General features: G+C 73.8%; 58 protein-coding genes and 2 pseudogenes (1 of these 60 cut by a window edge). 33 read left to right on the top strand and 27 right to left on the bottom strand.

Translation table 11 applies throughout. The annotated features are described in order from the left end of the window. The 3 genes from ACFUUZ_RS14615 to ACFUUZ_RS14605 all read left to right on the top strand — a co-directional run. Positions 1 to 353: the 3' portion of an ABC transporter ATP-binding protein gene (locus ACFUUZ_RS14615; RefSeq protein WP_378696194.1), read on the top strand. The gene continues 385 nt to the left of window position 1, outside the view; the window shows 353 of its 738 coding nt (coding positions 386–738); the start codon falls outside the window, past its left edge; its stop codon occupies positions 351 to 353. 127 nt (positions 354 to 480) lie between these two features. Next, positions 481 to 3,279 (top strand): fumarate reductase/succinate dehydrogenase flavoprotein subunit, encoded by a 2,799-nt coding sequence (locus ACFUUZ_RS14610; protein WP_378696192.1) that lies wholly within the window; start codon positions 481 to 483, stop codon positions 3,277 to 3,279. Between the two features lie 112 nt (positions 3,280 to 3,391). Next, entirely contained in the window at positions 3,392 to 4,573 is a 1,182-nt protein-coding gene (locus ACFUUZ_RS14605) for a MarP family serine protease (protein WP_378696190.1), read from the top strand. A 7-nt stretch (positions 4,574 to 4,580) separates the two neighbouring features. Here the strand turns inward: ACFUUZ_RS14605 and ACFUUZ_RS14600 are convergent, their stop codons facing one another. From ACFUUZ_RS14600 to ACFUUZ_RS14590, 3 genes are all read right to left on the bottom strand, one after another. Then, positions 4,581 to 5,051 carry a DUF4254 domain-containing protein gene (locus tag ACFUUZ_RS14600; RefSeq protein WP_378696188.1) on the bottom strand — a complete coding sequence of 157 codons (471 nt, stop codon included), beginning with the start codon at positions 5,049 to 5,051 and terminating at the stop codon, positions 4,581 to 4,583. A gap of 115 nt (positions 5,052 to 5,166) precedes the next feature. Next, complete coding sequence (locus ACFUUZ_RS14595; RefSeq protein ID WP_378696186.1) at positions 5,167 to 5,772, bottom strand: MarR family winged helix-turn-helix transcriptional regulator; 606 nt, start codon at positions 5,770 to 5,772, stop codon at positions 5,167 to 5,169. A gap of 72 nt (positions 5,773 to 5,844) precedes the next feature. Beyond that, positions 5,845 to 6,279 (bottom strand): organic hydroperoxide resistance protein, encoded by a 435-nt coding sequence (locus ACFUUZ_RS14590; RefSeq protein ID WP_378696184.1) that lies wholly within the window; start codon positions 6,277 to 6,279, stop codon positions 5,845 to 5,847. A gap of 105 nt (positions 6,280 to 6,384) precedes the next feature. Between ACFUUZ_RS14590 and ACFUUZ_RS14585 the strand changes: the two genes are divergently transcribed. After that, positions 6,385 to 6,738: a hypothetical protein gene (locus tag ACFUUZ_RS14585; RefSeq protein ID WP_378696182.1), complete on the top strand. Its 354-nt coding sequence runs from the start codon at positions 6,385 to 6,387 to the stop codon at positions 6,736 to 6,738. Here ACFUUZ_RS14585 and ACFUUZ_RS14580 read toward each other — a convergent pair whose 3' ends face one another. Then, on the bottom strand, positions 6,739 to 7,473 hold the full coding sequence (locus ACFUUZ_RS14580) for an ATP-binding protein (RefSeq protein ID WP_378696180.1): 735 nt from the start codon (positions 7,471 to 7,473) through the stop codon (positions 6,739 to 6,741). A 114-nt stretch (positions 7,474 to 7,587) separates the two neighbouring features. Between ACFUUZ_RS14580 and ACFUUZ_RS14575 the strand changes: the two genes are divergently transcribed. After that, complete coding sequence (locus ACFUUZ_RS14575) at positions 7,588 to 8,043, top strand: hypothetical protein (RefSeq protein WP_378696276.1); 456 nt, start codon at positions 7,588 to 7,590, stop codon at positions 8,041 to 8,043. A 19-nt stretch (positions 8,044 to 8,062) separates the two neighbouring features. On the opposite strand, the gene ACFUUZ_RS14570 is transcribed toward ACFUUZ_RS14575, so the two are convergent. Further along, positions 8,063 to 8,206: a hypothetical protein gene (locus ACFUUZ_RS14570; protein WP_378696179.1), complete on the bottom strand. Its 144-nt coding sequence runs from the start codon at positions 8,204 to 8,206 to the stop codon at positions 8,063 to 8,065. Positions 8,207 to 8,554: 348 nt separating this feature from the next. On the opposite strand from ACFUUZ_RS14570, the gene ACFUUZ_RS14565 reads away from it, so the two are divergent. From ACFUUZ_RS14565 to ACFUUZ_RS14520, 10 genes are all read left to right on the top strand, one after another. Then, positions 8,555 to 8,911, top strand: coding sequence for an Lsr2 family protein (locus tag ACFUUZ_RS14565; protein ID WP_378696177.1), 357 nt, complete (start codon positions 8,555 to 8,557; stop codon positions 8,909 to 8,911). Positions 8,912 to 9,051: 140 nt separating this feature from the next. Next, complete coding sequence (locus ACFUUZ_RS14560) at positions 9,052 to 10,284, top strand: transcriptional regulator (RefSeq protein ID WP_378696175.1); 1,233 nt, start codon at positions 9,052 to 9,054, stop codon at positions 10,282 to 10,284. 217 nt (positions 10,285 to 10,501) lie between these two features. After that, the gene (gene adh, locus ACFUUZ_RS14555; RefSeq protein ID WP_378696274.1) at positions 10,502 to 12,019 is read left to right on the top strand and encodes an aldehyde dehydrogenase; all 1,518 of its coding nucleotides are present in this window, start codon (positions 10,502 to 10,504) and stop codon (positions 12,017 to 12,019) included. Beyond that, entirely contained in the window at positions 12,019 to 12,417 is a 399-nt protein-coding gene (locus ACFUUZ_RS14550) for a DUF779 domain-containing protein (protein WP_378696173.1), read from the top strand. Before adh ends, ACFUUZ_RS14550 begins: the two co-directional genes overlap by 1 nt. A 217-nt stretch (positions 12,418 to 12,634) precedes the next feature. After that, positions 12,635 to 13,177 (top strand): DUF6968 family protein, encoded by a 543-nt coding sequence (locus ACFUUZ_RS14545; RefSeq protein WP_378696171.1) that lies wholly within the window; start codon positions 12,635 to 12,637, stop codon positions 13,175 to 13,177. Between the two features lie 18 nt (positions 13,178 to 13,195). Next, positions 13,196 to 13,861 (top strand): transcriptional repressor LexA, encoded by a 666-nt coding sequence (gene lexA / locus ACFUUZ_RS14540; protein WP_378696169.1) that lies wholly within the window; start codon positions 13,196 to 13,198, stop codon positions 13,859 to 13,861. A gap of 166 nt (positions 13,862 to 14,027) precedes the next feature. Further along, the gene (locus ACFUUZ_RS14535) at positions 14,028 to 14,486 is read left to right on the top strand and encodes an anti-sigma factor (RefSeq protein WP_378696167.1); all 459 of its coding nucleotides are present in this window, start codon (positions 14,028 to 14,030) and stop codon (positions 14,484 to 14,486) included. A gap of 117 nt (positions 14,487 to 14,603) precedes the next feature. Beyond that, on the top strand, positions 14,604 to 15,875 hold the full coding sequence (locus ACFUUZ_RS14530; protein WP_378696165.1) for a PP2C family protein-serine/threonine phosphatase: 1,272 nt from the start codon (positions 14,604 to 14,606) through the stop codon (positions 15,873 to 15,875). After that, complete coding sequence (locus ACFUUZ_RS14525) at positions 15,872 to 17,491, top strand: ATP-binding protein (RefSeq protein ID WP_378696163.1); 1,620 nt, start codon at positions 15,872 to 15,874, stop codon at positions 17,489 to 17,491. Before ACFUUZ_RS14530 ends, ACFUUZ_RS14525 begins: the two co-directional genes overlap by 4 nt. Next, positions 17,488 to 17,931: a response regulator gene (locus tag ACFUUZ_RS14520; RefSeq protein WP_067649507.1), complete on the top strand. Its 444-nt coding sequence runs from the start codon at positions 17,488 to 17,490 to the stop codon at positions 17,929 to 17,931. The genes ACFUUZ_RS14525 and ACFUUZ_RS14520 overlap by 4 nt, the downstream gene beginning before the upstream one ends. Before the next feature lie 403 nt (positions 17,932 to 18,334). Here ACFUUZ_RS14520 and ACFUUZ_RS14515 read toward each other — a convergent pair whose 3' ends face one another. Next, positions 18,335 to 18,697 carry an STAS domain-containing protein gene (locus tag ACFUUZ_RS14515; protein ID WP_378696160.1) on the bottom strand — a complete coding sequence of 121 codons (363 nt, stop codon included), beginning with the start codon at positions 18,695 to 18,697 and terminating at the stop codon, positions 18,335 to 18,337. 164 nt (positions 18,698 to 18,861) lie between these two features. Continuing rightward, entirely contained in the window at positions 18,862 to 19,617 is a 756-nt protein-coding gene (locus tag ACFUUZ_RS14510) for an oxygenase MpaB family protein (protein ID WP_378696158.1), read from the bottom strand. A 133-nt stretch (positions 19,618 to 19,750) separates the two neighbouring features. On the opposite strand from ACFUUZ_RS14510, the gene ACFUUZ_RS14505 reads away from it, so the two are divergent. Then, positions 19,751 to 21,343 carry an MFS transporter gene (locus ACFUUZ_RS14505; protein WP_378696156.1) on the top strand — a complete coding sequence of 531 codons (1,593 nt, stop codon included), beginning with the start codon at positions 19,751 to 19,753 and terminating at the stop codon, positions 21,341 to 21,343. Here the strand turns inward: ACFUUZ_RS14505 and ACFUUZ_RS14500 are convergent. Beyond that, positions 21,340 to 22,005, bottom strand: a complete 666-nt coding sequence (locus ACFUUZ_RS14500) for a YoaK family protein (protein ID WP_378696154.1) — start codon at positions 22,003 to 22,005, stop codon at positions 21,340 to 21,342. The two genes, ACFUUZ_RS14505 and ACFUUZ_RS14500, sit on opposite strands and share 4 nt — an antisense overlap. Before the next feature lie 110 nt (positions 22,006 to 22,115). Beyond that, positions 22,116 to 23,192: an NAD-dependent epimerase/dehydratase family protein gene (locus ACFUUZ_RS14495; protein WP_378696152.1), complete on the bottom strand. Its 1,077-nt coding sequence runs from the start codon at positions 23,190 to 23,192 to the stop codon at positions 22,116 to 22,118. A 125-nt stretch (positions 23,193 to 23,317) separates the two neighbouring features. Here ACFUUZ_RS14495 and ACFUUZ_RS14490 point away from each other — a divergent pair, with 125 nt between their 5' ends. From ACFUUZ_RS14490 to ACFUUZ_RS14470, 5 genes are all read left to right on the top strand, one after another. After that, positions 23,318 to 23,503 (top strand): DUF2795 domain-containing protein, encoded by a 186-nt coding sequence (locus tag ACFUUZ_RS14490; protein WP_378696150.1) that lies wholly within the window; start codon positions 23,318 to 23,320, stop codon positions 23,501 to 23,503. Positions 23,504 to 23,582: 79 nt separating this feature from the next. Then, complete coding sequence (locus ACFUUZ_RS14485) at positions 23,583 to 24,341, top strand: siderophore-interacting protein (protein ID WP_378696148.1); 759 nt, start codon at positions 23,583 to 23,585, stop codon at positions 24,339 to 24,341. Positions 24,342 to 24,369: 28 nt separating this feature from the next. Continuing rightward, positions 24,370 to 25,422: a Gfo/Idh/MocA family oxidoreductase gene (locus ACFUUZ_RS14480; RefSeq protein ID WP_378696146.1), complete on the top strand. Its 1,053-nt coding sequence runs from the start codon at positions 24,370 to 24,372 to the stop codon at positions 25,420 to 25,422. Positions 25,423 to 25,586: 164 nt separating this feature from the next. Then, a complete protein-coding gene (locus ACFUUZ_RS14475) occupies positions 25,587 to 26,378 on the top strand; it encodes a M50 family metallopeptidase (RefSeq protein ID WP_378696144.1) in 792 nt (263 codons plus the stop codon). An 84-nt stretch (positions 26,379 to 26,462) separates the two neighbouring features. Then, positions 26,463 to 27,026, top strand: coding sequence for a type 1 glutamine amidotransferase domain-containing protein (locus tag ACFUUZ_RS14470; RefSeq protein WP_378696142.1), 564 nt, complete (start codon positions 26,463 to 26,465; stop codon positions 27,024 to 27,026). A 92-nt stretch (positions 27,027 to 27,118) separates the two neighbouring features. Here ACFUUZ_RS14470 and ACFUUZ_RS14465 read toward each other — a convergent pair whose 3' ends face one another. Together ACFUUZ_RS14465 and ACFUUZ_RS14460 are read right to left on the bottom strand one after the other, a co-directional pair. Then, positions 27,119 to 27,610, bottom strand: a complete 492-nt coding sequence (locus ACFUUZ_RS14465) for a gluconokinase (protein ID WP_378696272.1) — start codon at positions 27,608 to 27,610, stop codon at positions 27,119 to 27,121. A gap of 17 nt (positions 27,611 to 27,627) precedes the next feature. After that, positions 27,628 to 28,455 carry an SDR family oxidoreductase gene (locus ACFUUZ_RS14460; RefSeq protein ID WP_378696140.1) on the bottom strand — a complete coding sequence of 276 codons (828 nt, stop codon included), beginning with the start codon at positions 28,453 to 28,455 and terminating at the stop codon, positions 27,628 to 27,630. 68 nt (positions 28,456 to 28,523) lie between these two features. On the opposite strand from ACFUUZ_RS14460, the gene ACFUUZ_RS14455 reads away from it, so the two are divergent. The 5 genes from ACFUUZ_RS14455 (at position 28,524) to ACFUUZ_RS14435 (ending at position 32,390) form a co-directional block, all read left to right on the top strand. Beyond that, a complete protein-coding gene (locus ACFUUZ_RS14455) occupies positions 28,524 to 29,441 on the top strand; it encodes an LLM class F420-dependent oxidoreductase (protein ID WP_378696138.1) in 918 nt (305 codons plus the stop codon). A 104-nt stretch (positions 29,442 to 29,545) separates the two neighbouring features. Next, positions 29,546 to 29,785, top strand: coding sequence for a CsbD family protein (locus tag ACFUUZ_RS14450; RefSeq protein ID WP_378696136.1), 240 nt, complete (start codon positions 29,546 to 29,548; stop codon positions 29,783 to 29,785). A gap of 121 nt (positions 29,786 to 29,906) precedes the next feature. Beyond that, a complete protein-coding gene (locus ACFUUZ_RS14445) occupies positions 29,907 to 30,737 on the top strand; it encodes a SigB/SigF/SigG family RNA polymerase sigma factor (RefSeq protein ID WP_378696134.1) in 831 nt (276 codons plus the stop codon). Next, complete coding sequence (locus ACFUUZ_RS14440; RefSeq protein ID WP_378696132.1) at positions 30,727 to 31,266, top strand: CinA family protein; 540 nt, start codon at positions 30,727 to 30,729, stop codon at positions 31,264 to 31,266. The genes ACFUUZ_RS14445 and ACFUUZ_RS14440 overlap by 11 nt, the downstream gene beginning before the upstream one ends. Positions 31,267 to 31,283: 17 nt before the next feature. After that, entirely contained in the window at positions 31,284 to 32,390 is a 1,107-nt protein-coding gene (locus ACFUUZ_RS14435; protein WP_378696130.1) for a PQQ-dependent sugar dehydrogenase, read from the top strand. 31 nt (positions 32,391 to 32,421) lie between these two features. Here ACFUUZ_RS14435 and ACFUUZ_RS14430 read toward each other — a convergent pair. After that, positions 32,422 to 32,766: pseudogene (locus ACFUUZ_RS14430) on the bottom strand (transglycosylase family protein); the annotation flags it as partial. A gap of 289 nt (positions 32,767 to 33,055) precedes the next feature. Next, positions 33,056 to 34,621 carry a phytoene desaturase family protein gene (locus ACFUUZ_RS14425; protein ID WP_378696128.1) on the bottom strand — a complete coding sequence of 522 codons (1,566 nt, stop codon included), beginning with the start codon at positions 34,619 to 34,621 and terminating at the stop codon, positions 33,056 to 33,058. Between the two features lie 175 nt (positions 34,622 to 34,796). Between ACFUUZ_RS14425 and ACFUUZ_RS14420 the strand changes: the two genes are divergently transcribed. After that, positions 34,797 to 35,021, top strand: a complete 225-nt coding sequence (locus tag ACFUUZ_RS14420; RefSeq protein WP_378696126.1) for a hypothetical protein — start codon at positions 34,797 to 34,799, stop codon at positions 35,019 to 35,021. A gap of 3 nt (positions 35,022 to 35,024) precedes the next feature. Here ACFUUZ_RS14420 and ACFUUZ_RS14415 read toward each other — a convergent pair whose 3' ends face one another. Both ACFUUZ_RS14415 and ACFUUZ_RS14410 read right to left on the bottom strand, forming a co-directional pair. Then, positions 35,025 to 35,600 carry a hypothetical protein gene (locus tag ACFUUZ_RS14415; RefSeq protein ID WP_378696124.1) on the bottom strand — a complete coding sequence of 192 codons (576 nt, stop codon included), beginning with the start codon at positions 35,598 to 35,600 and terminating at the stop codon, positions 35,025 to 35,027. A 100-nt stretch (positions 35,601 to 35,700) separates the two neighbouring features. Continuing rightward, a complete protein-coding gene (locus ACFUUZ_RS14410) occupies positions 35,701 to 36,591 on the bottom strand; it encodes a universal stress protein (protein ID WP_378696122.1) in 891 nt (296 codons plus the stop codon). A 129-nt stretch (positions 36,592 to 36,720) separates the two neighbouring features. Between ACFUUZ_RS14410 and ACFUUZ_RS14405 the strand changes: the two genes are divergently transcribed. From ACFUUZ_RS14405 to ACFUUZ_RS14390, 4 genes are all read left to right on the top strand, one after another. Beyond that, positions 36,721 to 38,127, top strand: a complete 1,407-nt coding sequence (locus tag ACFUUZ_RS14405) for an amidase (RefSeq protein WP_378696120.1) — start codon at positions 36,721 to 36,723, stop codon at positions 38,125 to 38,127. 75 nt (positions 38,128 to 38,202) lie between these two features. Further along, positions 38,203 to 38,703, top strand: coding sequence for a hemerythrin domain-containing protein (locus ACFUUZ_RS14400; protein ID WP_378696118.1), 501 nt, complete (start codon positions 38,203 to 38,205; stop codon positions 38,701 to 38,703). Then, complete coding sequence (locus ACFUUZ_RS14395) at positions 38,703 to 39,833, top strand: glutamate--cysteine ligase (RefSeq protein ID WP_378696116.1); 1,131 nt, start codon at positions 38,703 to 38,705, stop codon at positions 39,831 to 39,833. The genes ACFUUZ_RS14400 and ACFUUZ_RS14395 overlap by 1 nt, the downstream gene beginning before the upstream one ends. 20 nt (positions 39,834 to 39,853) lie before the next feature. Next, positions 39,854 to 41,041 carry a zinc-dependent alcohol dehydrogenase gene (locus ACFUUZ_RS14390; RefSeq protein WP_378696114.1) on the top strand — a complete coding sequence of 396 codons (1,188 nt, stop codon included), beginning with the start codon at positions 39,854 to 39,856 and terminating at the stop codon, positions 41,039 to 41,041. Positions 41,042 to 41,064: 23 nt separating this feature from the next. Here the strand turns inward: ACFUUZ_RS14390 and ACFUUZ_RS14385 are convergent, their stop codons facing one another. The 6 genes from ACFUUZ_RS14385 to aztB form a co-directional block, all read right to left on the bottom strand. Continuing rightward, the gene (locus tag ACFUUZ_RS14385) at positions 41,065 to 42,423 is read right to left on the bottom strand and encodes a WD40 repeat domain-containing protein (RefSeq protein ID WP_378696112.1); all 1,359 of its coding nucleotides are present in this window, start codon (positions 42,421 to 42,423) and stop codon (positions 41,065 to 41,067) included. Between the two features lie 357 nt (positions 42,424 to 42,780). After that, positions 42,781 to 43,365, bottom strand: a complete 585-nt coding sequence (locus ACFUUZ_RS14380; RefSeq protein ID WP_378696110.1) for a dihydrofolate reductase family protein — start codon at positions 43,363 to 43,365, stop codon at positions 42,781 to 42,783. Positions 43,366 to 43,424: 59 nt separating this feature from the next. Continuing rightward, positions 43,425 to 44,093: a S1 family peptidase gene (locus ACFUUZ_RS14375; RefSeq protein ID WP_378696108.1), complete on the bottom strand. Its 669-nt coding sequence runs from the start codon at positions 44,091 to 44,093 to the stop codon at positions 43,425 to 43,427. A gap of 84 nt (positions 44,094 to 44,177) precedes the next feature. Then, a complete protein-coding gene (gene aztD / locus ACFUUZ_RS14370) occupies positions 44,178 to 45,317 on the bottom strand; it encodes a zinc metallochaperone AztD (protein ID WP_378696106.1) in 1,140 nt (379 codons plus the stop codon). 20 nt (positions 45,318 to 45,337) lie between these two features. Continuing rightward, complete coding sequence (gene aztC, locus ACFUUZ_RS14365) at positions 45,338 to 46,228, bottom strand: zinc ABC transporter substrate-binding protein AztC (protein WP_378696104.1); 891 nt, start codon at positions 46,226 to 46,228, stop codon at positions 45,338 to 45,340. After that, the gene (aztB, locus tag ACFUUZ_RS14360; RefSeq protein ID WP_378696102.1) at positions 46,225 to 48,381 is read right to left on the bottom strand and encodes a zinc ABC transporter permease AztB; all 2,157 of its coding nucleotides are present in this window, start codon (positions 48,379 to 48,381) and stop codon (positions 46,225 to 46,227) included. Before aztB ends, aztC begins: the two co-directional genes overlap by 4 nt. Before the next feature lie 59 nt (positions 48,382 to 48,440). On the opposite strand from aztB, the gene aztA reads away from it, so the two are divergent. Both aztA and ACFUUZ_RS14350 read left to right on the top strand, forming a co-directional pair. Then, positions 48,441 to 49,175 carry a zinc ABC transporter ATP-binding protein AztA gene (gene aztA, locus ACFUUZ_RS14355; RefSeq protein WP_378696100.1) on the top strand — a complete coding sequence of 245 codons (735 nt, stop codon included), beginning with the start codon at positions 48,441 to 48,443 and terminating at the stop codon, positions 49,173 to 49,175. 58 nt (positions 49,176 to 49,233) lie between these two features. Then, positions 49,234 to 50,127: an SGNH/GDSL hydrolase family protein gene (locus tag ACFUUZ_RS14350; RefSeq protein WP_378696098.1), complete on the top strand. Its 894-nt coding sequence runs from the start codon at positions 49,234 to 49,236 to the stop codon at positions 50,125 to 50,127. Between the two features lie 111 nt (positions 50,128 to 50,238). Here the strand turns inward: ACFUUZ_RS14350 and ACFUUZ_RS14345 are convergent. The 6 genes and pseudogenes from ACFUUZ_RS14345 to ACFUUZ_RS14320 form a co-directional block, all read right to left on the bottom strand. Next, positions 50,239 to 50,283: pseudogene (locus ACFUUZ_RS14345) on the bottom strand (hypothetical protein); the annotation flags it as partial. 1 nt (position 50,284) lies between these two features. Then, positions 50,285 to 50,620, bottom strand: a complete 336-nt coding sequence (locus ACFUUZ_RS14340; RefSeq protein WP_378696096.1) for a hypothetical protein — start codon at positions 50,618 to 50,620, stop codon at positions 50,285 to 50,287. Continuing rightward, positions 50,617 to 51,222: an ATP/GTP-binding protein gene (locus ACFUUZ_RS14335; RefSeq protein ID WP_378696094.1), complete on the bottom strand. Its 606-nt coding sequence runs from the start codon at positions 51,220 to 51,222 to the stop codon at positions 50,617 to 50,619. The genes ACFUUZ_RS14340 and ACFUUZ_RS14335 overlap by 4 nt, the downstream gene beginning before the upstream one ends. Beyond that, the gene (locus ACFUUZ_RS14330) at positions 51,197 to 51,541 is read right to left on the bottom strand and encodes a DUF742 domain-containing protein (protein ID WP_378696092.1); all 345 of its coding nucleotides are present in this window, start codon (positions 51,539 to 51,541) and stop codon (positions 51,197 to 51,199) included. The genes ACFUUZ_RS14335 and ACFUUZ_RS14330 overlap by 26 nt, the downstream gene beginning before the upstream one ends. Further along, on the bottom strand, positions 51,538 to 51,963 hold the full coding sequence (locus ACFUUZ_RS14325; protein WP_378696090.1) for a roadblock/LC7 domain-containing protein: 426 nt from the start codon (positions 51,961 to 51,963) through the stop codon (positions 51,538 to 51,540). The genes ACFUUZ_RS14330 and ACFUUZ_RS14325 overlap by 4 nt, the downstream gene beginning before the upstream one ends. Beyond that, complete coding sequence (locus ACFUUZ_RS14320; RefSeq protein WP_378696088.1) at positions 51,963 to 53,414, bottom strand: sensor histidine kinase; 1,452 nt, start codon at positions 53,412 to 53,414, stop codon at positions 51,963 to 51,965. The genes ACFUUZ_RS14325 and ACFUUZ_RS14320 overlap by 1 nt, the downstream gene beginning before the upstream one ends. Positions 53,415 to 53,887: the final 473 nt, after the last annotated feature.

Below are 53,887 nucleotides of genomic sequence, written 5' to 3'. Positions count from 1 at the left end.
GGTTCGGCGACTTCCTGCCCAAGAGCCTCTCCGGCGGCATGCGGCAGCGGGTGCAGCTGGCCCGCGGGCTGGCGGGCGCGCCGCGCGCGGTCATGATGGACGAGCCGTTCGGCGCGCTGGACACCCAGACCCGCGCCACCGTGCAGCGGCTGCTCGTCGACACCTGGAACACGCACCCCGCCACCGTCGTCTTCGTCACCCACGACGTGGACGAGGCGCTGCTGCTCGGCGACCGGGTCGCCGTGCTCGGCCGGGCCGGGCAGCCGCTGCGCGCCCTGATCGATATCCCGGAGCCGCGCACCGGCGCCGACCGCTCCGCCGAGCGCGCCGCGATCCTGGCGGCGCTCTCGTGACCAGCTGCTGTCCCGAGCCGGGCCGCAGACCCACCCGCAGCGCCCGCAGACCTGCGCTCTCCCGGGCGACCGCGTCCCGCGGGCGCGCCCGGTTCCGGTGCCACCCCCCGACCGTTGGAGGCCGCTCATGACCGCGCCCGCGCCGACCCCGGTGATCCCCGACCTCGCGGACGCGGTCCGCCTCGACTGCGACGTCCTCGTCATCGGCGGCGGCACCGCCGGAACCATGGCCGCGCTCACCGCCGCCGAGCGCGGCGCGAACGTGCTGCTGCTGGAGAAGGCGCACGTGCGGCACTCCGGCGCGCTCGCCATGGGCATGGACGGCGTGAACAACGCCGTCGTGCCCGGCAAGGCCGAGCCGGAGGACTACGTCGCCGAGATCACCCGCGCCAACGACGGCATCGTCGACCAGCGCACCGTCTACCAGACCGCCACACGCGGCTTCGCCATGGTGCAGCGGCTGGAGCGGTACGGGGTGAAGTTCGAGAAGGACGCCTACGGCGAGTACGCGGTGCGCCGGGTGCACCGCTCGGGTTCGTACGTGCTGCCCATGCCGGAGGGCAAGGACGTCAAGAAGGCGCTGTACCGGGTGCTGCGGCAGCGCAGCATGCGCGAGCGCATCCGGATCGAGAACCGGCTCATGCCGGTCCGGGTGCTCACCGCCGGCGGCCGCGCGGTCGGCGCCGCCGCGCTGAACACCCGCACCGGCGAGTTCGTCACGGTGGGCGCGAAAGCGGTGATCCTGGCGACCGGGCCGTGCGGCAGGCTGGGGCTGCCCGCCTCCGGATATCTCTACGGCACCTACGAGAACCCGACCAACGCGGGCGACGGCTACTCCATGGCCTACCACGCGGGCGCCGAGCTCTCCGGGATCGAGTGCTTCCAGATCAACCCGCTGATCAAGGACTACAACGGCCCGGCATGCGCCTACGTCGCCAACCCGTTCGGCGGCTACCAGGTGAACGCGCACGGCGAGCGCTTCGTCGACTCCGACTACTGGTCGGGGGCGATGATGGCCGAGGTGAAGCGGGAGATCGAATCCGCCCGCGGCCCCATCTACCTCAAGGTCTCGCACCTGCCGGAGGAGACGCTCGCCTCCCTGGAGGGCATCCTGCACACCACCGAGCGCCCGACCAGGGGCACCTTCCACGCCAACCGCGGCCACGACTACCGCACGCACGACATCGAGATGCACATCTCCGAGATCGGGCTGTGCGGCGGGCACTCGGCCTCCGGGGTGTGGGTGGACGACCACGCCCGCACCACCGTCCCCGGGCTGTACGCCGCCGGTGACCTGGCCTGCGTGCCGCACAACTACATGATCGGCGCCTTCGTCTACGGCGATCTCGCGGGCGAGCACGCCGCCTCGACGCTCGACGCGCTGCCTGCGCCCGGCGAGCTGCCCGCCGACCAACTGGCGGAGGCGCACGAGCTGATCTACCGCCCGCTGCGCAACCCGGAGGGGCCGCCGCAGCCGCAGGTGGAGTACAAGCTGCGCCGCTTCGTCAACGACTACGTGGCGCCGCCGAAGACCGCGGCCAAGCTCGCGCTCGCGGTGGAGACCTTCGAGCGGATGCGCGCCGAGGTCGCCGGGATCGGGGCGCGCACCGCGCACGAGCTCATGCGCGCCGCCGAGGTGACGTTCATCCGGGACTGCGCGGAGATGGCGGCGCGCAGCTCGCTGACCCGCACCGAATCCCGCTGGGGGCTCTACCACGACCGCGCCGACCTGCCCGAGCGCGACGACGTGGACTGGCGCTACCACCTGAACCTGCGCAAGAACGCCGCGGGCGAGATGGAGTTCGTCAAGCGCGCGGTGGCGCCGTACCTGGTGCCGGTGCCCGAGTTCGACGACGTGCCGGGCGCGCTGCCCGCCGAGGTCCCGGTGCGCACCCCGGAGCCGGTGGTGGTCCGTGGCGGCGATCGGCCCGCGCCGGAGCGGATCGAGCCGGTGCTGCGCGAGGAGGCGCCGTCGCCGCGGATCGTCACGCTGCTCGCGCTGGACGCGCCGGACCTCGCCGAGCTCGAGCCATACCTGGCCGACTCGGACCCCGTGGTGCGGGTGGCCGCGCTCTCGGTGCTCACCGAGCACACCCCCGACGGCTTCGCCGGTGCGCTGATCGCGGCGCTGGACGACCCGGCGGTCACCGTGCGCCGGGCCGCGGCGGAGAGCCTGCGTGAGCTGGTCGAGGTGCTGCCCGAGCACGCCGGGCTGCCGGAGCGGCTCGGCTCCGCCGATCCCGGGGTGCGGGCCACCGTGGTGGATCTGGTGCGCGCGCGGCGCGGTGGCTCGGCGGCCTGGTTCGCCGATGCCGCGCGCGATCCCGACCACCGGGTCCGGCTGGAGGCGGTGCGCGGGCTGGTCTCGCTGGACGAGACCGCGGGCGTCGCCGCGCTCGCGGGCGACCCCAACCGGGAGGTGCGCGTCGTCGTCGCGCACGGCCTCGCCGAGATCGGCCCGGTGGCCGTGCCCGCGGGCGCCCGCCCGGTGGTCCGCGCCCTCGCCGCCGACCCCGACCCCCTGGTCCGCGCCGCTGCCCTCGCCGCCTTCGGCCCCCTCGGCGCCGAGGGCCCGCTGGAACCGGCGGAACCGGCCGCTGAGCCGTCGGCGCGTCCGGCGCGGAAGAAGGCGCCTGCGCCCGGTGACGATGTGGCGCTGCTGATCGCGGCGCTCGCCGACACCGCCTGGCAGGTCAGGGTGGGCGCGGCCAAGGGGCTGGCGGGGGCCGCCCCCGATGCCGCGATCCCGGCGCTGACCACCGCGCTCGGCGATCCGCACCTGGATGTGCGCAAGGCGGCGGTACTCTCGCTGAGTCTCCGCGCCGAGCGGGACGACGCGCAGGAAGCGCTGGCCAGGGCGATCGACGACAGCGACGCCGACGTCCGGGCCTACGCGCGCCGCGCGGCACGGTTGCTGCCGCGCTGACGGCTCGCTAGTTTGGCGGCGTGACCGTGGCCGACCCCCGAGCGGCCCGCGGTTGCCGGGCGCCCGCGCCCCGGCGCACGGTCGGCTCGGGCCGGTGGACGGGAGGCGCGGCGTGACGGTGGCGATCTGGCTCGATCTCGTCGTGCTCGTCGCCGCGGTGCTCGCCGCGCTGGTGGGGTGGCGCCGCGGCGCGCTCGTCGGGCTGCTCGGCCTGGTCGGGGTGCTGCTCGGCGCCGTGCTCGGCGCGCTGCTCGCGGGCGGGGTGCTGCACCGGGTGCAGCCCGGCTGGCCCCGGCTCACGGTGGTGATCGCGGTGGTCGCGATCTTCCTGGTCACCGGGGAGCTGATCGGCCACCGCATCGGCCGCTCGGCCAGGGACGCCATGCGCGGCGGCGGAACCAGGCGGGCCGACGCCGTCGGCGGCGCGCTCGCGCACGCGGCCGCGGTGCCGCTGCTGGTCTGGCTGGTGGCGGGCACGCTCGCGGGCTCCGCGCAGGCCCAGGCGATGCAGGGCTCGATGGTGCTGCGCACCGTGGACGACCTGGCGCCCGGCTGGGCCGCCGGGCTGCCGGAGCGGCTCGCCGAGCCGCTGCGCGACGCCGGGCTGCCCGCCGCCTCGAGCTGGCCGCGCGCCGAGACCGAGCGCTCCCGCGCCGAGCCGGACCCCGCCGTGGCCGCGCTCCCGCTCGTCGCCGCGCTGCAGCCGAGCGTGCTCCGGATCAGGGACATCGCCGCGGACTGCGGATTGCGCCAGACCGGAACCGGTTTCGTGATCGCGGCGGAGCGCGTGCTGACCAACGCGCACGTGGTGGCGGGCGCGACGAACATCTCGGTGGACACGGCCTACGGCCCGCTCGAGGCGTACGTGGTGCAGTTCGAGCCCGCCATCGACATGGCGGTGCTCGCGGTGCCCGGCCTGACCGCGGAGCCACTGCCGGTCGCACCGCTGCCCGCCGAACCCGGCGAGGACGCCGTCGTGCTCGGCTACCCGCAGGGCGGCCCGTACACCGCGAGCGCGGCCCTGGTCCGCAGCAGGCTGCAGCGCCCGGTGCGCGATATCTACCGCACGGCGGGGGTGGAGCGGAAGTTCTACGCGGTGGCGGGCGAGATCCGCAGCGGCAACTCCGGCGGCCCGCTGGTCGACCTGCAGGGCCGGGTGCTCGGCGTGGTCTTCGGGGTGGACGAGGAGCGCGGCGAGCTCGGCTACGCCTCCGGGCTGCCGGACGTGCTCGAGCAGCTGGGCGAGCGCTGGCGGGCGGGCACGCCGGTCGGCGCCGGGAACTGCGCGCCCTGAGCGGGGTTCAGCGCGGCGGCAGCGCGAGCCAGCCGCGCTCCAGCGCCGCGACCACCTCGCCGTAGCCGATCTCCTGCTCGGCCAGCGCCGTCCAGGCGGCGTGCATCTCGTCGCTGCCCGGGTCGATCGTCATGAGCAGGTCGAAGGCGCGCGCGGAGGCGGCCGCCATCCGGTCGATGACGGCGCCGAGCGTCTCCGGGTGCCGCCGGACCCCCGGCCGCGGTGCGGGCAGGTTGCGCCGCACCCAGCTGTCGATCCGGCGCACCAGATCGCGGCGGTAGCCGTCGAACTCGGCGGCCCTGGCGGGGGTGCCGCGGCGCGCGCGGTGCAGCTCGGCCAGCGCGTGCGCCTCGGCGCAGAGCGGGCCGTCGAGGTAGTGGCCGCGCAGCGCGGCCAGCAGCTCGTCCTTCGAGGGAAGCACCGGGTCGGCCTCGAGCTCGGTCTCGGGCAGCGCGCGCCGGGCTTGGTGCGCTGTCATCGCCACCGACCTCCCGTCCTCGGCGACACGAACCACATCACCTCGGATTCACGCGCGGTGGCGACCGGAAACCGTGGCGCAGATCGCGTTTGCGCCACGGCGACATGACCCGTGGTCAGTGCGCGGCTACCCCCGCCACCGCGGGTGGGCGTAGCCGCTCCGGGGTGAGCGCGGAGAGCTCCGCGGCGTGCTGCCGGTCGGCGGTGATGGCATCCAGCCGCCTGCCGAGCGCCTTCACCTCGTCGCGCAGCGCGATCACCCGGTCCAGCGGGTAATCCACCTCGGCCAGCACCGATTCCACCATGCGCCTGGCCTGGCGCTGCAGCGCGCGGCCCGCCTCGGTGGCGCGCAGCTCGACGGCGCGCCGGTCGTGCGCGCTGCGCACGCTCTCCACCAGGCCGTGCGCCTGCAGCCGCTGGATCAGCGGGGAGACGGTGCCGTAGTCGAGGTGCAGCTTCTCGCCGAGTTCGCGCATGGTCATCCCCGGCCGCTCCCAGAGCGCCAGCAGCGCCAGGTACTGCGGGTAGGTCACCCGCATCTCGTCCAGGAAGGGGCGGTAGGCGGCGGTCATCGAGCGGGAGGTGGAGTAGAGCGCGAAGCAGAGCTGCGCGGTGAGCGAGAGCGGGTCGGCGCCGGGTAGCGCGCCCCCGGTGGGGCGGCCGCTCCGGCTCGGGCGGAATTCGGATTCTCGGGCGGTATCGGGCAACGGTGCCTCGGACATAGCTGCACTGTACGCACCGGGCCGACCCGGGCGGGCCGGGTCGGCCGGGTATACCGCACGGTCTGGGCCGGCTCAGCCTGCAGCGCTGGTCTCGGCCACCTTCAGCTGCACGTCGACATTGCCGCGGGTGGCATTGGAGTAGGGGCACACCTCGTGCGCGGCGGCCACCAGCTCCTGCGCCCGCGCGGTCTCGACGCCGGGCAGCGCGACGGTCAGGGTGACCGCGAGCCCGAAGCCGGCGCCGTCCTGGCCGATGCCGACCTCGCCGGTGACGGCGGAGTCGGTGAGCCGCACCTTCTCCCGCCGCGCCACCACCTGCAGCGCGCTGTGGAAGCAGGCGGCGTACCCCGCCGCGAAGAGCTGCTCGGGGTTGGTGCCCGCACCGCCCGCGCCCCCCATCTCGGCCGGGATGACCAGGTCGAGGTCGAGCGCCTCGTCGGAGGAGGTGACGTGGCCCCCTCGCCCGGCGCCGGTGGCGGTGGCCGTCGCGGTGTACAGGATCTTCATCGTCGAACTCCTCGAGGGTCGTGTTCGTCGGACGTCCCCGACAGTAGCGAGCGATTCAATTGTGCACAATGTTTGTGACGTTCCCCTCCGGTAACCTCCGTGCACGTGGTCAACGATGTCGAGAAGCACTGGAGCGACCCAGGTGCGGTGCGCGGCGCCGCTCGCTACCTCGCGGCGGTCCTGGTGGTCGCCGCCGCGGTCTTCGGGGTCTGCGTGCTGTGGGCGAGCGGGCGCGCGGCCTGCGCGGGCGCGCGCATGCTCTGCGACGTCCCCGCGCAGAGCGTCACGCTGCTGGCGCCCGCGGCGACCCTGCTGCTCGGCGCGATCGGCGCCTTCGTGCAGACCTTCCGGGTGTGGAAACGCGGCGGCGGCTGGCCGATCTGGCAGGGCGCGGGGTGGTTCGCGCTCGTGCTCTTCATGGCCTACCTCTCGATCGGCGGCGGGGCGCTGGCGGGCTGATCACGCGGGCAGCGTCGCCCAGACCACCTTGCCGAACGGCCAGCGCGGCACGCAGCCCCATGACCTGGCGAGGTCGGCGACCACGTGCAGCCCGTACGCCTGCACCTCGCCCGCCGCCGGCTCGCGCAGCACCGCGGCCTGCGGCGCGGCATCGGTCACCGCGACGGTGAGCCCGCCCGGCCGCAGCTCCAGCCGGACCCCGACCTCGCCCGCCGCGTGCAGCATCGCGTTCTCCACCAGCTCGGTGACGAGCAGCTGCGCGTCGGTGAAGAACTCGGCGGTGTTCCAGCGCACGCACACCCCGGCGACGAACTCGCGCGCGCTCTGGGCGCTCGCCGCACCCGCGGGCATCGCCAGTCCGGCCCGCTGCCCGCGCGGCCGGGCGGGCGCCGCGGCCAGCGCGGCGGCGACCGACTCCAGCACCGGCACCCGGCGCACCGCGGCCGCCGCCCGGCGGCGCAGCGGCTCGGCGCCCGCCACCAGCAGGATCGGCACCCCCGGCCAGTCCAGCACCCGGATCCGGGCGGCGCTGAAGACGGTGAAGGCGCCGTCGTCGGCGGGCTCGAGCTCGTCCAGCACGACGATCAGCGCGCGCGGCTCGTCCACCGCGAACCGCACCAGGTCCGCGCCGAAGCTCCGGTAGGTCTCGGCGTCCAGGACGCCGCGCGGGCGCAGCACCGCGCACTCCCCCGCGAACTCGGGCCGCCACGACACCTTCCCACCGATGCGCTCCACCCGGATCGGCTACCCTGCCGAGCCGCGCTCAACCGCGGATTCACCCCCGTGCCAGGGGGTATTGCGGGCGCACAGCGCAGGAGATGATCGAGAAAGGGACGACAAATGACCGGAATGGTTACCGACGGTGCCGCCACCACCGACCGCCCGTCCCCGGAGCACCGGAGACCGCCGGGCGTCGACGACGCGACGGTCGCCGCGGGCGGCAAGCTCTCCGAGGCGCTGGAGACCGTGGAGCGGGCCCGCGGCCACCTCTACGAGCTGCACCAGCTGATCGGCGGCGCCGACCTCAGGCTGGACGAGGCGGTGTCGAAGTTCCGCGAGGCGGGGCACCCGGAGATCGCCGAGCGCATCGAGCGCGAACTCATCGGCCGCAACGTGCTGCCCGGCCGCTGGACGTTCCAGATCGTCGAGGAGTTCGACGACGGCTACTACGCGCAGTTCCGGGAGATCGAACGGGGTGTCCGGGACGAACTGTTCGAGGGCAGGCGGCACCTGTTCGAGGCGGAGATGAAGGAAGAGCGCCGGACCAACGGGCACAGGGGCCATTCGGCCGTTCCGCCGGAGTGACCGGGCCCGGAATAGCGGGTCAGCCGCCCGCCGGTTGCTCGGGCAACTCGGCGGCGGCGCGCCGCGCCTCCAGCCAGGAGGTGGCGCCCACCGTCAGATACGAGGCGACCACCGCCAGCACCGGAAGACCAAGGACCATCAGCAACACCGGGAACATCGACATGGCCCGTGCCCCTCTCCACCGCGTACGCGCGCTCCGTCCCGAGTCCGAAGCCCGGACCCGGCGGCGCCACCTGCGCCTGCTCGGCTATTACCCCTAACCCATCGCCACACGCGATCCATACCGCAACACCCCTGTGAATTGGGTCACCGACCCTCGGCAATTGCCCGACCCCGGTGGCGGGGGCAATTCGCGGGGGTGCTCCGGGGGCGAATTCGCTATCGATTGCCGAAAGGCCGGAACCGCTTTGCCGGGGTCGGCGACAAAGGCGTATGCGGCACCGCGCGGAGCGGAATGGGATGTAATGTCGTGCTGTCGAATCCGGCGTCCGGAAAGGGGCACAACAACAGTATGGCCAAGAAGGTCATCGTCCAGACCATCGACGATCTCGACGGCGAGTCGGTCGCGGACGAAACGATCGAGTTCGCGCTCGACGGTGTCGGTTACGAAATCGACCTGTCCAGCGCCAACGCGAAGAAGCTGCGCAGCGAGCTGGAGTCGTGGGCCAAGCACGCCCGCCGGGTGAGCGGCAGGCGGCGCCAGCCCAAGACCCCCGCCCCGCGCGCCAAGTCCGCGGACAACCGCGAGCAGACCGCCGCGATCCGGGAGTGGGCACGCAACAACGGGTTCGAGGTCTCCGCCCGCGGCCGGATTCCGGCCGAGGTGCAGCAGGCCTACCGCGCCGCCAACAGCGACGCGGAGGACTGACCCGCCGCGCGATCGGGCGGGCCGCGCAGCATTTCCCGCGCCCGCCCCGCTCGCGCCGGATTTCCGGCCCCGCCCGATGCCGCGCCGGGGCAGAATGGAGTTCGGCGCACCACCGAACCACTCGACCCCAGGATCGCGGGATGGCCCAACGGCGTAGCCTCTCGCAGCGACGAGCTGCCCTCGAAGCGGAATGGACCCGCCGGGTCCCCCGCGTGCCGGGTACGGACCTGGTCCGGCCCGGTGACATCGCGCGGCCGGACGCGCTCGACTCCGCGGTCGCGCAGTCGTGGGCGCGCTCGCTGCGCACCGTCGACCCGGCCAGGGACCACGCCCCCGGCGACGCCGTCGACGCCAGGACCCGCTGGGCCGAGTCGCCGCTGCGCACCCCGGTGCTCGAGCTCGCCGACCAGCTGCGCGGGGTCGCCGACGGCTCCGGCTTCGTCGCCGCCGTCACCGACGAGAGCGGCACCATCCTCTGGTCCTACGGCGGGCCGGTCATGCGCCGCCGCGCCGAGCAGGTGAACTTCGCGCCCGGCGGCCGCTGGGACGAGCCGCACATGGGCACCAACGCGCTCTCGCTGGCGCTGCGCACCGAGCGCCCGCACACCGTCTTCTCCGCCGAGCACCTGGTCGCCGCGTTACACGGCTGGGTCTGCTACTGCGCGCCGATCCACGGCCCCGACGGCAGGCAGCTCGGCGTGCTCGACCTCTCCACCGCGTGGGACCGCGCGCACCCGCTCGCCATGTCCACCGCCATGGCGCTGGCCAGCGCCATCGAGGCGCGGGTGCGGGCGGGGGCGCCCGCCGTCCCGGGGATGCGGCTGCGCTGCCTCGGCGGCGCCGAGCTGGTGCGCGCGGGCGAGCGGGTGCGGCTGCGGCCGCGGCACCTGGAGATCCTCACCCTGCTCGCGCTGGAGCCGGAGGGGTTCACGCACGAGCGGCTGCATTTCGCCGTCTACGGCGACCGGCCGGTCGGGACCAGCACGCTGAAGTCGGAGATGTCGTACCTGCGCCGGGCCACCGGCGGCGAGATCAGCAGCCGGGTCTACCGGCTGGCGCACCCGCCCGCCTGCGATGCCGTCGAGCTGCTCGCCGCGCTGGAGGCCGGGGACACCGGCACCGCCGTCGAGCTGTACCGGGGGCCGCTGCTGCCGGGTTCGGACACCCCCGGAATCGTCACGTGGCGCGACCACCTCGAGGTGGCGATCCGCACCGCCGTGCTCTCCAGCCCCGATCCCGCGCACGCCCTGCGCTACGGGGAGTTCGCCACCCCCGACATCGCCGTGCACGAGCACGCGCTGCGACTCCTCGCCTCCGGCGACCCGAGGCGCGGTATCGCGGCCGCGCGGCTGCACTCCGCCCTGCACGGCTGACCCGCCGGATCTCGGCGGCGGTGACCAGCGCGCGGACGTGGGCGGACGCCCCCGGGGGCGGCGCAGGCCAGGCTGGTCGACCGCTGCTCCGAGCGGCTCCGCGGTGGCACCCGCGGGGCGGCGTCAACGTTTCCCCAACCTCGGCGGCGCATAGTGACACGCGTCACGGCCGTGCGCCGTGGGTTCAGTGGTCGCCAACAGCGAGGAGTCGTTCGCCATGATCTACGCGAAGCCGGGAGCCGAGGGCAGCGTCGTCGAGTACGCCCGCCGATACGACAACTTCATCGGCGGGGACTGGGTGGCCCCGGCGGAGGGCCGGTACTTCGAGAACCCCTCCCCGGTGGACGGCGCCACGTTCACCGAGGTCGCCCGCTCCACCGCCCCCGACATCGACCGCGCGCTGGACGCCGCGCACCAGGCCGCCGACGGCTGGGGCCGCACCTCCACCACCGAGCGCGCCAATATCCTGAACCGCATCGCCGACCGGATCGAGGAGAACCTCACCGCGCTGGCCGTCGCGGAGACCTGGGAGAACGGCAAGCCGGTGCGCGAGACGCTCGCCGCCGACCTGCCGCTCGCCGTCGACCACTTCCGCTACTTCGCCGGTGCGCTGCGCGCCCAGGAGGGCGGCATCTCGGAGATCGACGGCGACACCATCGCCTACCACTTCCACGAGCCGCTCGGCGTGGTCGGCCAGATCATCCCGTGGAACTTCCCGATCCTCATGGCCACCTGGAAGCTGGCTCCGGCGCTGGCCGCGGGCAATGCCGTGGTGCTCAAGCCCGCCGAGCAGACCCCGGCCTCCATCCTCAAGGTGGTCGAGCTGATCGCCGACCTGCTCCCGCCGGGCGTGCTGAACGTGGTGAACGGCTTCGGCGTCGAGGCGGGCAAGCCGCTGGCCTCCAGCCCGCGGGTGGCCAAGGTGGCGTTCACCGGCGAGACCACCACCGGCAGGCTGATCATGCAGTACGCCAGCGAGAACATCATCCCGGTCACGCTGGAGCTCGGCGGCAAGAGCCCGAACATCTTCCTCCCGGATGTGGCCGCCGCCGACGACGAGTTCTTCGACAAGGCGATCGAGGGCTTCGTCATGTTCGCGCTGAACCAGGGCGAGGTCTGCACCTGTCCCTCGCGCGCGCTGGTGCACTCGTCCATCTACGACGAGTTCATGGAGCGGGCGGTCGCGCGCACCGAGGCGATCGTGAGCGGCAACCCGCTCGACGACGCCACCATGATCGGCGCGCAGGCCAGCAACGACCAGTTCGAGAAGATCCTCTCCTACATCGACATCGGGCGGCAGGAGGGCGCCGAGGTGCTCACCGGCGGCGGCACCCGCTCGGTGGACGGGCTGCCGAACGGGTTCTACGTCGAGCCGACCATCTTCAAGGGCCGCAACGACATGCGGATCTTCCAGGAGGAGATCTTCGGGCCGGTGGTCTCGGTGACGACCTTCGACTCGGTGGACGAGGCGCTCAAGATCGCCAACGACACCCTCTACGGGCTCGGCGCCGGCGTCTGGTCGCGGGACATGAACACCGCTTACCGGCTGGGTCGGGAGATCAAGGCGGGCCGGGTGTGGACCAACTGCTACCACGCGTACCCGGCGCACGCGGCCTTCGGCGGCTACAAGAAGTCCGGCATCGGGCGGGAGAACCACCGCATGATGCTCGAGCACTACCAGCAGACCAAGAACCTGCTGGTCAGCTACTCGCCCAACAAGCAGGGGTTCTTCTGATGCCGGTGCACCGGGTGGAGCTCACCGGCAAGGCCACCGAGCTGCTGCGCGCGCTGGAGGCGCAGCACGGGCCGGTGATGTTCCACCAGTCGGGCGGCTGCTGTGACGGCAGCGCTCCGATGTGTTACCCGCGGAACGAGTTCCGGGTCGGCTCGGCCGACGTGCTGCTCGGGCGGGTCGACGCGGACACCCCGTTCTGGATGAGCGCGGACCAGTACGAGTACTGGAAGCACACGCACCTCACCGTGGACGTGGTGCCGGGCCGGGGCAGCGGGTTCTCGCTGGAGGCGCCGGAGGGTGTGCGCTTCCTGATCCGCTCCCGGCTGCTCACCGACGACGAGGTGCTGGCGCTGGCGGCGGAGCCGCCACCCGCCACCGGGGCCGAACTCGAGGGGTGAGTTCCACCGCGCGGGCCGGGCACGGGTGCCCGGCCCGCCGCGCGTCCCGGCCCGGGTCGGTGGCCGTGGCATCGGCCAGGTTACGAAAACGGACCGATCGGGTACTCCGAGTCACATGAGACCGATAGACACCCGGGAAAGGGAGGACACGGCGCCGCCCGCGGTGGGCGGGTCCGGTCACCACACCGGCGGGCACCAGTGGCGGCGCATCCGTGACGTGATCGCGTCGCGGACCGTGGCCGACGGGGCGCGCCCGGTCTCCATCGATATCGGGGCGCCGCAGGTCGCTGCCGAGACGCAGGGCGTGGTGTGCGGGTTCCGGATTGCCGGGCTCGGCGAGCGCTGGGCCTCCGGCACCGATTCGCTGGCCGCGCTCTACCGCGCGCTGCTCGGCGTCGCCGACGACCTGGCCGCCGCCAACCGCGGGGGCGCGCGCTTCGAGCTGCTCGACCCCGCCGACCTCTCCTTTCCGGCCCCGGCCGCGGGCTCGTCCGCGCGCCCGGCCGACCCGGAGCACACGCCGCAGTCGCTGGTCGCCGCCCGCACCCTGCACGGCGCGGACGGCCCGTACTCGATCATCATCGGCCGCCCGTACCCGTCCGAGGACGGCCGGTACGCGCTGTGCCGCTTCCACATCAGCGAGCACCGCCCGGCCGTCGCCTCCGGGGTGGACGGCATCCAGGCGCTGCTCACCGCGTTCCGGATGATCGCCGGGCTCTGCGACCTGCCCGCCGACTGGCCGGTCAGCAGGCTCGCCTGAGGGCTCTACTATTCCCGGGTGACCCGCTTCCGCCAGCCCGCCCCCGACCTCGACCTCCCCGACACCTCGGTGCTCCCGCCGCGGCAGCGACAGATCCTCGCCGCCATCAGGGACTGGGCGCTCGCGCACGGGTACTCGCCCTCGACCAGGCAGATCGGCGACGCGGTCGGGCTGCGCTCCACCTCGACGGTCTCCCGGCACCTGCGCGAGCTGGAGGAGCGCGGCTTCCTGCGCCGCGGGCCTGCCGCCACCCGGCCGATCGACGTCCGGCTCTTCCTCGCCACCGACCCCGAGCGGGCGCACTCCCCCGACTCCGTCCCGGTGCCGCTGCTCGGCGACATCGCCGCGGGCACGCCGATCACCGCCGAGGAGCACCTGGACGACGTGCTCGACCTGCCGCGCGACCTGGTCGGCCGCGGCGAGGTCTTCGCGCTGCGGGTGCGCGGCGACTCCATGGTGGACGCCGCGATCTGCGATGGCGACACCGTGGTGGTGCGGAGCCAGCCGGACGCGCACTCCGGCGAGATCGTGGCCGCGCTGCTGGACGGCGAGGCCACGGTGAAGGTGCTGCGCAGGCGCGGCGGCCACGTCCACCTGGAGCCGCGCAACCCCGCCTACCCGGTGCTGGACGGCGACGACGCGATGGTGCTCGGCAAAGTGGTGTCGGTGCTGCGCCGGATCTGAGCCGGTCCGACGCGCCGCGAATCCGGGCGCGGACCCGGCGTTTCCCGTCGGAGTTCCCCGAAACCATTGCCCCGCACCGCAGCTCACGCGAAGATGGGCGGGCCGAGCGCCGCCGCGGCATCCCGGCACGCAGGGGACGCACCGGCCGCGCGCCGAGGGGGACACCATGAGAGCCGATCGGGGCCGGGTTCGGCACCTGCGGAGCGATCCCGCGGTGCCGGTGCCGGAGGCCGCGGAAGCCGACGACACCGTTGTGACGGTGCGGATCCCGGCCACGCCGGAGCGGCTGCCGACACTCGGGGCGCTGGCGGCCGCGACGGCGGTGGCGGCCGGGTTCGGGGCCGGGGAGTGCGGCGAGCTGCGCGACGCCGTGCACCGGGTCGCCGCGGCATTGCTGACCCGCACCGTTCCGGGCAGCGCGGTGGACGGCACGCTCACCGGCCGCGCGGGAACGGTGCTGGTCCGGCTGCAGGCGGTGACCAGGGCGGGCCCCGTCCCCGGGCACGCCGTCGGCGCCGCCACACCGTCGCTGACGCACAGCGCCGCGGCCTTCCGCGCCCCGTTCGACGGGGCCGCGGGCGGCCACCCCACCGTGGTCGACCTCTGCTGGGCCCGCCCGGAGTGAAACCGGACGCGCCGCGCCGCCGAGCCGCGTGCGCACCTGTTCACCGAATGTGGCACAGTTGCGCGGCGGAACCGGTGATCGGCGTCGGTCACGCGGACGAACGAGGAGGCGAGGCGCATGCTGTCCGGGCAGCGGGAATCGGCGGGCGCCGCCGCACGCGCGGAGGCCGAACGCGTCGCAGCCGGGCTCGCGCACTCCCCCACCGACTTCCACGATCGGGTCGAGCCCACCGTGCTGCTGGTCGAGGACGACCGCGCGGACGCGCTGCTGGTCGAGGAGCTGGTCGCGGACGGCGCCCCCGGGCTGCGGATGTCCTGGGTGCGCTCGATGGCCGAGGCGGGCGAGCACCTGGCCCGGCACCGCCCGGACTGCGTCCTGCTCGACCTGCACCTGCCCGACGCCAGCGGCATGGAGGCGGTGGCGCGGATCCGTGGCTTCACCGACCGGGTGGCGATCGTGGTGCTCACCGGGTTGGACGAGGAGCAGACCGGGCTCGCCGCGGTCGCCGCGGGCGCGCAGGACTACCTGGTCAAGGGCCGGGTCGAGCCGGAGCTGTTCGGCCGCGCGGTGCGCTACGCCATCCAGCGCAAGCAGACCGAGGCCGCGGCGGTCGCGCTGCGCGCCAGCCAGATGCAGGCGCAGGAGAACTCCCGGCTGGAGCGCGGGCTGCTGCCGACCCCGCTGCTGCGCGGCGACCGGGTGGTCGACGTGTACACCCGGTACCGCCCCGGCCGCGCCTACGCGCTGCTCGGCGGCGACTTCTACGACGTGGTCCAGGACGCCGACGGCACCGTGCACGCGCTGATCGGCGACGTCGCGGGGCACGGCCCGGACGAGGCCGCGATCGGGGTCGCGCTCCGGCTGGCCTGGCGCACCCTGGTGCTCAGCGGGATCAGCGGGGCCAGGCAGCTGGAGCTGCTGGAGGAGGTGCTGCTCGCCGAGCGCGCGGGCAACCGCACCTTCGCCACCCTGACCACGCTGGTGCTCGACCCGCGCAAGCGGGTGGCGCGGGTGATCCGCGCCGGGCACCCCGGCATGCTCGCCCGCCGGGACGCGGGCACCGACTGGGTGGAGGTGGCGGGCGGCCCCGCGCTCGGGGTGCTGCCGGGCCGCGCGGTCTGGCCCAGCCACCAGTACCCGATGAGCGAGGACACCGGGCTGGTGCTCTTCACCGACGGCCTGTACGAGGGCCACATCGGCCCCGGCAACCAGCGGCTCGGCGAGGACGGGCTCCACGAGCTGGTCTCCTCGGTGCCGCGGGTCGACCCGAACCTCTTCGTGGACGCGCTGATCGCCAAGGTCGAGGCGATGGCCGACGAGCACGGCGGCCTCGCCGACGACGTCGCGGTCATGTACCTGCGCTGGGCGCGCCCGGAAACCGGCGCATGAGCCGCGCGACGAACGGTCTGTCCGGCCGCTACACCGTGCAGACCTGGTTCCAGCTGGTGCTCGGGTTGATGGTGCTGATCGTGCTGTTCGGCGGCGCCGCGGGGGCCGAGGTCATCTCCGACACCAACCGCAGCACCGACCGGCTGCTGGACCGGGTGCAGCCCGCCGCGGCCGAGGCCTACCTGCTGCAGGGCGCGCTGATCAACCAGGAGACCGGGGTGCGCGGCTTCGCCATCGCCGCCGACCCGCAGTTCCTGCAGCCGTACACCATCGGCAGGCAGGAGGAGGAGCGCGCCGCCGCCCGGATCCGCGAGCTGGTCGGCGACGACCCGGCGCTGATGGCCGACCTGGACACGCTGGAGCGGCTGGCCGACGAGTGGCGCGCCGCCTACGCCGACCCGGTCACCGGTGCCACCACCCCCGCCGCGGCCAGGGAGGTCGCCGACGCGGGCGTGGAGCGGAGCAAGGGGCTCTTCGACCAGCTGCGCGCCCAGTTCATCACGCAGAACCAGGGTTTCGCGGCGGCGCTGGTCGACGACCGCGCGGACCTGGCCCGCACCAGGGCCATCAGGAACGCGGTGCTCGGCGGCGTGGTCGCGGTCTTCGTCGTCGCCGCGCTGGTGCTCACCGTGATCGTGCGCAGGCTGGTGGCGCGGCCGCTGGCGGAGCTGGAGCGGTCCTCGCTGCAGGTGGCGGGCGGCGATTTCGACCACCACATCGAGGCGCGGGGGCCGTCGGACCTGCGCACGGTGGCCGAGGCGGTGGAGGACATGCGGCGCCGCATCGTGGCCGAGCTGCAGTCCTCGCGGGCGCAGGAGGCCAAGCTGGTCGAGCAGGCCGCCGACCTGGACGCGCAGACGGTGGAGCTGCGGCGGTCGAACCAGGAGCTGGAGCAGTTCGCCTACGTGGCCTCGCACGACCTGCAGGAGCCGCTGCGCAAGGTCGCCTCCTTCTGTCAGCTGCTGGAGAAGCGGTACGGCGACCAGCTCGACGAGCGGGGCAAGCAGTACATCGACTTCGCGGTGGACGGCGCCAAGCGGATGCAGGTGCTGATCAACGACCTGCTCACCTTCTCCCGGGTCGGCAGGCTCACCGACGCCGCCGAGCCGATCTCGCTGGACGACACCCTGGACAAGGCGCTGACCAACCTGGCCTCGATCGTCGAGGAGACCGGCACCGAGGTGCGGCGGCCGGAGCGGCTGCCCGAGGTCGTCGGCGACCGCACGCTGCTGACCATGCTGTGGCAGAACCTGGTCGGCAACGCGGTGAAGTTCGCGGCGCCGGGCAGGCCGCCGGTGATCGAGGTGGAGTCCGAGGTGGACGCCGCCGAGTACCGGTTCCGGGTCACCGACAACGGCATCGGGATCGCGCCCGAGTTCGCGGAGAAGGTGTTCGTCATCTTCCAGCGGCTGCACAACCGGGAGGAGTACTCCGGAACCGGGATCGGGCTGGCGATCTGCAAGAAGATCGTGGAATTCCACGGCGGCCGGATCTGGATCGACACCGAGTACACCGGCGGCGCCCGCTTCTGCTTCACTCTCCCACGCACGGCCGACCTCGAATCGTCCACCAGGACCGGGGCCGACGAGACCACCGACACCGAGGAGCCCTCGTGACGAGTTCCGGCCAGCCCATCGACATCCTGCTGGTGGAGGACGACCCCGGCGACGAGCTGATGACCCGGGAGGCGTTCGAGGACAACAAGATCGGCAACAACCTCTACGTCGCCAGGGACGGCGAGGAGGCGCTGGAGTTCCTCTACCGGCAGGGGCCGTGGGGGGAGGCGCCGCGGCCGGATCTGATCCTGCTCGATCTGAATCTGCCGAAGTACGACGGGCGGCAGGTGCTGGAGCGGATCAAGTCCGATCCCGATCTGGCGTCCATTCCGGTGGTGGTGCTCACCACCTCCGCCGCGGAGGAGGACATTCTGCGCAGTTACAAGCTGCACGCCAATGCGTACGTGACCAAGCCGGTGGATCTGGATCAGTTCGTGGCGGCGATCAAGCAGATCGATGATTTCTTCGTGCAGGTCGTGCGGTTGCCTCGGCAGAGGTAGGGGAGTTTTTTTCCCGGGGCTCCGCCCCGGGGACCCCGCTGCCCGCGCCGCGGCTACGCCCGGCGGGGGCTGCCCGTGTTACGCGGCTGCCCGCAGTGCCGATGCCCGTGAACTGCTGATTGCCCGGCAGGGGCTGAGCGCCCGGCAAAGGGCTGATTGCTTGGCGAGCTGCTGATTGCCCCGCGGGGGGCTGTTTCCCGGCGGGGGCCGATTGCCCGGCGGGGGGCTGTTTACCTGGCGGGGCTGATTGCCCGGTGCGGGTGATGGCCGGGGTGCGCGGTTGCGCTCGTGGGGCGATGTTCGCGGGCCGTGGGAGGTGCGGTGCCCGTCGGTTCACGGGCACCGGGAGCTGTGCCACGCCGCCGACGCTCGGGGGCTGGTGCCGAGCGCCGCGGCGAGACCGTCACTCGGAGGGGCGCACGCCCTCCGACGCCAGGGCGTCGTCCCTGGTCGCGAAGACCTGGAGCACCCGGTCCAGGCCGGTGATCTCGATCGGCCTGCGCACCGGCTCGGACGCCACCACCCGCAGCGAGCGCTCCGGCGCCGCCTCGGCGGCGACGAGCAGCACGCTGAGCCCGGCGGAGCCGAAGAACCCGACGCCGGACAGGTCGACCACCAGCACGGGCGGCTCCGCCCGCAACGCCTCCTCCACCGCCGACTGCAGGTCGGGCGCCGACGCCATGTCGATCTCACCCGCCGCCGTCAGGACGACGGTCGTCCCGACCGTCTCGGTACGGACGTCCAACGCCCTGTCCTCAGCGCTCACCGGGCGACCGCTCCGTCAGTGTCCGGGATCATCATCAACAACCTCCGCCAATGTCGAGACCGCCCACGTGCCCGTGGCTGGACACCGAGCGGCCTTCAGCGGCCAAACTACCTCATCGGCCCGGACCGATCCGACACACCGACGTGGAGCGGCCGTTTCCGTCCTCAGCGGCGCGCCGCGGGGAGCAGCCTGGCCCGCGGGGTGAGCCCGCCCATGACCGCGCGCACGGTGGCGGCGTGCGCCGCGCTCGCCGCCCGGTCACCCGGCCGCAGCCGGACCTCGAGCAGCTCCCTGGTGCGCGGGTGCAGCAGGGTGCGCACCGCCGCGTCCGGCAGGGTGCGCGGCCACCAGGCGTCCGGGCGCAGCAGCGCGGGGGCGAGCCTGGCGCTGTCCGGCGTGGCCGCGAGCTCGGTGGCGCAGACCCGGTCCAGGTACTCGGTGAAGCCGTCCCAGGTCTCCGGCATCACCCGCGCGGAGATGCCGTAGCGCAGGTACCAGCGGCAGCAGTCGGCGTAGAGCTCGTCCTTCTCGGTCGCGCGCAGCGGGCGGGCGAAGGTCTCGATCGCCGTCACCAGCGTGTCCACGTAGGTGGCGTGCTGGAAGAAGAACAGCTCGGGGTTGAGGCCGTGGTAGCGGCGGCCCCTGCTGTCGACGCCGTGCACCAGCTCGTGGCCGTAGCGGACGGCCGGGTGCGGGTCGCGCGGGGTGTACGCCAGGTACACCAGGTGCGAGACCACCCGCTTCTTGTGGTGCCAGAGCGAGCTCGGCGAGTGCGCCACGATGGCGGCGGCCACCGAGGGGTGCAGGATCTGCAGCCCGACCGCGCGGGGCAGCGCCAGCGCGAAGCGACGGTCGCCGAGGTACCGGCCGAGCAGGGAATCGGCATCGGGCGCGATGCCGCGAAGCCTCGACACGTCCATGTGCCACCCCCGAATAGATGAGACGAATAGACCCTCACTCTATCAGTGCCGGGATGGCGGAAACCCGAGTGCGCGAGGCGGATCCGGCCCGATAGATTCGATAGCAGATCAAACGACCTCGAGGAGCGCGTCCGTGTCCACCGACACCCCCGTGTCACCGAGCCCGGGGGCCGGGGTCGGATTCCGCTCCGAGCGCGGCCCGATCCTGGCCGCCATGATGCTGGCCTCCGGCCTGATCGCGCTGGACTCCACCATCCTCGCCACCGCGGTGCCCGCGATCACCGAGAGCGTCGGCGGCTTCGACCGCTTCCCCTGGCTGTTCTCGGTGTACCTGCTGGCGCAGGCGGTGACGGTGCCGCTGTACGGCAAGCTCGCCGACGCGGTCGGGCGCAAGCCGGTGCTGCTCGGCGGGATCGCCGTCTTCGCGCTCGGCTCGCTGCTCTGCGGGCTCGCCACCGGGATGACCTGGCTCATCGTCTTCCGGGCGATCCAGGGCATCGGCGCGGGCGCCATCATGCCGATGACCATGACCATGGCGAGCGATCTGTACACGCTGCGCGAGCGGGCCACCGTGCAGGGCTACATGGCGAGCGTGTGGGCCGCCTCCTCGGTGCTCGGGCCGCTGCTCGGCGGGCTCTTCGCCGACTACCTGGACTGGCGCTGGATCTTCCTGGTGAACCTGCCGCTCTCCGCGGTCGCCGCGTGGATGCTGGTGCGGCACTTCCGCGAGCGCGGCACCCGCGAGCGCGGCCCGATCGACCTGCTCGGCGCGGTGCTGCTCACGCTCGGCGCGGGCGCGCTCATCCTCGGGCTGCTGGAGGGCGGCACCGGCTGGGCCTGGAGCTCGCCGGCCGGGATCGGCGTCTTCGCCTGCGGCGGGCTGGCGCTGCTGCTCTTCGTCCTGGTCGAGCGGCGGGCCCCGGATCCGATCCTGCCGCTCGGGCTCTTCGCGCAGCGCCCGGTGCTGGCGGCCGCGGCGGTCTCGCTGTTGGTCGGGGCGGTGCTGATGGGCGTGACCTCGTTCGTGCCGACCTTCGCGCAGGGCGTGCTCGGCGCGAGCGCGCTGGCCGCCGGGCTCACCGTCGGGGTGCTCACGCTCGGCTGGCCGGTCACCGCCTCCCAGGCGGGCAGGCTCTACCTGCGGATCGGCTTCCGCCGGACCGCGCTGCTCGGCAGCCTGCTCGGCACCGTCGGCGCGGCGACGACGCTGCTCGTCTCGGCGGCATCGCCGCTGTGGCAGGTGGCGCTCTCCTGCTTCCTGATCGGCGCCGGGCTCGGCCTGGTCTCCACCCCGACGCTGATCGCCGCGCAGTCGCACGCGGCGTGGGGCGAGCGCGGGGTGGTGACCTCGACCGTCATGTTCACCCGCTCGATCGGCAGCGCGGTGGGGGTCGCGGTCTTCGGCGCGCTGGTGAACTCCAGGGTCGGCACGGTCGACCCGCCGCACCCCGCCGACCTGGCGGCGGGCACGCACCTGGTGTTCGTCGCCGTGGCGGTCGCGGCGGCGGCGATGGTCGCGGCCTGCGCACTGGTGGCCGAGCCCGCCCCGGACGGCGAGCCTGCGCCGGACGGCAGGCTTGCGCCGGACGGCAGGCTTGCGCCGGACGGCGAGCCCGCGCCGAAAGGCGGGCTCGCGGCGGAAGGCAGGCTCGCGCCGGACGGCGGGCCCACACCGAAACCTGCGCCGGAAGCCGAGGCTGTGCCGGAGGTTCGGCGGAAGGGTTAGCGCAGGAGGCGGTGTCCGGCGGCGGCCACGGCGGCGGTGAGCGCGGCGGCCAGCGCCATCGGCACCGCCAGGTGCAGGCGGAGCAGGACGGCGCCGGTCATGGCGCCGAGGAAGATCGCGGCGATGGCCCCCAGCCGGCGGTTCCACACCGCCTCCGCGCCGCCGCGCACCAGCGATTCACCGGCCAGCGCGGTGAGCGTGGAGGTGACGACGACGGTGGTCATCTCGCGCACCGCCAGGACGCGGGCGACCATGGCCTGCTGGCCCATGACCGCGGCGGTCGCCGCCGCCACCGGCACCTGCACGGCCGGGGTGTCGTGCTCCCCCGCGAGCAGCAGCCCCGCGGTGAGCGCGGCCAGGATCAGCGCGCCGGTGCCGAGCAGCGCGGTGATCCTGGTGTTCCAGCGCTCCGGCGGTTCGCGCAGCACGAACCCCGCGGTGCAGGCACCGGCGGCGAAGGCGACCAGCGCCACCAGCGGGCCGAGCACCGGGAGCTCGTCCGCGCCCGCCGACCCCATGGCGAGGATGACGATATTGCCGGTCATGTTCCCGGTGAAGACGCGGTCGAGGCCGAGGTAGCCGACGGCGTCGACCACGCCGGTGACGAAGGTGAGGATCGCGGTGAGAGCGAGCGGCGCGTCCGGCAGGTGGGGGCGGGTCACGGTGTCCTCTCCGGGGGTCGCTCGGCGAGGAGGATCGTCGCACGGCGGCGGAGGACCGAACGGCGCGGGGCGGCCGCCGCGCGGGAGAACCTCGCGCCGATGCCGACCGCTCAGGGCGCCGCGGGCTCCCGGTCCACCGGGTCGTAGCCGCCGATCCCGGAGCGCACCTCGCGCCAGCGCCAGCGCCCGCCCGCGTCGGTGGCGAGTGCGGGGGTCGGCCCACCGGCACCGTCGCGCAACCCGTCGAGCAGCTCGCGCAGCGCCTCCTCGGCGGTGTAGCGCGGACGCCAGCGCAGCTCGGCGGCGGCCCGGCCGCTGTCCAGCACCGGCAGCCGCAGGAAGGCGGCGAAGAGCTCGGGGGCGGCGGGGGCGAGCCGCAGCCCCCACGCCGCCGCCAGCGCGCCGTGGAAGAGCCGGTCCGGGACGGTGACCGGGCGGGCGCCGAAGACCCGGGCGAGCCGCGTCCGGTCCAGCACCGGCTCGGCGGCCAGGTTGAACGGCCCGCCCACCTCGCGGACCAGCGCGGCGCCGACCGCCGCGGCCACGTCGGCGGCGTGCACCGCCTGCATGACCAGGCTCGCGGGCAGCGGCAGCACCGGAATCGCCCCGGTGTGCAGCAACCGGTTGGGGAAGAACGGCCCGAGGAAGAGCCTGCGCTGCTCGGCGGCGGCGGCCCGCTGGAAGACGAAGGCGGGCCGCAGCCGCACGATCCGGCAGCCGGGGTGCTCCCACTCGAAGGTGTCGAGCAACCGCTCCACGTACGCCTTCTCCCTGGTGTAGGCGGCGGTCGGCCTGCCGTCGGTGGGCCAGCTCTCGGCGACCGGGCGCAGGTCGGTGCGGGGCGAGTAGGCGCCCACCGACGAGGTGTACACCAGCGAGGGCACCGAGGCCGCGGCGACCGCGCGCAGCACCCGCTCGGTGCCGGTGACGTTCCCGCGCCAGGTGTCCAGCGGGGCGTGCATGGGCTGCATCATCCAGGCCAGGTGCACCACGGCGTCCGCGCCCGCGCAGATCGGCGCCAGGTCGTCGGTGCGGATGTCGGCGCGCACCCACTCCACGCCGGGGGCGGGATCGGCGGGGATGCGCCGGGCCACCGCCCTGATCTTCCCGACGGCGGGGTCCCCGATCAGCGCGGAGAGCACGGCGGTCCCCACATTGCCCGACGCGCCGAACACCACGGTTCGCATTCCGGCCTCCTTGTCGACGTCCGTTCCCCGGCGCCCTACCCGCCGCGCGCCTGCGCACACCGCGGGTTTGCCCCGGGGTGGCGGGTGGTAGAGCCACGGGGTCCCACCGCCGAGAGGAGTCCGCGATGACACAGGTCAACCCGACCCAGGTGCAGAAGTCCCTGTCCGGCGTCGACTACCCGGCCGACCGCAACGACCTGCTGGCCGCCGCCAGGACCAACGCCGCGGGCGACGACGTGCTGGACGCGCTCGGCGCCCTCCCCGAGCGCACCTTCGACGGCCCGGAGGCGGTCCAGCGCGAGCTGGCCTGACCAGGGCGGGCACCCCGGCACGGCGATCGGAGCGTAGCGTAGTAAGGCAACCCTTATTACCCATACCGGAGGTAGCCCCGTGGCCCGACCCCGCACCACCCTCACCGTGTTGCGCACCGAACAGCTCACCCCGCACCTGATCCGGGTGCACTTCGGCGGCCCCGGCTTCGCCGCCTTCCGCCCCAGCGAGCACAGCGACTCCTACGTGAAGCTGATCTTCCCGCAGGAGGACGGCATCGAGGTGCTGCGCACCTACACCGTGCGCAGCGTGGACGTCGAGGCGGGCACGCTCGCCGCCGACTTCGTCTACCACGGCGCCGAGGGCATCGCCGGGCCGTGGGCCGCCTCGGTCGCGCCGGGCACCACCGTCGACGTCTACGGCCCCGGCGGCGCCTACACCCCGCGCGCGGACGCCGACTGGCACCTGCTGGCCGGGGACGAGGCGGCGCTGCCCGCCATCGCGGCCGGGCTGGAGGCCATGCCCGCGGACGCCGTCGGGGTGGCCTTCGTCGAGGTGGCAGGGCCGGAGGACGAACTCAAGCTGGACAAGCCGGACGGCATCGAGCTGACCTGGCTGCACCGCGGCTCCCGGCCCGCGGGCGAGCTGCTCGCCGAGACCGTGCGGGCGGCCGAGTGGCGGGACGGGCAGGTGCAGGTGTTCGTGCACGGGGAGGCGCAGGCGGTCATGCACGACATCCGCCGGTACATCCGCCGCGAGCGCAACGTCCCCGCGGAGTGGGCCGCCTCGATCTCCGGCTACTGGCGGCGGGGTCGCACCGAGGAGGGATTCCGGGAGTGGAAGTCCGAGCTCAAGAACACCGAGGATGTCAAGGGCTGATCGCCCCGGCACCGGTAGCGTCGACCCCATGAGCGCTCTCGATGTCGCGATCATCGGCTACGGCCTCGCAGGCTCGGTCTTCCACGCCCCGCTGATCGCGGCCGACCCGCGGCTGCGCGTCGCCACTGTGGTCACCGGCTCGGCGGAGCGGGCCGCGCAGGCGAGCCGCGAGCACCCCGGCGTCCGCGTCCTCCCCGACCCGGACGCCCTCTTCGCCGATCCCGCGGGCACCGCGCTCGTCGTCGTCGCCTCGCCGAACCGCACCCACGCCCCGCTGGCGGCCCTGGCGCTCGACGCGGGTCTTCCGGTCGTCGTGGACAAGCCCTTCACGGTGACCGTCGCGGAGGCCGAAGACCTGGTGGCCCGTGCCGAGCGGGCCGCCCTGCTGCTCACCGTGTTCCAGAACCGCCGCTGGGACGGCGACTTCCGCACGGTGCGCCGCCTGGTCGAGGAGGGCGTGCTCGGCCGGGTGCACCGCTTCGAGAGCCGGTTCGAGCGCTGGCGCCCGACCCCGAAGGGCGGCTGGCGCGAGGTCGGCGGCCCGGCCGACGCCGCGGGCATCCTCTACGACCTGGGCCCGCACCTGGTCGACCAGGCCCTGGTGCTGAACGGCCCGGTCACGGGCGTCTACTGCGAACTGGACCGGCTGCGCCCCGGCATCAGCACCGACGACGACGCCTTCGTCGCGCTGCACCACGCCTCCGGCGCCCGCTCGCACCTCTGGGCAAGCGCGCTGGCCCCGCGCCTCGGCCCCCGCTTCCGGGTACTCGGCGACCGCGCCGGATACCAGGTCGACGGCCTCGACCCGCAGGAGGCCGCGCTCCGCGACGGCCGCCGCCCGGACGACGGAAAGCCATGGGGGACGGTCGATTCCGCGCACTGGGGCACCGTCGGCGCGGAGCCGGACGCCGAGCCGGTCCCCACCCTCCCCGGCGCCTACCCGGCCTTCTACACCGGCGTCGCCGCCGCGCTGCTGGACGGCGCGCCCGCCCCCGTCGACCCCCGCGACGCCATCACCGGCCTCCGCGTCCTCGAGGCCGCCCGCACCTCCGCCGAGACCGGCGCCGTCGTGCGGCTCTGACACCCCGGCCGCGCGCCGCCACCACCGGCCGGGTACCGCGGCGGCAGATCCGCTCGCGCGCCGCCGCTACCGCCACGGCGCCGCGGCGGTAGGTCCCGCACCCGGTGCGGAGTCGATCCCGCTGCGGGGCACCGCGATCGAACCGCGCCCGGTAGGGTGCGGCGGTGGACTCCGCCGAGTTGATCGACCGGGGCAGGTCGCTCGCCGACAACCTGACCTCGACCCAGCTGCCGCCGCCGTGGTGGCTGGTGCTCGCCACTGGCGCGGTGGCTTTCCTGCTCGTGGCCTACACGCCGGTCTGGCGGGTCACCCGCGCCGCGGTGACCATCGCGCACGAGGGCGGCCACGCCGGGGTCGCGCTGCTCTCCGGCCGCAGGCTGAGCGCGATCACGCTGCACTCGGACACCTCGGGGCTGACCGTCTCCAGCGGCAAGCCGTACGGCATCGGCATGATCCTCACCGCCTTCGCGGGCTACCCGGCGCCGCCGCTGGTCGGGCTCGGCTTCGCGGCGCTGCTCGGCGCCGACCGGATCACCCTGGTGCTCTGGACCACGATCGTGCTGCTGGCCGCGGTGCTGATCAAGATCCGCAACCTGTACGGCGCGCTCACCGTGTTCGTGGTCGGCGGGACGGTCTTCGCGGTCTCCTGGTTCGGCAGCGACCTGCTGCAGGCCGGGTTCGCGTACCTCACCACCTGGTTCCTGCTGGTCGCCGGGATCAGGCCGGTGGTCGAGCTGCAGCGCACCCGCAGCCGCAGCGGGGCCAGGGATTCCGATGCCGACCAGCTGGCACGGCTCACCAGGCTGCCCGCGGTGTTCTGGGTGCTGGTCTTCGCCGCGCTCGCCATGTTCGCGCTGCTCATCGGCGGCCGCATGCTGCTCGCCGACGCCACCGGGGTGTGCGTGCCGTACCTCTCCGACGCGCGCTGCGCGGCCCCCGAGGTGAGCGCTCCCTAGCCGGTCCGGGGGTTTGCGCCCGCCCGCTCGCGGCACGCCTACAGCGGAAGGCACGAATCCGGCGAACGGAAGGAGCACCCCACCATGACCGAGAACCTCGACGGCGTGCGGGTCCTGATCATCACCTCGCAGACCGGGGTGGAGCACGACGAACTCCTCGACCCCAAGCAGTGGCTGCTCGGCAAGAACGCCACCGTCGTGCACGCCGCCCCGGAGCGCGGCGACGTGCAGACCTTCCGGCACGACACCGAGAAGGACGAGGTCGCCACCGCCGACACCGCGCTGGGCGAGGTCTCCCCCGCCGACTTCGACATCCTGGTGATCCCCGGCGGCACGGTGAACGCGGACAAGCTGCGCACCGAGCCCAAGGCGGTGGAGCTGGCCACCGAGTTCGCCAAGGCGGGCAAGCCGATCGCCGCCATCTGCCACGGCCCGTGGCTGCTGGTCGAGGCCGGGCTGGTGCGCGGCAAGACGCTCACCTCCTACCCCTCGCTGCGCACCGACATCGGCAATGCGGGCGGCGCCTGGGTGGACGAGGCGGTGGTGCGCTCGACCGACGACGGCTGGACCCTCATCACCTCCCGCAACCCCGGCGACCTGCCCGATTTCGAGACCGCCATCGGCTCCCAGCTGGTCGCGGCGGGCTGACCTCCGCCCGGCAGGCCCGCGCGCTCGCGGCGCGGGCCCTGCACCTGCGCCCGCCCGGCAAAGGAGCGCGGGGTCGGCAGCGGGCCGCGAACTCAAACCGGCCGGTGCTCCCCCGGGGCAGGCCGTATGAGCAGATCCGCGATGTGCGCAGCGAGTTCATCCGGTGCCCCCGCCGCCGGGACGGTCCAGCCGCGTTCGTCGGGGCGCAGCGGCTCCAGCGCCGCCAGCTGGCTCGCCAGCAGGCTCGCGGGCATGAAGTGCCCGCGCCGGGCGGCGAGCCTGCGTTCCAGCTCCGCGCGCGGGACGTCCAGGTGCGCGAAGCACACCCCTGGCACCAGTGCCCGCAATCGATCCCGGTAGCGCCGTGCCAGCGCCGAACAGCTGAGCACCCCGCCGACCGCGGCCAGCCGGGCCCCGGCGATGTCGAGCCAGGGCCACCGGTCGGCGTCGGTGAGCGGCGTCCCGGCCCGCATCGTGGCGACATTCGCGGCGGGGTGCAGCTCGTCGCCCTCGGTGAACGGTACCCCGAGCCGGGCCGCGAGCAGCTCGCCGACGGTGGTCTTGCCGCTGCCGGAGACCCCCATGAGCACCAGCGGCGAGGTCAGGGCGTGCGCCACTGCTCGTCGGTGAGCCGCTCGCTCGCCTGCGGGCCCATGAGCAGCATGCCGCCGTCCACCACGTAGGAGGCGCCGGTGACGTACCCGGCCGCCGGGGTGGTGAGGAAGGCGACCACCGCCGCGACCTCGTCGGCGTGCCCCGGCCTGCCCAGCGGGTAGCCGGGGCGCGGGTGCTCGCGCGGATCGGCGTCGTCCTGCCCGGTCATCGGCGTAGAGATCTCGCCCGGCGCCACCGAGTTCACCGTGATGCCGTGCTCGGCCAGCTCCAGCGCCAGCACCTTGGTGAGCGCGCCGAGCCCGGCCTTGGCCGCGCAGTACGGCGCCGCGCCGACCCGGGGCGCGTGCTCGTGCACGCTGGTGATGTTGACGATCCGGCCGCCGCGCCCGCCCGCGATCATCCTGGCCGCGGCGCGCTGCGCGCAGAGGAAGGCGCCGTCCAGGTCGACGCTCAGCACCGAGCGCCAGGTCGCGAAGTCGAGCTCGACGGCCTTCGTGGCTGAGCCGGTGCCGGAGCAGTTCACCAGCACGTCGAGCCCGCCGAGTTCGTCGGCGAGCTCGTCCACGACCGCCGCGGCGGCGGGCAGGTCGGTGAGGTCGAGCCTGCGGACGACGGCGGTGACGCCGAGTTCGCGCGCGGCCGCGGCGGTCTGCTCGGCACCCGCCTGGTCCTCGTGGTACGTGACGCCGACGTCGACCCCGCCGCCCGCCAACGCCAGGGCGACCGCCCGGCCGATCCCGGAGTCCGATCCGGTCACCACGGCGCGCTGCGGCGCCCCGGTGCGTTCCTGTGCGAGCGGTGCGATGGTTGCCATGCGCGGCGGCTACCCGACCCGGCGGCGGCCACACCCCGACCCCGGCGACCTGCGGCAGGATGGTCCGCATGGAACTCCGTATCTTCACCGAACCGCAGCAGGGCGCGGACTTTGACACCCTGCTGACCGTCGCGCGCACCGCCGAGGATCTGGGGTACGACGCGTTCTTCCGCTCCGACCACTACCTGGCCATGGGCGACGCCGACGGCCTGCCCGGCCCCACCGACGCCTGGATCACGCTGGCCGGGCTGGCCCGCGACACCAGCCGCATCCGGCTCGGCACCCTGGTCACCGCCGCCACCTTCCGGCTGCCGGGCCCGCTCGCCATCCAGGTGGCGCAGGTGGACCGGATGTCCGGCGGGCGGGTCGAGTTCGGGCTCGGCTCGGGCTGGTACGCCGACGAGCACACCGCCTACGGCATCCCCTTCCCGGACCGGCGGCTGGCCCGGCTGGAGGAGCAGCTGGCGATCGTCACCGGGCTCTGGTCGACCGCGCCGGGCGACACCTTCGACTACGCGGGCGAGTTCTACACCCTGACGAACTCCCCCGCGCTGCCCAAGCCGCTGCAGGACCCGATCCCGGTGCTGGTCGGCGGCGCGGGCCCGAGCCGGACCCCGCGGCTCGCCGCCCGCTACGCGAGCGAGTTCAACATGCCGTTCGCCTCGATCGAGGACTCCGCCGCCCAGTTCGACCGGGTGCGCACCGCGGTGGCCGAGCACGGCCGCCGGGACGACCTGGTCTACTCCAACGCGCTGGTCGCCTGCGTCGGCGGCGACGACGCGGAGGTCGCCAAGCGGGCCGCCGCGATCGGCCGCGAGGTCGACGAGCTGAAGCGAAACGGCCTCGCGGGCTCGCCCGCCGAGGTCGTCGACAAGCTCGGCCGCTACGCCGAGATCGGCACCACCCGGGTCTACCTGCAGATTCTCGATCTGAGCGACCTCGACCACCTGGCGCTGGTGGCGGAGCAGGTGATGCCGCACCTGTGATCCCGGTCGCGAATGCCGAAGATTTGCCGGGATCGGCCGATTCGGATCCTGACTCCCGGGTAAGCCAACCGATGTCAGAACGATCGCGACTTTCGGAGGACATCGTGGCCGAGAACACCAGTGGACCCCGCGAGGGCATCAAGGGCGTTGTCGAGGACGTGAAGGGCAAGGTCAAGGAGGCCGCCGGGATCGTCACCGGGAACGATCGCCTGGAGGGCGAGGGTAGGGCCCAGCAGGACAAGGCGGAGTCCCAGCGCGAGGTCGCGCAGAAGGAAGCCGAGGCCGAGAAGGCTCGCGCCGAGGCGTCCGTGGACGAGGCGCGGCAGCGCGGGTACCAGACCTAGGAATGTCGGCGACCCGGGAGGGGCGCGGGTGGGCTGTCCGTTCGGGCAGCCCACCTTTCCGTCGGTTCGGACAGGGACCGGCCCACCACATCCACCACCGAGTTCGAACGAGGATTTCCCGATGACGCGCGAGACCGCCGCGGCCCGCTCCGGCAGGGCCGCGGGTTCGACCGACAGCTACGAGAACATCGAACCCTGGTTCGAGAAGCTGGCCGCGCTCGCGCCGGGCGACCCGAACCGGGAAGCCGTGCGCCGCGAGATCATCGCCCGCTGTCTCCCGCTGGCCGAGCACATCGCGCGCAAGTTCTCCGGGCGCGGCGAGTCCTTCGACGACCTGCTGCAGATCGCCCGGCTCGGCCTCGTGCTCGCGGTCGACCGCTTCGACGTCGAGCGCGGCTCGTCCTTCCTGTCCTTCGCGGTGCCCACCGTGATGGGTGAGGTCCGCAGGCACTTCCGGGACCACACCTGGTCGCTGCGGGTTCCGCGCAGGCTCAAGGAGATCCAGCTGCGGATCGGCCCGACCGTCGAGGCGCTCTCGCACTCGCTGGGCCGGATGCCGACCGCCCGCGAGATCGCGGCCGACCTGGAGCTCGACCTCGCCGAGGTGACCCAGGCGATGGTGGCGAGCAACGCCTACCAGACCAACTCGATCGACGCCGCGAACAACGACGACGGCGAGAACACCCCGCTCGCGCTGCGCGACACCCTCGGCAGCGTGGAGCCCTCCTACCAGCTGCTCGAGGACGCCATCGCGGTGCGTCCGCTGCTGGCGGCGCTGCCGGAGCGCGAGCGCGAGGTGCTCGTCATGCGATTCTTCGAGAACCGGACGCAGACCCAGATCGCCGAGCACCTGGGGGTGTCGCAGATGCAGGTCTCGCGCATCCTCACCAAGACCCTCGCCGCGCTGCGCGCGCAGGCGCTCGGCGACGAGGCGGCCGACCGTGTCGCCTGAGCCCGCGGGCGAGCAGCCGGAGGTCCCGGAGTCCGAGCGCACCGCGGCGCTGGCCGAGCTGGTCGCCGAGGAGGCCGCCCGCACCGGGCGCACCGTCGCGGCGGCCGAGTCGCTCACCGCGGGCCGGATCGCCGCCGCGCTCGGCGCCGCGCCCGACTCCGGCACCTGGTTCCGCGGCGGCGTCGTCGCCTACGCCGCCGAGGTCAAGCACACCGTGCTCGGCGTCCCGGACGTGCCGGTGGTCACCGCCACCGCGGCCGGGACCATGGCGACCGGCGTGCGCGGGCTGCTCGACGCCGATGTCGGGGTCGCGGTGACCGGGGTGGGCGGGCCCGGCGCGCAGGACGGCGAGCCCGCCGGGTCGGTGTGGTTCGGGGTCGCCGTCGGCGGCGAGGCCGCGACCTGCCACCACATCTTCGACGGCGACCCGGTCGAGGTGCTGGAGCAGACCGTCACCCGCGCGCTGGAGCTGCTGCGGGAGGCGGTGGCGACCGGGCACGCGGAGCTCGACACCTCGATGTCCGAATAGTCTGGATACTGGACGGTATGCGACTCGCCAGAACGCTGACCACGCTCTCCGCCGCCGTCCTGCTGGCCGCATGCGGCGCCGCCGACACCGAGGAATCCCCGGCGCCGCCGAGCAATGCCCCCGCGACCGAGCCCGGCGCAACGCCGACCCCGGAAGCCGCCGGTGCGGTCGACCTCGGCGCACCCACCGAGGTCGCGGCCGGGCTCGACGTACCGTGGGGCCTCGCCTTCCGGCCGGACGGCACCGCCTTCGTCGCCGAGCGGGACACCGGCCGCATCCTGCGCATCGCCCCCGGCGGCGGCCCCGCCGAACCCGTCTACCAGGTACCCGGCGTCGTCGCGCGCGGCGAGGGCGGGCTACTCGGCCTCGCCGTCTCGCCCACCGACCCGGACCGGCTCTACGCCTACTTCACCGCCGAGTCCGACAACCGCATCGTGCGCTTCCGGCTCGGCGAACAGCCCGAGGTCGTCTTCGCCGGGTTGGCCAAGGCCGGGAACCACAACGGCGGGCGGATCGCCTTCGGCCCGGACGGCATGCTCTACGTCGGCACCGGCGACGCCGGGGACCCGCGCCGCTCCCCCGACCGCGCCGACCCGAGCGGCAAGATCCTGCGGCTCACCCCGGACGGGCAGCCCGCTCCGGGCAACCCGGAGCCGAATTCGCCGGTCCACAGCAGCGGGCACCGCAATGTGCAGGGGCTGGCCTGGGATTCCCGCGGCAGGCTCTTCGCGGCCGAGTTCGGCCAGAACCGGCTGGACGAGGTCAACCTGATCGAGCCGGGCCGGGACTACGGCTGGCCCGCGGTGGAGGGCACCGGCGGGGCCGACCGCGGCTACGCCGACCCGCTGGTCACCTGGGGCACCGACGAGGCGTCGCCCTCGGGCATCGCCGTCGCGGGCGACACGCTCTACGTCGCCGCGCTGCGCGGCGAGCGGCTGTGGACGGTGCCGATCGAGCCGGCCGGGCTCGGGACGCCGCGCTCCGCGTTGGACGGCAGCCACGGCAGGCTGCGCACGGTGGCGGTGGCACCGGACGGCGCGCTCTGGGTGACCACCTCGAACACCGACGGCCGCGGCGACCTCAGGGACGGCGACGACCGGATCCTGCGCTTTCCCGCGCGCTGATCCGGCCGCCGCCGGGCGTCCCGATGGATCAGAGGTACTGGCCGCAGACCGGCCACGCGCCCGGGCCCTGGGTGGCGAGCACGTTCTCGGCCACCCGGATCTGCTCCGCGCGGCTGGCGTTGTGCGGCATGCCGCTGCCGCCGTTGGCGGACCAGGTGCTCGGCGAGAACTGCAGCCCGCCGTAGTAGCCGTTGCCGGTGTTCGTCGACCAGTTGCCGCCGCTCTCGCACTGGGCCACCTGATCCCAGTTGTTGCCCGCGGCCGATGCCGTCGCGGTCATCCCGAACGGCACCGCCGCGAGTGCGCCGGTGACCGCCGCGACGCCGAGCGCGCGGCCGATGGTCCGGGTCTGCTTGGTCTTCCGCTGCTGGGACATGCGTTTCCTTCCCTGCGCCCGCCGGTCCGCGATGCGAACCCCCGCCCCCGGGACGATCTCGGGGTCCGCCGGACCGCGGGGCGGGGTCGAAGGCTTACGCCGGTCCGGACTCGGGCTGCGCGCCGAGCGCAACCGGGAGCGACGATAACGAAGCAATCTCGGCAGATCACGCACCGGTAACTGCTTCACATATCGAATTGTTTCCCGTAATTAGGGGATCATTCCCAGGTGGAAAGCATCTTCCGGTGTCGACCAAAACCGGAATATCCCGGTGAAACAGTGATGATTGTCACCGCTGCGCGGTGCTCGCCAGCACGGCCATGGCGGCGTTGTGCCCGCCGATGCCGCTCACCCCGCCGCCGCGCACCGCGCCCGCCCCGCAGCAGAGCACTCCATCGTGGCCGGTCGCGACGCCCCAGCGGGTGGCCGGGTCGGAGTCCGATCCGTCCTCCCGGAAGGGAAAGGCCAGGTCGCCGTGGAAGATGTGGCCGCCGGGGAGCCCGACCTCGCGCTCCAGGTCGAGCGGCGTCTTGGCCTCGAGGCACGGCCTGCCCGCGGCGTCGCGCGCCAGGCAGCCCGCGATCGGCTCGGCCAGCACCGCGTCGAGCCGGGCCAGCGCCGCCGTCACCGCGCGCTCCCGCGCGGCATCGGGGTCGGCGTCGAACAAGCGCGCCGGGGTGTGCAGCCCGAAAAGCGTGAGGGTGTGCATTCCGCGTTCGGCGGAATTCCGATCGAGAATCGTCGGATCGGTCACGGTATGGCAATAGATCTCCGACGGCAGCGCGGACGGCAGTGACCCCGCCTCGGCTTCCCGATATGCGTCGGCTAGTTGCGAATACGTCTCGGCGATGTGGAAGGTGCCCGAGAACGCCTCCCGCGGCGTCACTTCCGGATCGCGCAGCCGGGGCAGCCGCTCCAGCACCATATTGATCTTGAGCTGCGCCCCCTCCGGCTTCGGACCTGGCGCGCGGCCGAGCAGCCGATCCAGTTCGTAGGGCGCGGCATTCACCACGACGTGCCCGGCGGCCAGCTCGCCCGGGTCGCCGGTCGCGCCGTCGGTGTAGGCCACCGCGCCGGTGTCGATCCGGGTCACCGCGCAGTCGGTGACGAGCTCCGCGCCCGCCCGCACCGCGGCCGCGGCCAGCTCGCCGGTGAGCGCCCCCATGCCGCCGATCGGGACGTCCCAGTCGCCGGTGCCGCCGCCGATCACGTGGTAGAGGAAGCACCGGTTCTGCCGCAGCGATGGGTCGTGCGCGTGCGTGAAGGTGCCGATGAGCGCGTCGGTGAAGACCACGCCGCGCACCACGTCGTCGGCGAAGGTGCGCTCGATCAGCGCGCCGAGCGGCTCGGTGCAGACCGCCGTCCAGAGCTCGTCGTCGCCGATCCGCGCCCGTAGTTCGGCGCGGGTGGGCAGCGGCTCGGTGAGCGTCGGGAAGACGGCCCGCGCCAGCGCGCCGGTGCGGGCGCCGAACTCGCCCCAGGCACGGTACTCGCGGTCGCCGCCGGTGATCCGCCGGAAGCTCGCCGCGGTGCGCGCCGGGTCGCCGGTGTCGACCAGCAGCCCGGTGGCGCCGACCGGCGTGTACGAGGAGATCCGGCGGCGCGCGGTGCGGAAGTCGAGCCCGAGGTCGGCGACGATCCGCGCGGGCAGCAGGCTGACCAGGTACGAGTAGCGGGAGAGCCGGGCACCGACGCCGGGGAAGGTCTGCGCCGAGACGGCGGCGCCGCCGGTGTGCGCGGAGCGCTCCAGCACCGCCACCCGGCGGCCCGCCCGCGCCAGGTAGGCCGCCGCGACCAGGCCGTTGTGCCCGCCGCCGACGACAACCACGTCGTACTCCCCGCGTTCCGGCCGCATGCCCTCTCGTTACCATTCCGCGTGCCGCGCCGCGAACGACACGCCGGGTCCCGGCACAACGGCCGGGCCGCCGCGCTGTGAGTGTCCCCCGACTCGGCTCTGACCGGCAGCTTTCCGGCGGCCCCGCTCCTACCGTGAGGTGGACCACACTTCCCACGTCCCCGAGAGCGGGCCCATGAACGACACCGATCGCCCCACGGTGGTCTACTCGCGCGAGAGCGAGATCCTCGACTACTTCGGCAAGTGCGAGGCGTGCGGCTACCCCGCCCGCGCCGCGGCGACCACCGAGATGCTGGCGGGCGGCGGGGTGCAGACCTCCGTGGTCGCCGCCTGCGCGCTGCCCTGCGGCTGGACCGCGCGGGTCCCGCTCACCACCATGACCGGGCGGGTGCGGCAGTGACGCTCAGCCGCCGTTGACCAGGCACGCGTAGCCGAGGTGCAGGCCGGTGCCGACCCTGACGTCGCCGACGACGGTCGGCTCCGGGTCCGGCGCCTGGCGGGCCGCCAGTCGGTGCGGGCCGGGCACCGCGGGCACCCAGGTGAAGAGCGCGTTGCCGCTGTCCGGCACCTGCACGCCGATCGGGATGCCGTTGGCCAGCAGCGTGACCGGCTCCAGGGCGTTGTCCACCAGCACCTGCACGGTGTAGGTGCAGCCGGTGCCGTAGGTGGTGGACGAGCCGAAGTTGATATTGCCGAGCGGGCGCATCTGGGTGGCGGTGGCGGCGGCCTCCGGCGCGGCCGCGCCCAGCGCCACGGCGAGTGCCAGCGCCGCGGCCGCCGAGAGCGTGGCACCGCGGGTGCGGGTGCCGCCGGCGGCCGACGGGTCTGCCGCGCCCGGTGCGCGGCCGCGCAGGCTCGCGCGGTCACCGGGGGCGGGCGGCGCCCCCGGGCCCGCACGGCGGATCGCCCGGCCGGAGCGGGGTCCCGCACCGCCGCGCGGGAGCGGAAGTTCCAGGGCACGGGGCACGGCGCGGTCCATGGCGGTCCCTTCGACGGCGGAGGGCGAGCGGACCTCGATCCTCGCCCGCCCGCCGGGCCCCGCGGGCCGGAACGGCGGAGACGCTGCCCCGCAAGGGGGTTCAGTCCGCAGCGCGCACCACCGCGATCGGAATGTCCACCGAGTGCAGCAGCCCGTTGCTGGTGGAGCCGAGCAGCATGCCGGTGAAGCCGCCGCGGCCGCGGCTGCCGACCACGACGAGCTGGGCGTTCGCCGACTCGTCGAGCAGCGAGCGCACCGGCCGGTCGGCCACGACGACGCGGCGCACCGGCACGTCCGGGTACCGCTCGGCGTAGCCGGCGAGGCTCTCGGCGAGCGTCGCCTCCTCGCTCGCCCGCACCCCCGCCCAGTCGTCGATCGGCAGGTCGAGCCCGCTGGTGTCGCGCCAGGCGTGCAGCGCGGTGAGCCCGACGCCGCGGAAGGACGCCTCGGCGAAGGCGAGCTCCAGCGCGCCGACGCTGTTGGCGGTGCCGTCCACCCCGACCAGCACGGGTTTGCTCGCGGCCACCGGGTCGGTCGCGGCGGGAGTCCGGACCACGACGACGGGGCAGTGCGCGTGCCCGGTGACGGCGGTGCTCACCGAGCCGAGCAGCCCGCGCCGGAAGGCCCCGAGCCCGCGGCTGCCGAGCACCAGCCGGTGCGCGCTGTGCGACCGGTCGAGCAGGGTGGGGACGATGAACTCGAAGGTCAACTCGGCGGTGACGGTGATCGGCCCGCCCGCCGCGCCCTCGGCGATCCGCGCGGCCTCGCGCAGCGCCCGTTCGCCCTCGTCCCGCAGCCAATCGCGCTCGCCAGGCGGCAGCGTCGGCTGCTCGCCGTACCCGAACGGGACGGCCATCGAGCAGAGCAGGTGCAGCGGGCGGCCGTGCAGCCGCGCGTCCACCGCGGCCCAGGCGGCGGCGTGGTACGCGGTCTCCGAGCCGTCCACCGCGGCGACGATCGGTGCGTTCGGTGCTGGGGTCGGTTCCGGCACGATACTTCCTCTCCGTCGGGGAACTCCGCCTCCATCATTCCCCGCCGCCGGTCCGGGGGACGTCGATGTCGCCGTGGTGTTGCGCACCGTAGCGTTCAGCTCGATCAACAGTCGGAAGGGAGCCGAACGATGACGGATTCCACGGCTGCTCCGCTGCCGTACGCCGGGGTGGCCGAGACCGCCGCCGAGGTGCGCGCGGGCAAGTCCACCGCCGCCGAGGTGGTGGACCAGGCGCTGGCCAGGATCGCGCGGGCCGAGCCGCGGCTGCGCGCCTTCGCCCTGCTCCGCGCCGAGCGGGCGCGGGCGGAGGCCGCCGAGCTGGACGCGCGGCAGGCCGCGGGCGCGCCGCTGGGGCCGCTGCACGGCGTCCCGGTCGCCGTGAAGGACGAGCTCGACGTGGCCGGGGCGCCGACCGGGTACGGCGGCGCGGCCGGTGGCGGACCCGCCGCGGCCGACGCCGAGGTGGTGCGCAGGCTGCGCGCGGCGGGCGCGGTGATCGTCGGCAAGACCACCATGCCGGAGTTCGGCATCTGGCCCTACACCGAGAGCGCGACGCACGGCCGCACGCACAACCCGTGGTCGGCCCGGCACACGCCGGGCGGGTCGAGCGGCGGCTCCGCGGCGGCGGTCGCGGCCGGGTGCCTGCCCGCGGCCACCGGCGCGGACAGCGGCGGCTCGATCCGGATCCCGGCCGCCTGCTGCGGGGTGTTCGGGTTGAAGCCGCAGCGCGGCCGGGTGAGCACCGCCCCCGCCGCCGGGCTGTGGGGCACGCTCGGCACGATCGGCGTGCTCACCCGCACGGTCGCGGACAGCGCGCTGCTCTACGACGTGCTCGCGGGCACCGTCGCCGCCGACCGCTGGCACGCCCCCGACCCGGCCGCCCCGTACTCCGACCTGGAGCCGGGGCCGCGGCTGCGGATCGGGCTGCTGCTGCGCACCGCCGTCCCCGGCATCACCGCGCACCCGACCTGCGTGGCCGCGGTCCGGGACACGGCCGCGGCGCTGGCCGAGCTCGGGCACGAGATCGTCGAGGACCGGTGCCGGCTCCCCGACCCCACCGACACCTTCCTGCCGCAGGTGCTGGACGGCGTCCGGGTGGAGGCCGACCGGATGCCGCACCCGGAGCTGCTGGAGCGGCGCACCCGCGCGGTAGCCCGGCTGGGCCGGGTCGCGGTGCGGCCGCCGGTGCTGCGCTGGGCCGAGCGCCGCGGCGAGCGGCTGAGCGCCCGCGTCGGTGTCCTCTTCGACCGCTACGACCTGCTGCTCACCCCCACCCTGGCAGGCCCGCCGCCGCCGATCGGCAGGCTGGACGGCGCGGGCATGCTGCGCTCCGCCCTGCGCGCGGTGCCGATGGTCGCCTACACCGCGCTCTGGAACGTCTGCGGCAACCCGGCCGCCGCCGTCCCCGCCGGGTTCGCCGACGGGCTGCCGCGCAGCGCGCATCTGGTCGCGCCGCCGAACGGCGAGCACGCGCTGCTGCGGGTCGCCGCCGAGCTGGAGCGGGTCCGGCCGTGGGCGGCGGTGCCGCCGATCTGATCGCGGGCGCCGGTTTCGCGGTGCGCCGCCCGGGCATCTCGCCTGCACCCGGACAGCCCACCGAGGAGGAACCCCATGTCCAGCGACGCCATCGTGCTGCTGCGCGAGGACCACAAGCAGATTCGCAAGCTCTTCCGCGAGTTCGAGAAGGCGGGCGACGACGCCTACGCCACCAAGGGCCGCGTGATCGACAAGGTCATCGAGGCGCTGACCGTGCACACCTACCTCGAGAACGAGTGCATGTATCCGGAGGTGCGCAAGCTGGTGCCGGAGCTGGAGGATGACATCCTGGAGTCCTACGAGGAGCACCACGTCGCCGACATCCTGGTCTTCGAGCTGTCGCTGCTGAAGCCGGAGGACGAGCGCTTCACCGCCAAGGCGTCGGTGCTCATCGAGAACGTCGACCACCACATCGACGAGGAGGAGCAGGAGTGGTTCCCCAAGGTGCGGGAGGCGCTCGGCCGCAAGCAGCTGCAGGAGATCGGCGCGCGAATGCAGGAGCTGCGGGCGAAGGCGCCGCGCAAACCGTCGCAGCCGTCGGCGCTGAAGAAGGCCGTTCACGCGGTCACGGCCTGATGGACGAGCTCACCATGGGCGTCGAGGAGGAGTTCCTGCTCGTCGACCCGGAGACCGGCGCCCCCGCCGCGGCCAACCGCGCGGTGGCCGACACCGCCGCGGCGGCGGGCGTCGAGCTCCAGCTCGAGCTCACCCGCTGCCAGGTCGAGACCGCCTCCGAGGTGCACACCGACGCCGCCGCGCTCGACCGCCAGCTGCACGAGCTGCGCCGCGCGGTGGCGCACTGCGCCGAGCAGAACCGGGCCACGCTGCTCGCGGTGGCCGCGCCGCCGACCGTGCCGCACGAGTTCCCGGTCACCGACACCCCGCGCTACCGCGCCATCGGCGATGCCTTCGGCATGATCGCGCACGAGCAGGGGCTCTCCGGCTGCCACGTGCACGTCGGCGTGCCGGACCGGGAGGAAGCGGTGCGGATCGGCAACCACCTGCGCCCCTGGCTGCCCGCGCTGCTCGCGCTCAGCGCCAACTCCGCGATCTACCGCGGCTCGGACACCGGCTACGCCAGCTGGCGCAGCATCCTCTGGCGGCGCTGGCCGAGCGCGGGGCCGCCGCCGTTCTTCCGCTCGGTGCGCGAGTACGACGCGGTCGTCGACACCATGCTCGCCTGCGGCAGCATCCTGGACCGCAAGATGGTCTACTGGGACGTCCGCCCGTCGCTCTCCTTCCCGACCATCGAGGTCAGGGTCGGCGACGTCCCCGCCACCGCGCGGGAGAGCACCCTGCTCGCGCTGCTGGTCCGCGGCCTGGTCCTGAACGCGCGGAAAGCGCTGGTGCGCAACGAGGAAGCCCCCGACATCCCGCACGAGATCCTGCGCGCCGCCTACTGGACCGCGGCCCGCTCCGGGCTGGACGGCGACGTGCTGGAGCCGGTCTCCGGCCGGGTGCTGCCGATCCGCGCGCTCCTCGACGAGCTGGTCCGGCGGATCACCCCCGAACTGGACGAGCTCGGCGACCGCGCCTTCGTCACCGACACCATCGCCGAGGTGCACGCCCGCGGCAACGGCGCGCGCAGGCAGCGCCGCGCCTACGCCGCGAACCACGACCCGGCCGACGTGATCGCCGAGCTGAGCCGGGCGACGCTGGCCGGTTGCGAGTTTTCATCCGGCGCGCCCCGGGTAGCCGCCCGCTGACGACGAGGAGGACGGAACGCATGAAAGCGGTCACCTGGCAGGGCAAGCGCAAGGTCTCGGTCGACACCGTGCCGGACCCGAGGATCGAGGCACCCACCGACGCGGTCATCCGGGTCACCTCGACCGCCATCTGCGGCTCGGACCTGCACCTCTACGAGGTGCTCGGGCCGTTCATGACGCCCGGCGACATCCTCGGCCACGAGCCGATGGGGATCGTCGAGGAGGTCGGCAGCGAGGTCTCCTCGGTGCGCGTCGGCGACCGGGTGGTGATCCCGTTCCAGATCAGCTGCGGCCACTGCTTCATGTGCGACCAGGGACTCTCCACCCAGTGCGAGACCACCCAGGTGCGCGAGCAGGGCTCCGGCGCCGCGCTCTTCGGCTATTCGCGGCTCTACGGGCAGGTGCCCGGCGGGCAGGCGCAGTACCTGCGGGTCCCGTACGCCGACCACACCCACGTCCAGGTCCCCGTCGGCCCGCCCGACGACCGCTTCCTGTACCTGTCCGACGTGCTGCCCACCGCCTGGCAGGCCGTGCAGTACGCAGGCATCCCCGACGGCGGGTCGGTGACCGTGCTCGGGCTCGGGCCGATCGGCGACATGGCCTGCCGCATCGCCGCGCACCTCGGGTACCGGGTGATCGGCGTCGACCGGGTGCCGGAGCGGTTGGCCCGCGTCGCCGCGCGCGGCATCGAGACCATCGACTTCAGCGATGTGGGCGATTCCCTCGGCGAGGTGATCCGCGACCGCACCCAGGGCCGCGGCACCGACACCGTGATCGACGCCGTCGGCATGGAGGCGCACGGCTCCCCCGTCGCCTCCTTCGCGCAGAAGACCACCGGTTTCCTGCCCGACTCGGTCGCGGAGAAGCTCATGAACACCGCAGGCGTCGACCGGCTCGCCGCGCTGGAGTCGGCGATCGACATCGTGCGCCGCGGCGGCACCATCTCGATCGTCGGCGTCTACGGCGGCATGGCCGACCCGCTCCCGCTGCGCGTGCTCTTCGACAAGCAGATCCAGCTGCGCATGGGTCAGGCGAACGTCAAGCGGTGGGCGCCGGAGATCCTCCCCCTGCTCACCGACGACGACCCGCTCGGCGTTGATTCCTTCGCCACGCACCGCCTTCCGCTGATCGGGGCGCCGCAGGCGTACGAGAAGTTCCAGCAGAAGAAGGACGGTGTGGTCAAGGTCGTGCTCGATCCGGCGGCCTGATTGCCGGCTCGATTGGTTCGGGCTCAGTGGGGAATCGTCCAGAGAGTCGCTCCGTCGCCCGGGCCTGCGCTGATCAGACGCCCCCCGTCCGGGGCGAAGGAGAGCGACTGCGACCAGCCGATCTTCGCCCAGGCGAATTCGGTGGTGCCTCGGTCGATATCCCAGACCCGAATTCCAAAAGCACCGTCGTCCGCGGCGAGTAACCGTCCGTCCGCGCTCACAGCGATCGACCAGGCGTCGTCGTGACCGACCAGGAGCGGCGCGCCGATCGCAGTCCAGGTCGTCGTATCCCAGAGCTGGATGGACTGCTCGGTGTCGACGGCGATGACGAGCGTCGATCCATCCGGAGTGAACACGAACCTCCGCGGTGCCACGTCGAGCTCGGCGATCCAACCACCGGAGTGCACGCTGTAGAGGGCCGTGGTCCCCGCGGGATTCGCGACCGCGATCACGTCCGAGCCGAATCCGAGTTCGGAGCCGCCTTGCCCGCAAGCATCGGGAATCGTCAGGGTCCGGCTGCGCTGCCGGATGTCGATGATCTCGACGGCGCGCGTGGTGCTGCTGCAGATCGCCAAAGAGTCACCGGTGGGTGAGAAGGCGAAGGAGGTCGCGTCGGGGAACTCCGCGTGGACCCGGCCCCTGTCGACGTCCCAGAGCACGGCCCTGCCGAGCGAAGCGATGGCAGCGACGATCGTGCCGTCCGGGCTGTAGGCGAGTTCATACACCCCGTCGGTGGTGAACAGCGTTGTGGTGGAACCGATCTGCTCGGTGAGGTCGGCGTTCCAAAAGGTGATCGACTTCCCGGACCGGTCGGCGGCCGCGATGGTAGAACCGTCCGGGCTGAAGGCCACGTGCTCGATGCCCGGTTGTGTCGATCGTGCCCGCAATTGCGTACCCACCGGTACGTCGCCGCGCAGCTGTATCACCACCACCGATGCCGAGACCAGCATCGCCGCGGCGACCAGCAGCACCGCGGCGACGCCGACGGCCTTTGCCGCCGGAGAGGAACGGACCTCGGTATCGCCGGGGGTCGCGGCGCGGTGCCGTCGCCCGCGAAGGGCCACGATTGCCATCACTGTCAGGACGACGGCCGCCCCGGCCATCAGGAAGGCGCCGAGCTCGAGATCGCCCGAATTGTCGATCCAGTACATCGTCACGGCACCGCAGGAGGCGACGAGGGCGCCGACGCAGACCGCTACGCCCCAGCAGCTCACGGCCGGTCTCGGCCGGAAAGCACCGCAGATCACCAATGCCGCGCCGAGCAGTGCCATGACGGTACCCGGTCCGGCGAAAGGCCCGCGCGTCCAACCGGTGAAGGTCTCGTCGACGAGTGACGGCTGCGCGGGATGCCGCGTCGAGGACCACGGCAGGACGCCTGCCACCGGACATACCAGTGCCGCCACCGCCACGACGACCAACGCGGTGATCTGCCGTGGAGTGCGGAGCGGCCGCACCCCGGGAGCTGGAGGGTGCTCGACGGAAACCGGCAGCCACAGCGCCCAATCCGGCGGAACGGGCGGCCACGATGGGTCGGGCACCCATCCGGGCTCCGGGGACCAGCCAGGCGGAGGTGCGGGCCATCCCGGCGGCGGGTTGAATCGCATAGGAAGGGCTACCTGTCTCGACGGTGACGGCTCTGGAAATGCAGAAACCGTAGCTACCGGCCTACCCCGTGAACCATCGGCCGAATAGCCGACAACGTGGCCGCCGTTCGGTCGGGAACACCGCGAGTTTCCAGGTCAGCGCCGCGAGTAGTGGGCGATGATGACGCCGGTGCCGGTGGTGATGCTGCGGGTGAGCTCGAATTCGGTGAGCGGGGCGGGGCCTTCGAAGAGGCGGGCGCCGGTGCCGAGGGTGAGGGGGTGGATGAGGAGGGAGTACTGGTCGACGAGGCCCGCGGCGTGCAGGCTGCGGACCAGGGCGGCGCTGCCGATGACGGCGAGATTCGGGCCGGGTGACGCCTTGAGGTCGGCGACGGTTTCGGCGGCGTCGCCGCGGAGCAGAACGGAGTTCTGCCAGAGGTCGGCGTCGGCGAGCTGGGTCGAGGCGACGTACTTGGTGGCGGCGTTCATGTGCGCGGTGAAGGGGTTGCCGTCGGTGGCGTCGGCCCAGGCGCGGTGGAAATCCTCCCAGGTGCGGCGGCCGAAGAGCATGTCGCCGGGCTCGCCCATGCCCGCGGCCATTTCGGCGCCCATGATCTCGTCGGTGTACTTCGGCCCCCAGCCGCCGTAGCGGAAGTCACCGCGGGTGTCCTCGTCGGGGCGGCCGAGCCCCTGGATCACCCCGTCGAGGGTGACGGACATGGTGACCGAGATGGAGCGCATGAGTCGTCCTTCCGCTGTGTGACATCAACAGCGGTGCAGACGGCGCTGCCGGGCGGAAATCATCGGGTGAGCGGATGGAACCCCGCGCCGATGTCGCCGCGCGCGTTCAGGTCGGCCACGATCGCGGTCATGGTGGTCCCGACCTGGGGGCCGAGGCAGCCGAAGGCCAGGTAGGCGTTGACCATGCCGACCAGCGTGCTGCCGACCAGGACGGGCGCGCCGGAGTCGCCCTCGAGCACGCAGAGCTGGTTCCAGGTCTCCTGCGTCGTGTTCAGCACATCGCCCCAGGCGACGCCGCAGGTCTCGCCGCTGGTGCGGCCCTTCTTGCAGACCACGGCGGGGAACTGGGCGGGGGCGCCGATGCCGGTGATGGTGGCGTTGCCGACCCGGTCCACCGGGGTCACCTTGGCGGGGTCGAACTGGATGACGGCGTAGTCCAGGTTCGGGTCGGAGTGCACGAAGCGGCCGACGACGCCGTAGTCGTGGTCGATCTCGGCGACCACGCCTGCCCCGGCGTCGCCGCAGTGCCCGGCGGTGAGCCCGACCAGCCTGCCCGCGGCGTCGTAGCCGATGGTGGTGACGGTGCACTGCGCGGCCTGGTCGACGACGATGCCGGAGCCCCCGCCCAGCGGGACGGGGGCCTCCTGGGCGGCCGCCGCGCCCGCCCCGAGCGGTACCAGGGCGAGCGCGGCGCCCGCGGTGGCGGCTCGGGCGAGGCTGCGGTTCATGTCGGTCTCCCGTCGGTGCCGCGGGGCGCGCGTCGTCCCCGTCGTACGCCTCGGCTACCCGGCCGCCCGCGGCGGAAACGGCGCTCAGTGGCCGGGCTGCACCCCGCTCAGCTCGTTCGGGATGCCGGGCAGCGTGACGGTGGCGGTGCGCTCGCCGTTCGCCAGGTCGATCCGGTGCACCTGGCTGGTGGCCGGGTCGGAGATGTAGGCGGCGCCGTCCCGGACGAAGAGCGCGGGGCGGGGCTGCTGCCAGTCCAGCGGCTCCTGCCAGGCATCGATCACCGGGATCTTGCGGGTCACGGCGCCGCGCACCGGGTCGATGACGTGCAGCGCGCCGTCGGTGCCGAGCACCAGCGCCTCGCCTGCCGGGCCGCGGCCGAGCGAGCGGAAGGTGTAACTGGTGCCGAGGTCGACCAGCCGGAGCCCGCCGGTGGTGGTGTCGATCAGCGAGATCTGCTGCGGGCGCTCCAGTTCCGCGTCCTTGTCCTGCTTGTAGTCGCCGAGCACGATGGGCGAATCGTCGCTGCCCGCCTGGTTGCCGATCCGGCCGTACGGGGTGGGGCTGGTGACCTTGGTGATCTTCCCGTCCCGGTAGATCAGCGCGCCGTTCTGGCAGCCGATCACGACGGCCTCGCCCTTGGCGGTGGCCTCGCCGTGCACGCCGGGGCACTCCTCGCTGCGGGCGATCTCGCGGCGCTCGGCGTCGAGCACGATCATGCCGGTGCGCGCCTCCTCGGTGCCGAGCGAGACCACCAGCCTGCCGTCGGCGAGCTCGATGGCGACGCCGTGGTGCGGCGCCGCGGTGGTGTAGACCTCGGTCTCCGGGGTGCCGCCCGCCAGCGCGGCGGTGTCGAAGGCGGTGACCTCGCCGCTGCCGTCGGCGAAGAGCACGGTGCGCCCGGCGTGCCTGACCACGTGGCCCGGCTTCTCCGCCGGGAACTCGGTGCCGGTGAACTGCCCGGTGGTGGCGTCCAGCACCCGGAAGGCCGAGCCGCTGGTGACCACGACGTACCGGTCGTCGCCCGCCGGGTTGAGCCGGGTGAAGCCGTCCAGGTCGACGGTGTGCCCGACCTCGAGCGTGCCGCCGTCGAGCACCGCGATGCCGCCGTCGTAGGTGACCGTCACCGGGTCGGCGACGGCGGCCGGGGCGGGCTCGTCGGCGCCGCAGGCGGTCGCGGTGAGCGCCAGCGCGCAGGCGCCGACCGCGAGTGAGCGGAACTTCATGTGCAACCTCATCTTTCGGATCACCCGGCGATGATGGCGTCGGTGTTGACGCGCATCATGTCCAGGTAGGTGGGGGCGCCGCCGTCCGGCGGGGTGAGCGATTCGGTGTGCAGCGCGGTGACCCGCACCCGCACCCCCGCCTGTTCGGCGAGGACGCGGGCGAGCCGGTCCGGCTGCGAGGAGTCGGCGAAGATCGTGGTCACGCCCGCCGCGCGCACCGCGCCTGCGAGCCCGGCCAGGTCGGCGGCGCTGGGCGAGGCGAGCGCGCTGCCGCTGGGCAGCACGACGCCGATCACCTCGAGCCCGAACCGGTCGGCGAGGTAGCCGAAGACGTGGTGGTTGGTGACGAGCTTGCGGCGCTCCGGCGGCAGCGCGGCGAAGCGCTCGGTCATCCAGCGGTCCAGCTCGTCCAGCCGGGCGAGGTAGCCGTCGGTGCGGGCGCGCACGGCGTCGGCGTCGATGCCGGGGACGTCGGCGAGCACCCGGTCCCGGATGGCCTCGACCGCGGTCCGCACCCGGCCGGGGTCGGTCCAGAAGTGCGGGTCCGGGTTGGCGCTGTCCCTGTACGGCACGGCGTTCACGTGCTCGCCGACCAGCAGCGTCGGGGTGCCCGCCGCGGCGGCGGACTCGACGTGCCGCAGCACGCCCTCCTCCAGCCCGAGGCCGTTGGCGACGACCAGCGCGGCCTGCTCCAGCCCGGCGGCCTGCTTGGCGGAGACGCCGAACGAGTGCGGGTCGCCGCCGGTCGCCATGAGCACGGTGACCGGGGCGGCGTCGCCGACGACGGCGCGAGTGAGGTCACCGAGCAGGTCGGTGGTCACCACGATCTCGCCGCGCTCGGCGGTCGGGCCGCAGGCCGCGGCGGTGAGCACCGTCAGCCCGGCGAGCACCGCCGTGAGCAGGCGCTTCACCGGCCGGCCTGGACGAGGTGCGCGGGGGTGATCTCGAGCGGGAACTCGCGGGCGACGCGCAGGCCGTCCAGGTAGTCGATCTCGTACACGGTGCGGCGCTCCGGGTCGGTGAGGTAGGCGCGGGTGGTGTCGACGGCGATGTCGGCGGCGGCGCCGGGGGTGGTCAGGGGGCGGCGGGCGAGTTCGGCGCCGGTGGCGGGGTCGAGGCCGCGGAGCACGCCGTCCGGGCCGAGCGCGAGCACCGGGGTGCCCTCGCCCGCGGTCGCGGCGGCGAGGACCGGGCCGGTGTCGAAGCGGGTCCAGGTGCCGCGCGCGACGTCGAGCAGCCAGAGTCCGCGCTGCCCGGCCGGTGCGGTGAGCGCGCTCGCGCCGGGGCGCTGGGTGAAGGCGGTGGCGCGGTCCTCCGGCGCGGTGCCCGGCGGGTACGGGACCGTGCGCGCGGTCTCGCCGGAGACCACGAGCGCGCCGGTGGCGCAGCCGAAGACCGCGCCGCGCCTGGTGACCGCGGCACCGCGCGGTTCGGGGCAGGGCTCGCCGAGGGCGCGGCGCACGGTCCCGTCGCGTTCGCGGAGCTGGACCAGCCCGCTGCCGGGATCGACGCTCACCAGGGCGCCGTCGACCGGGAGCACGAGTCCGGGCACGGTCACCGGGTCGGGCACCCGGCCCGCGTCGAGCGCGGCGCGGTCGAGGACGGCGGCGGTACCGCCGGAGTTCAGCACGGCGACAGCGCGATCGGCGGCGGCCGTGATGTCGGAGAGCGCGGTTCCGACGGGCGCGGTACTGGTGGCCGAGCCCCCCGGGGGCGCGGTGCCTGCGGGTGCACTTCCCGGGGCCGCGGTACCGACGGGCGCGCTCCCCGAGGGCGCGGCACCGGTGGGCGCGACCCCTGAGGATGCGGTGCCACCGGGCGCGGTCGGGGAGGGTGCGGTTCCGGTGGGCGCGGTGACCGTCGGCAGGGCAAGTTCGCCGCGGAGACCAGGGGTGGTGCGGTAGTAGTGCACGTGGTCGTCGTGATCGACCATCCAGGCACCGGCGTCGACGATCCGGACCGTGCCGGGTGCGGCGAGGTAGGCGTAGCGGCCGTCGCCCGCGGCGGCGCTGACCCCGGCGACCGGGTCGAGCTCGGTGATCTCCTCGGTGATCAGGTCGAGCACCCGGACCGCGCCGGATCCGGCGTCGGCGAGCACCAGCCGGGTCTGCGCCTCGGCGGTCTCCTCCGCGCCCTCCACGTAGCCGTGCGGGACCTCGGTCTCCGGCGCGGGCGCGGGGTCGGCGGCGCAGCCCGCCAGCAGCGCGGCGCTCGCCGCGACCGCCACCGCCGGGCGGGCGCCCCGGCGCAGCCGCTCGCGCACCGCGGCCAGCAGCGCCGACGCGAAGAACAGCCCGACCGCGCAGCCCGCGATGGTGGCACCGGCCGCGGTGCCCGCGTGCCAGGAGACCAGCAGCCCGACAACGGTCGCCGCCGCGCCGAAGACCGCGGCCAGCGCCATGGTGGTCGGGATCCGGTGCGCCCAGTAGGTGGCGGCGGCGGGCGGCGCGATCAGCAGCCCGAAGACCAGCAACGTCCCGGCCAGGTGGAAGGAGCCGACCACGGCCAGCGTCACCAGGGCGAGCAGCCCGAGCCGGGCGACCCGCGGCCGCAGCCCGAGCGTCTCGGCGATCCGCGGGTCGAAGGTGAGCGCGGTGAAGCCGCGGTGCCCGGCGGCGGCGAGCACCGCGGCGAGCAGCACCGCGCCCGCCAGCAGCCAGAGGTCGTCCGCGCCGATGGCGAGCACGTCGCCGAAGAGGTAGCCGGTGAGGTCGACGGCGAAGCTCTCCGAGCGGGACACGATCACCACGCCGAGCGAGAGCATGGCGATGAAGAGCAGCCCGATCGCCACGTCCGGGGTGAAGCGGCGGTTCCGGCCGAGCACCGAGACCCCGGCGGCCATGGCGACGGCGCTCGCCGCCGCCCCGACGAGCAGGTTGCCGCCGAGTAGCGCGGCGATGGCGACGCCGGGGAGCATGCCGTGCGCCATGGCCTCGCCGAGGAAGGCCATGCCGCGCACGACCACCCACGTTCCGGCGATGGCGCACAGGCAGGACACGAGCAGCCCGCCCCACAGTGCCCGTTGCACGAAGGTCACCGCGAAGGGGTCGAAGAGCCAGTCCATGAAGCGACACCCTAGAATGCAAATGATTTTCATTTCAACTGTAGTGACAGGGGACACAGATGGCCACCGAGGTGCGGCTGACCGGGATCGTCGCCGGTTACGAGGCCGGGCCGGTGCTGCACGGCGTGCATGCGGCGCTGCCCGCCGGGCGGGTGACGGCGCTGGTCGGGCCGAACGGGTCCGGGAAGTCGACGCTGCTCGCGGTGCTCGCCGGGGTGCTCGCCCCCGCGGCGGGGACGGTGGTGCAGCCGCTGGGCCGGCCCGCGCTCGTGCTGCAGCACAGCGCGGTGCCGCCGACGCTGCCGATCACCGTCCGGGAGACGGTGGCGATGGGGCGCTGGGGGGAGCGCGGGTGGTGGCGCAGGCTCACGCGGGCGGATCGCGCCCTGGTGGACGAGGCGCTCGAGGCGCTGGGGCTCACCGCGCTGGCCGGGCGGCGGTTGGACACGCTCTCCGGCGGGCAGCGGCAGCGGGCGCTGCTGGCGCAGGCGCTCGCGGCGCGTTCGCGGCTGCTGCTGCTCGACGAGCCGGGGACCGCGCTGGACGCCGAGGCGCGGGCCGCCGTGCACACGGCGCTCGACCTGGCCAGAGCCAGGGGTGTGACGGTCGTGCACGCGACCCACGACCGGGACGACGCCCTGCGCGCCGACCACTGCGTAGCGTTGGCCGGGGGCCGCGTCACCGACACCGGCACGCCCGCGGCGGTGCTGGAGGGGGCGGCGCGACCAGGCGCCGCACCGGACCGCGTCTTGACGCCCGACGTGGCCTCGACCACACTTCCTACCAGCCGGTAGCCGGACGCGGGTGTCCGGCCGACATCCGTGTTCCGGCACACAGGCGAGGATCCGAATCATGCAGCAGTCCCGGCAGTTCCCCGCTCTGCGCGCCGTCGCCGCCGCGGCGGGCGCGTGCGCCTTCGCGGTGGCGGGTGCGGGCGCCGCGCCCGCGCTGCCGCAGCCCGCGGTGTACGTGGCCCTGGGCGACTCGTTCTCGGCGGGCTCCGGGATCGCACCGGCCGCGCCTGCCAGCGGCATCCCCGGCGACTGCACCCGCTCCGCGGTGAACTACCCCAAGCTGGTGGCGCAGGCGCTGCGCCCGAGCGAGTTCCGCGACGTCACCTGCGGCGCCGCGGTCTCCGCGGATCTGGCGGGCAGGCAGTTCGGGCTGAGCGGCCTCGCCGCGCCGCAGTACGACGCACTGACCCCGGACACCACGCTGGTCACGCTCGGCATGGGCGGCAACGACATCGGCCTGGTGCAGCTCGGGGTGAGCTGCATCAACCCGCTCCCGGAGCCGAACGGCGTCTCCTGCGCGGCGGTGCAGACCGCGGGCGGCCGGGACCGGATCGGCGAGCAGATCGAGCGCTTCGCTCCCACCTACGGCGTCATGATCGAAGAGATCCGCCGCCGCGCCCCCGCGGCCACCATCGTGCTGGTCGGCTACCCGATCGGCATCCGAGACGGCGGCTGCCCGGAGACCCAGCCCGCCTGGGCGGCGGACGCCACCTACCTGCAGGGCAAGATCAACCAGCTGAACGACGTCATGCGGCGCGAGGCGGCCGAGCACGGCGCCGGTTACGTGGACCTCGAGCCCTCCACGCAGGGCCACGACGTGTGCGCGGAGCCGGGCGAGAGCTGGATGGTCGGCGTGGTGCCGACCTCGGCCGATGCCTACGTGCCGCTGCACCCGAATGCCGCAGGGCACCGGAATACCGCGAAGCAGGTGCTGGCCGCGCTCGATCGCTGACGGGTCCCGGCTCGGGGCGGATCACTCCCATTCCACCGCCGGTTCCGGCTCACCCACCGCGGCGGCGACAGCGGCGCGCAGCTTGCGCCCGGGCGGCTCGAACACCGTCACGGTGACGACTCGTTCGCGGCGCCGATACCGCAAGACCCCGACCACCTCACCGTCGGCGAGCACCGCCCCCGGCGGCGAGACAGCGCGCCGGAGCCGCTGCCGCCGCTCCCGTACCGGCACGCACATCGGCGAGGTCGTCCCGCGGGTGCACGTGCGGCGCGCCGCGCACGGACCACAGCGTGACGAGGGCGCGAGCCGGCCCGACCGGCTCCCCCATCCCGCGCCGCGCCAGTGCCTGCGCGGCGGTCCCGAGCCGCGTCTCCTGCACCCCGAGGAAGAGCAGGTCGGCACGCGCGGCAGCGCGCAGCGGCGCACCGAGCCCGTGCCGATCCCAGCGGTACCCGAGCCAGGCGCGCCGGCTCACCGTGACCGGTCGATTCACATCCGCGATTCGAGCCGGTGGAAGAGGAACTCCACCAGGGTGATGAGCGAGCGCAGGCAGGTGCTGCGGTTGCGGGCGTCGAGCCGGACGAGCGGCGTCTCCGGGGCGAGGTCGAGCGCGTCGCGGACCTCCTCCAGCGGATAGCTGCGCGCCCCGTCGAACTCGTTGATCCCCACCGCGTACGGCACCCCGCGCTCCTCCAGCACCGAGAGCACCTCGTCGGCCTTGTCGATCCGCCGCGTATCGATCAGCACCAGCGCACCCAGCGCGCCGCGGGCCAGTTCTTCCCATAGAGGAACGAACCGCTGCTGACCGGGCGTGCCGAACAGGTACAGCGCCAGCTGCGGATTCAAGGTGATCCGCCCGAAGTCCATCGCGACCGTGGTGGAGGTCTTGCCGGGCAGCCCCGCCATGTCGTCGACCCCGACGCTGGCCTCGGTGATGGTCTCCTCGGTCCGCAGTGGCCGGATCTCGGAGATGCTGTTGACGAACGTGGTCTTGCCGACCCCGAAATTCCCCGCCACCAGCAACTTCACCGACCGCGTCACCGTCTCCGGCACATAGTCGACCGACCGGTCAGGCCGGGAGAGCACGGAGCCCATTGAGCACCTCCTCGAGCAGGGCGATATCCGGGACCGCCTCCAGCGGCCGCGGACTGGACAGATGCTCACTGTCGAGCAGGTCCGAGACCACGATCTTCACCACCGACGGCGGCATATCGAGGTAGGCCGCCAGCTCGGCGATCGACAGCGATCCCTTCCGGCTACACACCGACATGACGCGCTTGGCGTCGGGGGTGGCCCCGAGCGGCAGGTCCGCCGCCGCGACCACCAGGGTGACGAGATCCAGTTCGCGGGTGGCGCGCGTGCGGCCGCTGGTGCGGACGTAGGCGCGGACCAGGTCGGGATCGCGGCGGGTCATGGCAGGCCGCCGTCGTCTCTCCGCCGGGGCGCGCTGGCCAGCTCGTGCCCGACTCTGGCGGCGAGTTCGTTCATCCGGTGCGCGACGAGCCCGACGTCGAGGTCGGCCGTGGTCGCCACCCCCAGCAGCGCGCCCTCGCCCGCCGCGGTGATCATGATCATGCCCTCGTCGTACTCGGTCATGTTCTGCCGCACCGCGTTACCGCTGGAGCCGCAGAACTCACCGAGCGCCTTGCCCAGCGACCGCAACCCCGACGCCGCCGCGGCGAACCGCTCGGCATCGTCCTTGGAAATCCCCGCGCTGTGCGCGATACGCAACCCGTCATCGGACAGCAGCACCGCGAACCGGACCCCGGGCACCTCGAGATCCTCGAGAAGCCACCCCAGTTTGTTGCTGCTGTCGGTCACGCTCGGTGTGCCCATCAGGATGTCGTCCCTTCGGTCTGTTCGGATGCGGCGGCACGGCCGCTCTTGGAACCGGACTGCCACGCCGCCGCGATATCCGGCCGCGCCAGCCCGGGGTCGGTGCGCGGGCCGCCGCTCCCGACGGCGGGCGCTACCGCCCGCCGCCTGCGCTTGGGCAGCCCGCCGCTGGTGATCTCGTGCACCGAGAAGGTGTGCTCCTCGTCGTCGGCGTCGGGGGCGGGCTCGACCGGGTCGGGGCGCAGCGCGACCGGCGCCTCGGTGCGCACCGCGGCGACCGGCGCCTCGCTCCGGGCCTGCGCGGCCGGGGCCTCGAGCCGGGGCGGTTGCGCGCCGAACCGGTCGGCGGCGGCCCGCTCGGCGGTGCCGTTCCCGGAGCGCGCGGCACCGACGCCGACCGGCTCCGGCGCGACCTCGACGGGCTCGGCGGCCTGCGGCGGGGTGATCAGCAGGGCTTCGGGGATGTAGACCATCGCCCGCATACCGCCATAGGCATTCGGCCCATCGATATACACCGTGAACCCATACCGACGCGCCAACGCCGCGATACCCGGGAAACCCACCTTCGGCGACGGCCCCAACTGATGGATATCCACCGACCGCTCCCCCGCCAGAACCTGACGCGCCTCCTCCATCTGCTCGGAATTCATCCGAACACCCGCATCATCGACGATCACGGTCACCCCGTGATGCCCCTCCTGAAACCCCACATCCACATACGACGTCGGCGGCGAATACCGCAACGCATTGTCCAACAACGTCGCAAGGGTATGCACCAACGGCTCCACCGCCCGCGAGATCACCATGCGATCCAACTGATTCGACCGCACCCGCAGATAATCCCGAACACGACCCGTGGCCCCACCCACCACATCGGTCAACGACTGCGACGGCCACCGCCGACCCGGCAACCCACCACACACGATCACATACGACTGCGCCTGCCTGATCATCTGCTGCACCGAATGATCGATCCGCGTCAACGTCGCATACACCTCGTCGTCGCGATGCTCCCGCAACGCCGCCGACACCACCTGGCTCACATCCGCACCCAGGCTCACCACCGACGTCCCGAACGACCGCACCGCACCACTGGTCGCGTCCCGCGCCGAACCACCGACCCGCTCCCGCACCGCCTCCTCGGCGGCCTGCACGGCGACCAGCGTCTTCTCCTCGCCGTCGCGGGCGGCCTGCTCGCGGGTCTCGGACTGCAGCAGCCGCAGTTCGTCGGCGTAGCGCTCGGCGGCCCAGCGCAGGCACTGGGCGAAGCGGGTGTTCTCCAGCGCGGGCGGCACCTCGACCGCGGGCGGCGGGGACTGCTCGAACCGGCGGACGGCCTCGGCGACGGTGGGCAGGGTGGTGGCGGCGAGCCGCTCCAGGGCTTCTTCGTGCAGGCGCTGCTCGGCGACGAGCGCGTCGATGCGGGCCTGTCTGCGGCGGACCACCAGCACCGCGTAGATCGTCACCGCCGCGACCAGGACGACGGCGACGATCCATGGAAGCACCAGGGCGAAATCTGAATTCATCAGCTCTCTCGTGTTGAGGGACTCGAAGATCGAGGGATCGGACGCGCACGGATCGCGGGCGAGCTACCGGGAGGCAGGCGGCGGGGCGGCGGCGCGGCACGGGAGCGGCCGACGCGCGAGGGGCTGCCTCGTCTCACGATCACCGCCTTCTGCCACCAAGCCAGCAATGCCTTCTCCGTACCCCGCGGGCACACCGTGCAATGCCCTTGCCGTCAGGTCTTTTTCACCCGGGACAACCAGCCGCGACGGAGCTGTCCGGCCACACGGAACCCGACGATGTGGCACACAGTAGCAGTATCACGAAAAAGTCTCGATCGGTCGGTGTCGGCACAATTCCGGCGTCTACGGTCCGCTTCGGGCGAATCCCTGGAAAACGCCGATCGGCCGGGCCCCGTGAC

It is taken from the genome of Nocardia sp. NPDC057353, assembly GCF_042667085.1.
Classification (GTDB): Bacteria; Actinomycetota; Actinomycetes; order Mycobacteriales; family Mycobacteriaceae; genus Nocardia.
The sequence above is the reverse complement of the archived record's forward strand: the minus strand, read 5'-3'. Positions and strand labels throughout refer to the sequence as shown.

What these genes read in the sequence shown, in the direction of transcription:
- aztA (WP_378696100.1), top strand. Translation starts at nt 48,441, where the DNA reads ATGGCCACCGAGGTGCGGCTGACCGGGATCGTCGCCGGTTACGAGGCC.
- ACFUUZ_RS14465 (WP_378696272.1), bottom strand. Translation starts at nt 27,610, where the DNA reads ATGGGGGTCTCCGGCAGCGGCAAGACCACCGTCGGCGAGCTGCTCGCG.
- ACFUUZ_RS14565 (WP_378696177.1), top strand. Translation starts at nt 8,555, where the DNA reads ATGGCCAAGAAGGTCATCGTCCAGACCATCGACGATCTCGACGGCGAG.
- ACFUUZ_RS14590 (WP_378696184.1), bottom strand. Translation starts at nt 6,279, where the DNA reads ATGAAGATCCTGTACACCGCGACGGCCACCGCCACCGGCGCCGGGCGA.
- ACFUUZ_RS14445 (WP_378696134.1), top strand. Translation starts at nt 29,907, where the DNA reads ATGACGCGCGAGACCGCCGCGGCCCGCTCCGGCAGGGCCGCGGGTTCG.
- ACFUUZ_RS14405 (WP_378696120.1), top strand. Translation starts at nt 36,721, where the DNA reads ATGACGGATTCCACGGCTGCTCCGCTGCCGTACGCCGGGGTGGCCGAG.
- ACFUUZ_RS14325 (WP_378696090.1), bottom strand. Translation starts at nt 51,963, where the DNA reads ATGGGCACACCGAGCGTGACCGACAGCAGCAACAAACTGGGGTGGCTT.
- ACFUUZ_RS14395 (WP_378696116.1), top strand. Translation starts at nt 38,703, where the DNA reads ATGGACGAGCTCACCATGGGCGTCGAGGAGGAGTTCCTGCTCGTCGAC.
- ACFUUZ_RS14480 (WP_378696146.1), top strand. Translation starts at nt 24,370, where the DNA reads ATGAGCGCTCTCGATGTCGCGATCATCGGCTACGGCCTCGCAGGCTCG.
- aztD (WP_378696106.1), bottom strand. Translation starts at nt 45,317, where the DNA reads ATGAAGTTCCGCTCACTCGCGGTCGGCGCCTGCGCGCTGGCGCTCACC.
- ACFUUZ_RS14595 (WP_378696186.1), bottom strand. Translation starts at nt 5,772, where the DNA reads ATGTCCGAGGCACCGTTGCCCGATACCGCCCGAGAATCCGAATTCCGC.
- ACFUUZ_RS14455 (WP_378696138.1), top strand. Translation starts at nt 28,524, where the DNA reads ATGGAACTCCGTATCTTCACCGAACCGCAGCAGGGCGCGGACTTTGAC.
- ACFUUZ_RS14600 (WP_378696188.1), bottom strand. Translation starts at nt 5,051, where the DNA reads ATGACAGCGCACCAAGCCCGGCGCGCGCTGCCCGAGACCGAGCTCGAG.
- ACFUUZ_RS14460 (WP_378696140.1), bottom strand. Translation starts at nt 28,455, where the DNA reads ATGGCAACCATCGCACCGCTCGCACAGGAACGCACCGGGGCGCCGCAG.
- ACFUUZ_RS14495 (WP_378696152.1), bottom strand. Translation starts at nt 23,192, where the DNA reads ATGCGAACCGTGGTGTTCGGCGCGTCGGGCAATGTGGGGACCGCCGTG.
- aztB (WP_378696102.1), bottom strand. Translation starts at nt 48,381, where the DNA reads ATGGACTGGCTCTTCGACCCCTTCGCGGTGACCTTCGTGCAACGGGCA.
- adh (WP_378696274.1), top strand. Translation starts at nt 10,502, where the DNA reads ATGATCTACGCGAAGCCGGGAGCCGAGGGCAGCGTCGTCGAGTACGCC.
- ACFUUZ_RS14550 (WP_378696173.1), top strand. Translation starts at nt 12,019, where the DNA reads ATGCCGGTGCACCGGGTGGAGCTCACCGGCAAGGCCACCGAGCTGCTG.
- ACFUUZ_RS14415 (WP_378696124.1), bottom strand. Translation starts at nt 35,600, where the DNA reads ATGGACCGCGCCGTGCCCCGTGCCCTGGAACTTCCGCTCCCGCGCGGC.
- ACFUUZ_RS14330 (WP_378696092.1), bottom strand. Translation starts at nt 51,541, where the DNA reads ATGACCCGCCGCGATCCCGACCTGGTCCGCGCCTACGTCCGCACCAGC.
- ACFUUZ_RS14490 (WP_378696150.1), top strand. Translation starts at nt 23,318, where the DNA reads ATGACACAGGTCAACCCGACCCAGGTGCAGAAGTCCCTGTCCGGCGTC.
- ACFUUZ_RS14390 (WP_378696114.1), top strand. Translation starts at nt 39,854, where the DNA reads ATGAAAGCGGTCACCTGGCAGGGCAAGCGCAAGGTCTCGGTCGACACC.
- ACFUUZ_RS14525 (WP_378696163.1), top strand. Translation starts at nt 15,872, where the DNA reads ATGAGCCGCGCGACGAACGGTCTGTCCGGCCGCTACACCGTGCAGACC.
- ACFUUZ_RS14375 (WP_378696108.1), bottom strand. Translation starts at nt 44,093, where the DNA reads ATGAACCGCAGCCTCGCCCGAGCCGCCACCGCGGGCGCCGCGCTCGCC.
- ACFUUZ_RS14350 (WP_378696098.1), top strand. Translation starts at nt 49,234, where the DNA reads ATGCAGCAGTCCCGGCAGTTCCCCGCTCTGCGCGCCGTCGCCGCCGCG.
- ACFUUZ_RS14530 (WP_378696165.1), top strand. Translation starts at nt 14,604, where the DNA reads ATGCTGTCCGGGCAGCGGGAATCGGCGGGCGCCGCCGCACGCGCGGAG.
- ACFUUZ_RS14535 (WP_378696167.1), top strand. Translation starts at nt 14,028, where the DNA reads ATGAGAGCCGATCGGGGCCGGGTTCGGCACCTGCGGAGCGATCCCGCG.
- ACFUUZ_RS14470 (WP_378696142.1), top strand. Translation starts at nt 26,463, where the DNA reads ATGACCGAGAACCTCGACGGCGTGCGGGTCCTGATCATCACCTCGCAG.
- ACFUUZ_RS14400 (WP_378696118.1), top strand. Translation starts at nt 38,203, where the DNA reads ATGTCCAGCGACGCCATCGTGCTGCTGCGCGAGGACCACAAGCAGATT.
- ACFUUZ_RS14425 (WP_378696128.1), bottom strand. Translation starts at nt 34,621, where the DNA reads ATGCGGCCGGAACGCGGGGAGTACGACGTGGTTGTCGTCGGCGGCGGG.
- ACFUUZ_RS14575 (WP_378696276.1), top strand. Translation starts at nt 7,588, where the DNA reads ATGGTTACCGACGGTGCCGCCACCACCGACCGCCCGTCCCCGGAGCAC.
- ACFUUZ_RS14380 (WP_378696110.1), bottom strand. Translation starts at nt 43,365, where the DNA reads ATGCGCTCCATCTCGGTCACCATGTCCGTCACCCTCGACGGGGTGATC.
- ACFUUZ_RS14420 (WP_378696126.1), top strand. Translation starts at nt 34,797, where the DNA reads ATGAACGACACCGATCGCCCCACGGTGGTCTACTCGCGCGAGAGCGAG.
- ACFUUZ_RS14560 (WP_378696175.1), top strand. Translation starts at nt 9,052, where the DNA reads ATGGCCCAACGGCGTAGCCTCTCGCAGCGACGAGCTGCCCTCGAAGCG.
- ACFUUZ_RS14610 (WP_378696192.1), top strand. Translation starts at nt 481, where the DNA reads ATGACCGCGCCCGCGCCGACCCCGGTGATCCCCGACCTCGCGGACGCG.
- ACFUUZ_RS14570 (WP_378696179.1), bottom strand. Translation starts at nt 8,206, where the DNA reads ATGTCGATGTTCCCGGTGTTGCTGATGGTCCTTGGTCTTCCGGTGCTG.
- ACFUUZ_RS14435 (WP_378696130.1), top strand. Translation starts at nt 31,284, where the DNA reads ATGCGACTCGCCAGAACGCTGACCACGCTCTCCGCCGCCGTCCTGCTG.
- ACFUUZ_RS14510 (WP_378696158.1), bottom strand. Translation starts at nt 19,617, where the DNA reads ATGGACGTGTCGAGGCTTCGCGGCATCGCGCCCGATGCCGATTCCCTG.
- ACFUUZ_RS14335 (WP_378696094.1), bottom strand. Translation starts at nt 51,222, where the DNA reads ATGGGCTCCGTGCTCTCCCGGCCTGACCGGTCGGTCGACTATGTGCCG.